General features: G+C 50.9%; 45 protein-coding genes and 1 pseudogene (1 of these 46 running past the window's edge). 24 read left to right on the top strand and 22 right to left on the bottom strand.

Translation table 11 applies throughout. The features are described 5' to 3' along the window. Window positions 1-338, bottom strand: the beginning of a protein-coding gene (locus HMPREF9439_RS02825; protein WP_008863636.1) for a metallophosphoesterase. Its footprint begins 787 nt before the window's first position; 338 of the gene's 1125 nt are visible here — the first part of the coding sequence; the start codon lies at window positions 336-338; its stop codon lies off the left edge, out of view. Window positions 339-520: 182 nt separating this feature from the next. On the opposite strand from HMPREF9439_RS02825, the gene rsfS reads away from it, so the two are divergent. The 7 genes from rsfS to HMPREF9439_RS02790 all read left to right on the top strand — a co-directional run bounded on the left by rsfS (window position 521) and on the right by HMPREF9439_RS02790 (window position 4779). Next, window positions 521-892 carry a ribosome silencing factor gene (rsfS, locus tag HMPREF9439_RS02820; RefSeq protein ID WP_008863635.1) on the top strand — a complete coding sequence of 124 codons (372 nt, stop codon included), beginning with the start codon at window positions 521-523 and terminating at the stop codon, window positions 890-892. A gap of 9 nt (window positions 893-901) precedes the next feature. Next, complete coding sequence (rlmH, locus tag HMPREF9439_RS02815) at window positions 902-1369, top strand: 23S rRNA (pseudouridine(1915)-N(3))-methyltransferase RlmH (protein ID WP_008810607.1); 468 nt, start codon at window positions 902-904, stop codon at window positions 1367-1369. 3 nt (window positions 1370-1372) lie between these two features. Next, a complete protein-coding gene (locus HMPREF9439_RS02810; protein ID WP_008863634.1) occupies window positions 1373-1969 on the top strand; it encodes a Maf family protein in 597 nt (198 codons plus the stop codon). Window positions 1970-2033: 64 nt separating this feature from the next. Continuing rightward, the gene (locus tag HMPREF9439_RS02805; RefSeq protein WP_008863633.1) at window positions 2034-2636 is read left to right on the top strand and encodes a chromate transporter; all 603 of its coding nucleotides are present in this window, start codon (window positions 2034-2036) and stop codon (window positions 2634-2636) included. Continuing rightward, window positions 2633-3160, top strand: a complete 528-nt coding sequence (locus HMPREF9439_RS02800; protein ID WP_008863632.1) for a chromate transporter — start codon at window positions 2633-2635, stop codon at window positions 3158-3160. Before HMPREF9439_RS02805 ends, HMPREF9439_RS02800 begins: the two co-directional genes overlap by 4 nt. Before the next feature lie 9 nt (window positions 3161-3169). After that, on the top strand, window positions 3170-4033 hold the full coding sequence (pdxY, locus tag HMPREF9439_RS02795) for a pyridoxal kinase PdxY (protein ID WP_008863631.1): 864 nt from the start codon (window positions 3170-3172) through the stop codon (window positions 4031-4033). Window positions 4034-4164: 131 nt separating this feature from the next. After that, window positions 4165-4779 carry an MBL fold metallo-hydrolase gene (locus HMPREF9439_RS02790; protein WP_244862372.1) on the top strand — a complete coding sequence of 205 codons (615 nt, stop codon included), beginning with the start codon at window positions 4165-4167 and terminating at the stop codon, window positions 4777-4779. Window positions 4780-5064: 285 nt separating this feature from the next. On the opposite strand, the pseudogene HMPREF9439_RS02785 reads toward HMPREF9439_RS02790, so the two are convergent. Next, a pseudogene (locus HMPREF9439_RS02785) lies at window positions 5065-5409 on the bottom strand (FKBP-type peptidyl-prolyl cis-trans isomerase); the annotation flags it as partial. 136 nt (window positions 5410-5545) lie between these two features. Between HMPREF9439_RS02785 and HMPREF9439_RS02780 the strand changes: the two are divergent. The 8 genes from HMPREF9439_RS02780 to HMPREF9439_RS02745 all read left to right on the top strand — a co-directional run bounded on the left by HMPREF9439_RS02780 (window position 5546) and on the right by HMPREF9439_RS02745 (window position 14216). Beyond that, window positions 5546-6817 (top strand): DEAD/DEAH box helicase, encoded by a 1272-nt coding sequence (locus HMPREF9439_RS02780; RefSeq protein WP_008863628.1) that lies wholly within the window; start codon window positions 5546-5548, stop codon window positions 6815-6817. A gap of 165 nt (window positions 6818-6982) precedes the next feature. Then, window positions 6983-8086 (top strand): 3-deoxy-7-phosphoheptulonate synthase, encoded by a 1104-nt coding sequence (locus HMPREF9439_RS02775; RefSeq protein WP_167535252.1) that lies wholly within the window; start codon window positions 6983-6985, stop codon window positions 8084-8086. Continuing rightward, window positions 8076-8432: a hypothetical protein gene (locus tag HMPREF9439_RS02770; RefSeq protein ID WP_008863626.1), complete on the top strand. Its 357-nt coding sequence runs from the start codon at window positions 8076-8078 to the stop codon at window positions 8430-8432. The genes HMPREF9439_RS02775 and HMPREF9439_RS02770 overlap by 11 nt, the downstream gene beginning before the upstream one ends. A 21-nt stretch (window positions 8433-8453) precedes the next feature. Next, window positions 8454-10268, top strand: coding sequence for an aminopeptidase P family protein (locus HMPREF9439_RS02765; RefSeq protein ID WP_008810597.1), 1815 nt, complete (start codon window positions 8454-8456; stop codon window positions 10266-10268). A 3-nt stretch (window positions 10269-10271) separates the two neighbouring features. After that, window positions 10272-11294: a YeiH family protein gene (locus tag HMPREF9439_RS02760; protein WP_008810596.1), complete on the top strand. Its 1023-nt coding sequence runs from the start codon at window positions 10272-10274 to the stop codon at window positions 11292-11294. A gap of 108 nt (window positions 11295-11402) precedes the next feature. Next, a complete protein-coding gene (locus tag HMPREF9439_RS02755) occupies window positions 11403-12176 on the top strand; it encodes a pseudouridine synthase (protein ID WP_008863624.1) in 774 nt (257 codons plus the stop codon). Between the two features lie 181 nt (window positions 12177-12357). Then, entirely contained in the window at window positions 12358-13146 is a 789-nt protein-coding gene (locus HMPREF9439_RS02750) for a transporter substrate-binding domain-containing protein (protein WP_244862371.1), read from the top strand. 380 nt (window positions 13147-13526) lie between these two features. Further along, a complete protein-coding gene (locus tag HMPREF9439_RS02745) occupies window positions 13527-14216 on the top strand; it encodes a hypothetical protein (protein WP_040603371.1) in 690 nt (229 codons plus the stop codon). Between the two features lie 95 nt (window positions 14217-14311). Here HMPREF9439_RS02745 and HMPREF9439_RS02740 read toward each other — a convergent pair whose 3' ends face one another. The 9 genes from HMPREF9439_RS02740 to glnE form a co-directional block, all read right to left on the bottom strand. Beyond that, complete coding sequence (locus HMPREF9439_RS02740) at window positions 14312-17401, bottom strand: efflux RND transporter permease subunit (RefSeq protein WP_040603370.1); 3090 nt, start codon at window positions 17399-17401, stop codon at window positions 14312-14314. A gap of 20 nt (window positions 17402-17421) precedes the next feature. Further along, entirely contained in the window at window positions 17422-18537 is a 1116-nt protein-coding gene (locus HMPREF9439_RS02735) for an efflux RND transporter periplasmic adaptor subunit (RefSeq protein ID WP_008863619.1), read from the bottom strand. 316 nt (window positions 18538-18853) lie between these two features. Further along, a complete protein-coding gene (gene dnaJ, locus HMPREF9439_RS02730) occupies window positions 18854-20014 on the bottom strand; it encodes a molecular chaperone DnaJ (protein WP_008810587.1) in 1161 nt (386 codons plus the stop codon). A 122-nt stretch (window positions 20015-20136) separates the two neighbouring features. Further along, on the bottom strand, window positions 20137-22041 hold the full coding sequence (dnaK, locus tag HMPREF9439_RS02725) for a molecular chaperone DnaK (protein ID WP_008863618.1): 1905 nt from the start codon (window positions 22039-22041) through the stop codon (window positions 20137-20139). A gap of 81 nt (window positions 22042-22122) precedes the next feature. Next, window positions 22123-22668, bottom strand: coding sequence for a nucleotide exchange factor GrpE (grpE, locus tag HMPREF9439_RS02720; protein WP_008810585.1), 546 nt, complete (start codon window positions 22666-22668; stop codon window positions 22123-22125). A gap of 273 nt (window positions 22669-22941) precedes the next feature. Next, entirely contained in the window at window positions 22942-23949 is a 1008-nt protein-coding gene (hemH, locus tag HMPREF9439_RS02715; protein WP_008863616.1) for a ferrochelatase, read from the bottom strand. A 6-nt stretch (window positions 23950-23955) separates the two neighbouring features. Further along, window positions 23956-24531, bottom strand: a complete 576-nt coding sequence (locus tag HMPREF9439_RS02710; protein WP_008810583.1) for a VUT family protein — start codon at window positions 24529-24531, stop codon at window positions 23956-23958. Window positions 24532-24577: 46 nt separating this feature from the next. Continuing rightward, window positions 24578-25561 carry a YheT family hydrolase gene (locus HMPREF9439_RS02705; protein ID WP_008863615.1) on the bottom strand — a complete coding sequence of 328 codons (984 nt, stop codon included), beginning with the start codon at window positions 25559-25561 and terminating at the stop codon, window positions 24578-24580. Between the two features lie 35 nt (window positions 25562-25596). After that, complete coding sequence (glnE, locus tag HMPREF9439_RS02700; RefSeq protein WP_008863614.1) at window positions 25597-28449, bottom strand: bifunctional [glutamate--ammonia ligase]-adenylyl-L-tyrosine phosphorylase/[glutamate--ammonia-ligase] adenylyltransferase; 2853 nt, start codon at window positions 28447-28449, stop codon at window positions 25597-25599. Between the two features lie 106 nt (window positions 28450-28555). Here glnE and HMPREF9439_RS02695 point away from each other — a divergent pair, with 106 nt between their 5' ends. The 8 genes from HMPREF9439_RS02695 (at window position 28556) to aroG (ending at window position 39928) form a co-directional block, all read left to right on the top strand. Next, the gene (locus tag HMPREF9439_RS02695) at window positions 28556-32512 is read left to right on the top strand and encodes a YhdP family protein (protein WP_008863613.1); all 3957 of its coding nucleotides are present in this window, start codon (window positions 28556-28558) and stop codon (window positions 32510-32512) included. A 5-nt stretch (window positions 32513-32517) separates the two neighbouring features. Beyond that, window positions 32518-33339 carry a carbon-nitrogen hydrolase family protein gene (locus tag HMPREF9439_RS02690; protein WP_008810579.1) on the top strand — a complete coding sequence of 274 codons (822 nt, stop codon included), beginning with the start codon at window positions 32518-32520 and terminating at the stop codon, window positions 33337-33339. After that, window positions 33332-34774, top strand: a complete 1443-nt coding sequence (tldD, locus tag HMPREF9439_RS02685) for a metalloprotease TldD (RefSeq protein WP_008810578.1) — start codon at window positions 33332-33334, stop codon at window positions 34772-34774. Before HMPREF9439_RS02690 ends, tldD begins: the two co-directional genes overlap by 8 nt. A gap of 153 nt (window positions 34775-34927) precedes the next feature. Then, complete coding sequence (locus HMPREF9439_RS02680) at window positions 34928-35494, top strand: surface-adhesin E family protein (protein ID WP_008863611.1); 567 nt, start codon at window positions 34928-34930, stop codon at window positions 35492-35494. A gap of 102 nt (window positions 35495-35596) precedes the next feature. Further along, window positions 35597-36784 (top strand): MFS transporter, encoded by a 1188-nt coding sequence (locus HMPREF9439_RS02675; protein WP_008863610.1) that lies wholly within the window; start codon window positions 35597-35599, stop codon window positions 36782-36784. A gap of 272 nt (window positions 36785-37056) precedes the next feature. Next, window positions 37057-37650: a lysophospholipid acyltransferase family protein gene (locus HMPREF9439_RS02670; protein ID WP_039896000.1), complete on the top strand. Its 594-nt coding sequence runs from the start codon at window positions 37057-37059 to the stop codon at window positions 37648-37650. A gap of 1 nt (window position 37651) precedes the next feature. Beyond that, window positions 37652-38608 carry a phosphatidate cytidylyltransferase gene (locus HMPREF9439_RS02665; RefSeq protein ID WP_008810574.1) on the top strand — a complete coding sequence of 319 codons (957 nt, stop codon included), beginning with the start codon at window positions 37652-37654 and terminating at the stop codon, window positions 38606-38608. 252 nt (window positions 38609-38860) lie between these two features. Beyond that, on the top strand, window positions 38861-39928 hold the full coding sequence (gene aroG / locus HMPREF9439_RS02660; RefSeq protein WP_008863608.1) for a 3-deoxy-7-phosphoheptulonate synthase AroG: 1068 nt from the start codon (window positions 38861-38863) through the stop codon (window positions 39926-39928). 92 nt (window positions 39929-40020) lie between these two features. Here aroG and HMPREF9439_RS02655 read toward each other — a convergent pair whose 3' ends face one another. Next, window positions 40021-41292, bottom strand: coding sequence for an amidohydrolase (locus HMPREF9439_RS02655; RefSeq protein ID WP_008810572.1), 1272 nt, complete (start codon window positions 41290-41292; stop codon window positions 40021-40023). A gap of 554 nt (window positions 41293-41846) precedes the next feature. Between HMPREF9439_RS02655 and HMPREF9439_RS13275 the strand changes: the two genes are divergently transcribed. Beyond that, on the top strand, window positions 41847-42053 hold the full coding sequence (locus HMPREF9439_RS13275; RefSeq protein ID WP_008863606.1) for a hypothetical protein: 207 nt from the start codon (window positions 41847-41849) through the stop codon (window positions 42051-42053). A gap of 71 nt (window positions 42054-42124) precedes the next feature. Here HMPREF9439_RS13275 and HMPREF9439_RS02640 read toward each other — a convergent pair whose 3' ends face one another. From HMPREF9439_RS02640 to dcuC, 10 genes are all read right to left on the bottom strand, one after another. Continuing rightward, the gene (locus HMPREF9439_RS02640; RefSeq protein ID WP_008863605.1) at window positions 42125-43534 is read right to left on the bottom strand and encodes an FAD-dependent oxidoreductase; all 1410 of its coding nucleotides are present in this window, start codon (window positions 43532-43534) and stop codon (window positions 42125-42127) included. Between the two features lie 76 nt (window positions 43535-43610). After that, window positions 43611-44234 carry a response regulator transcription factor gene (locus HMPREF9439_RS02635; protein ID WP_008810568.1) on the bottom strand — a complete coding sequence of 208 codons (624 nt, stop codon included), beginning with the start codon at window positions 44232-44234 and terminating at the stop codon, window positions 43611-43613. Beyond that, on the bottom strand, window positions 44231-46000 hold the full coding sequence (locus tag HMPREF9439_RS02630) for a sensor histidine kinase (protein ID WP_008863604.1): 1770 nt from the start codon (window positions 45998-46000) through the stop codon (window positions 44231-44233). The genes HMPREF9439_RS02635 and HMPREF9439_RS02630 overlap by 4 nt, the downstream gene beginning before the upstream one ends. 199 nt (window positions 46001-46199) lie before the next feature. Then, window positions 46200-46808, bottom strand: a complete 609-nt coding sequence (locus tag HMPREF9439_RS02625) for a TetR/AcrR family transcriptional regulator (protein WP_008863603.1) — start codon at window positions 46806-46808, stop codon at window positions 46200-46202. Further along, window positions 46801-48300: an efflux transporter outer membrane subunit gene (locus tag HMPREF9439_RS02620; protein WP_008810565.1), complete on the bottom strand. Its 1500-nt coding sequence runs from the start codon at window positions 48298-48300 to the stop codon at window positions 46801-46803. Before HMPREF9439_RS02620 ends, HMPREF9439_RS02625 begins: the two co-directional genes overlap by 8 nt. Next, window positions 48301-51438: an efflux RND transporter permease subunit gene (locus HMPREF9439_RS02615; protein WP_008810564.1), complete on the bottom strand. Its 3138-nt coding sequence runs from the start codon at window positions 51436-51438 to the stop codon at window positions 48301-48303. Window positions 51439-51452: 14 nt separating this feature from the next. Next, on the bottom strand, window positions 51453-52646 hold the full coding sequence (locus HMPREF9439_RS02610) for an efflux RND transporter periplasmic adaptor subunit (protein WP_008863602.1): 1194 nt from the start codon (window positions 52644-52646) through the stop codon (window positions 51453-51455). Between the two features lie 172 nt (window positions 52647-52818). After that, entirely contained in the window at window positions 52819-54606 is a 1788-nt protein-coding gene (locus HMPREF9439_RS02605; protein WP_141555117.1) for a gluzincin family metallopeptidase, read from the bottom strand. 155 nt (window positions 54607-54761) lie between these two features. Continuing rightward, complete coding sequence (locus HMPREF9439_RS02600) at window positions 54762-56009, bottom strand: M20/M25/M40 family metallo-hydrolase (protein ID WP_008810561.1); 1248 nt, start codon at window positions 56007-56009, stop codon at window positions 54762-54764. Window positions 56010-56024: 15 nt separating this feature from the next. Beyond that, a complete protein-coding gene (gene dcuC, locus HMPREF9439_RS02595) occupies window positions 56025-57290 on the bottom strand; it encodes a C4-dicarboxylate transporter DcuC (RefSeq protein ID WP_008810560.1) in 1266 nt (421 codons plus the stop codon). Window positions 57291-57671 lie beyond the last annotated feature (381 nt).

Raw genomic sequence — 57671 nt, 5'->3', positions numbered from 1 at the left:
ATCGGAACAATGAAGACGAGCCGATTGAAGCTAAAGCCGGTCTTTACGCCGAAAGTGCCGAGCAGCCAAAGTCCGAGAGAACAGATGTCTTTCAGCAAAAGCAAAAACGCCGCAAGAATAAGTGCTCCGTACAATGCCTCCCAAGTCAGCATCCATGCGCCCTTGACTGCGGGCTCAAAGAACGTACCGCCGTTCATGGTGTAGGCCATGTACTTCATAGAAATCAGAAAGATTACCGCTGCGGATAAAAGTTTCCAAAACCAATGAATCTTAAGCGGCAAAACACCGCTGCAAACCACATAAACTGCCAGAATGAGGCTCGGCCAAAACAGGAACATTTTCTCGTAGAGTTGTTAGTTCAAATCTTTTAAATTTTAAAAAACGATCTCTCAGAAAAAGAAAACTCAATCCACGGATATTTGCATAATTTTGTGTTTTCCAGCTAGAAAAGAAGACTTTCTGCTGTTGAAAAGAACGTGGCTGAGTACAATTAACCGCTAACTAAACAAGAGAAAGTTTTATGGATATTCGTAAGTTACAGAGAGTGATCGTTAACGCCCTTGAAGACGTCAAGGCACAAGATATCAAGATTTTCAACACCTCTAAGCAGACCGCTTTGTTTGAGCGCGTCATTGTTGCAACCGCCAACTCTAATCGTCAGACTCGCGCTTTAGGCCACCATGTTTTCATGGAAGTTAAGGAAAACGGCGGAGACGCCGTCGGCATCGAAGGTCTGGAGACCGGCGAATGGGTTCTGGTCGACTGCGGAAGCGCCATCGTTCATATCATGCAGCCGGCTCTTCGTGCTTATTACAACCTTGAGGAACTCTGGGGCGGCCATCCCGTCCGTATGAAGCTTCTTGAGGATGAAAACAAAGAAGATTCTGAGTAATCAATTGCTATGAAAATTTCCGTCGTTGCTGTCGGTCTTAAAATGCCCAAATGGGCTGATGAAGCATGCGAAGACTATCTGCATCGCTTTCCGTCGGATTGGAAGCTCGAATTAAAGACCGTCAAAGCCGAAGACAGGAACACGCGCACCATCCCGAAAGTGATGCAAGCCGAAGCGGAAAGGATTCGAGCCGCCCTGCCGAAGGATGCCATCAAGGTCATCATGGATGAGCGCGGCGCAGACCCGACCAGCACTAAGCTCGCCCAACAAATCAACCGCTGGGGCGACCAGGGACGCCCAATCGCCTTCATCATCGGGGGCGCCGATGGTATCGATCCGGGACTCAAAGCCGAGGCTGACTTTACGCTTCGCCTCTCTTCCCTGACCTTGCCGCACGCGATGGCTCGCGTTTTGCTCTTAGAGCAGATCTACCGCAGCTGGTCCCTTCTCCACAACCATCCCTATCATCGGGCTTAAGTTATGGCTTTCTATCTTGCATCCAAGTCGCCGCGCAGACGGGAGCTTTTGAAAGATGCGGGCTTTGACTTTGGCATTCTTCTCAGCAAAACATCCGACTCCGTCAACGAAGACGTCCTGCCCGGCGAATCTCCCGAGGACTACGTGGCGCGCGTCACACGCGAAAAGGCCAAGTGGGGCCGCAAAGTGGCGGAAACCGAACGCGATCCGCTGCTTCCCGTCCTTGCCGCTGATACCACGGTTGCGTTAAACGGCAAGATTTACGGCAAGCCGGCAGACGAAAAGGAAGCCTTTGAGTTCCTCAAAGATTTCTCGGGTCAAACACACGAAGTTCTGACTGCAGTATGTTTGGTCGATAAGGGCGGAAAGCCAAGAGAAACTCTGACTAAGACGTTTGTCACCTTCCGCCCGCTCACCGACGAAGAAATCAACTCCTACATTGCCTCCGGAGAACCTTTTGATAAGGCTGGCGGTTACGGGATCCAGGGATTAGCCGGTCAATTCGTCGAAAAAGTCGAAGGTTCTTACAGCGGCGTGATCGGTCTGCCCGTTGACGAAACCAAAGCCCTCTTTGCCGAAATCGGCATCCGGCCTCGTTAAATTCCTGCAAAAGAGGTTACAGCCTTTTTGACGCTTAGAATGGCTGAAAAAAGGCTGAATTCTTATGACCTCTACCGAGAAATATAAAACTTCCGCACCTAATAAACCAAAAAACTGTTGGGATCTGTTTTGCTCTTTTACGCTGATGGCTATGCAGGCCTTCGGCGGTTCAACCGCTATCGCGCAGCAGTTCTTAGTCGACCAAAAGAAATGGCTCACGCAGTCCGAGTTTCTTGACCTCCTCACGGTTTCTCAAGTCCTTCCGGGACCCAACATCATGATTCTGACCATCATGGTGGGCGACCGACACTTCGGATGGAGGGGCGCGCTGGCTTCATTTCTCGGCATGATTACGCTTCCGGCGACGCTCATGCTCTCCGTCTTTGTCTTCTATCAACAGTACGCAGAGAACAAATGGGTATCCGATGCTCTTGTCGGTATGGCCGCATCTGCCTCAGGGATGGTGGCCGGCGCCGCAATGAAGCTGCTTTACAACTGCAAAGAAAACATCATCACGCCGCCGGTCTGGATTTTTGGCTTAGTCATCACATTCATCACCGTCGGCGTACTGAAGATTTCGATGGTCTACATTCTGCCGATTGTCGGTATTCCTCTCTCCTTCTGGGCGTGGTACCAATTCATTAAGGAAAGGAGCGCTCAGTCATGACACCTGCCTTATTTGCCGGACTATTCTTCCACTTCATGTTGCTTTCGCTGATCGCGATCGGCGGCTTCATGGCTACGCTCCCCGGCATGTACTCCTACCTTGTGGATACGGCAGGACTGCTGACTCCGGAGACCTTTGCCAAGACGGTTGCGTTCGGGCAGTCCCTGCCCGGCCCGAATGTACTGGTCGCGGCTGTGCTCGGTTGGGCGGCGGCCGGTCCTTTAGGTGCGCTTGCCACCTTCGGCGGCACATCCATTCCCTTTTCGCTGATTGCCGTTCTTGCCGGACGATACATTCGCGAGCACGCTTCCTCAGTATTTGTTAAATCTTACAAGGCTGGCATGGCGCCGGTTGCCGTAGGGCTTTTATTTGCCACTGCTTACCTTCTTTTAGGAAACGAGCTTGATAATTGGCGGGTTTGGGCCTGGGCCGGCGCCGTCACAATTATTGTTTGGAAAACTCATGTTCCCCTCATTCTTTTAATTATGATTGGGGGAGTTATGGGACTATTAGGCTGTTTTTAGGAGGATTCAATGTCTCGTTATGTGTTAACGATCCAATCTCACGTTGCATACGGTTTTGTCGGTAATTCTGCCGCCGTTTTCCCGCTGCAGCTTTTGGGTTTTAGCCCGATCGTTGTCAACACGGTTGAATTTTCTAATCACACAGGCCATCCGACGTTCCGCGGTCAGGTTTTTACCGCCGAGCTCATCCGCGACATTATTCTCGGCATTCGGGAGCGCGGTCTCATGCCTAAGATTGAAGGGCTGCTTTCAGGATATTTGGGTGATGCCAGCATCGGCAAAATCGTCTTGGACTTGGCCACCGAAATCAAAGCCGCCAACCCCGATGCTATTTGGCTGTGCGACCCGGTGATGGGCGACACGGATACCGGCGTTTTTGTGCGTCCTGATATCCCGCAGTTCATGAAAGAACATTTCCTCAATGGTTTGGCTGATATGACCAAACCGAATCAGTTTGAACTGGAGCTACTAAGCGGACGGAAGATGAGAAGCCGCCAGGAAACGGTCGACACTGCGCGCGAGCTTTTTACTGACAAGGGTTGCCGTGTCACGTTCGTGACAAGCCTGCTGACAACGGACGTTCCCGAAGATACAGTCGAGACTTTAGCCATTACCAAGGATGATGCCTGGGTCGTCAGAACACCTCTTGTGGAACGAAAACCGACACCTAACGGACAAGGCGATACCTTCTCATCCGTCGCTTTAGGCACTTACCTCAAAACAAAGTCAGCCAAAGACGCTTTAGAAGCTGCCGTCAACACACTTTACGGATTAGTTTCTCATATGGACAGCGGTGCTCTTGATCTTCCTCTCATTGATGAGCAGCGTCAGATCCTCAGTCCTGAACATCGTTTCGAAGCTGTTCGCTGCTAGCTCAAAATTTTCATCGCTCTAAAAGCTTCCATCTCGGAGGCTTTTTCTTTGCGTCCGTTGTGAGGTTCTCACGCGCTAGTGAACATCGCCTCCTTCCTATAATCAAAACACTTTGTTTTATGAGGCGCATTATGTCTGTTGCTGTTTTTCCTCTCGGCCCCTTAGAAACCAATTGCTATCTCGTTAGCTACGAAGGCCAAGCTGTTGCAATTGATGTCGGCGGAGACCCCGCTCCCGGGAGCAAATATCTCAAAGAGCACGGGTTAGAGCTGAAAGCAATCTGCATCACGCATATGCACTTTGACCATCTTTATGGCGTTGCCGCTTTAGCTGCCGAAACGCACGCTACGGTCTATACGCCGGAAAAAGATAAAGTCATCGCTTCCACAGTTCTTGGGCAGGGCGGATCTTCCGGCTTTCCTGCTGTCCCTAAATTTGAATCCGTCAGCATTGAGCCGGGAAATAAGACAGAGTTTGCCGGACTTGAATGCAAAGTTTTGAGTGTTCCCGGACACACACCGGGCTCTGTGGCTTATTACTTCAAGAAAGAAAAGTGCGTCTTTGTCGGCGACACGCTTTTCTTAGAATCCATCGGCAGAACGGACTTCCCGTTCTCCAGTCATGAACAGCTTGTGACATCGATCCGCTCCGAGCTCTTCTCTTTGCCGGATGACACAATTGTCTATCCGGGCCACGGACCTGGGACCTCCATCGGCTACGAGAAAGAGCACAACGCCTTCCTGTAATCGAAAAATTCTCGCCTGTCAGCAGACAGCTACTCTGCCGGCAGGCGTTTGTTTTTCCTAAGAGCCTACTTTTTCAAAATATATTCCAGAAGAATAGGTTGTCGCGTGCAACGTAACTTTTGGATTTTTGCTTGCTGAGACTCAGAAATACGCAGGCACAAAAAAACCGCTCAGACTTTCTCATCCAAGCGGCTTGTTGCAACCTTATCTAGCTTGCTACTTCACATCAGGTGCAGACACCGGAGTGATGACATCTTCTTCAAGCTGCCATTTGCCGTTGTCTTTAACTCCGAGCAGCTGGATTTCAAAAATCAATGTTGCATTCGGAGGAATAACAGAACCGGCGCCTCTGTCACCGTAGGCTAACTGAGACGGAATAAACAAACGGCGAACACCGCCGACTTTCATACCGGCTACGCCGCGGTCCCAGCCCTGGATAACATATCCTGCACCGAGCGGGAATTCGAAGGGTTCGTTGCGGTCAACGCTGGAATCAAACTTTGTACCGTCTTCGAGCCAGCCTGTGTAATGAACACGAACGAGTTCACCGGGCTTTGCTTCAGCACCTGTTCCGACTTTGACGTCCACAATCTTTAAGTCTTGTATGTCTTGAGTGTCAATACCAAACATCGTTATCGCCTCCCATTGGCGCTTCACTAATGATTCTTAGATTTTAGGCTCACTTGGTTCCCCCTATTGGTGTAATCCCTCAGATTGAGAACTGAATTGGCACTACACTGCAACGAATTCAAAGAGGACTCATTGAATGTCGAATTCTTTTAAGACACTTGGGTTTGCACCCCAATTAGAAAAGCTAATCGAAGTCAACGGTTTTACGTCGCCGACTCCGATTCAAATGAAAGCCATCCCGCTCGTTCGACAGGGATACGATCTTTTGGCAGCCGCTCAGACCGGAACAGGTAAAACGGCTGCTTTTGTTCTGCCGATGCTGCAGAAGATCATCGAAGAACCGACGCTTTATCAAAAGCGTGTTCCTCGTGTTTTAGTTCTGACTCCGACTCGAGAGCTTGCCGCACAAGTCGGAGAAACCATTCTTTCTCTCGGTAAAGACCTCGGTGTACGCTCTGCCGTCGTTTTCGGCGGCGTGGGCATCAATCCGCAAAAGGCTGCCATCGCCAAAGGGCTGGATTTCTTAGTGGCGACACCGGGGCGCCTGCTCGATCTCATGAACCAGGGTTTTGCAGATCTATCTAAGACGCACATCCTCATTCTGGACGAAGCCGACCGAATGTTGGATATGGGCTTCCTTCCGGACTTAAAGCGCATTCTGAAAGCGCTTCCTCCGGATCGTCAGACACTGCTCTTTTCCGCCACGTTCTCGCCGGAAATTAAAAAGCTAGCCTCCGAATTCCTGAACAAGCCTGAGTCCGTTGAAATCGAAAGAAATAAGGACTCTTCGCTGGTTCGCCAAACCCTTTACAGAGTTCCGAAAGCCGATAAGCACACCGTACTCCGCGATCTCATCGTCGATAACCAATGGGACCAGGTTTTGGTCTTTACCAGAACCAAATACGGCGCAGATAAGCTGGTTCGCCATCTACTCAAAGACGGCCTGGTCGCCAAAGCCATTCACGGCGACAAATCTCAGAACGCCAGAACGACAGCGCTCAGAGAGTTCAAAGAGCACAAGCTGCCGATCTTGGTCGCCACCGACATCGCAGCCCGCGGCTTAGATATTGAAAAACTTCCTCAGGTCGTCAACTACGAACTGCCTCAGCAGGCGGAAGACTACGTTCACCGTATCGGCAGAACGGGACGTGCCGGTGAAGCAGGCGAAGCCTATTCGCTGGTTTCTCCGGAGGAATTGCCGCAGTTTGCCGCAATCGAAAAGTTCATCAAGAAGCCGCTGCCTTTGTCTGACTTCCCGAGACTGGATTACTCCGATTGGAAGGTTTCTGCTCCGACAAAGCCTCAGAACAAAAACCGCAGACCCGGACCAAGAAGAAACGGACCGGCCGGCTTCAAACGCTCCGACGGTAAACCGTCTGTCCGTCGCAGAACCGCCCGTGGGCAATAGCTATGCATTGCACGGCTTTTCCCGTTTGCTAGAGCAATAACTTTTAGGCGGCCTCGGGAGTTTTTCCTCGGTCGCCTTCTTATAATCGGACAAGGATACTTGTTTTGTTTATGACCGAAGCCTGACACTTGCGCCGCTTCGGCCGATTTTTTAATGTGGTTGTTTATGCAAACTCCGAAATTAAACGAAGTGAAGCAACAAGCCGGTTTTTCTTTGGAAGACATCAATATTGAAGGTTTCGCGCCGATGCCTTCACCGGCTGAGATCAAAAAGATGGCGCCTCTTACCGAAGCTGCTGCCGAGAACGTCAACAAGAGCAGAAATCAAATCAAGCAGATTTTGACGGGAGAAGATAACCGTTTGATGGTCATTACCGGTCCCTGTTCCATTCACGACCCGAAGGCGGCCCTGGATTACGCTCAGCGTTTAGCCGAACTCTCAGAACACATCTCAGAGACAATCTTCCCGGTCATGCGCGTGTATTTCGAGAAGCCTAGAACGGTCGTCGGCTGGAAGGGGGACATCAACGACCCGGACATGAACAACTCTTTCAATATGGCAAAGGGTATGCTCAAGGCCCGTGAGCTCATGATCAAAATCAATGAGATGGGTCTGGCTGTTGCGACCGAAGCATTGGACCCGTTCGGTCCGCAGTACTTGGGCGAACTCGTCAGCTGGTATGCCATCGGTGCGCGCACAACCGAAAGTCAAACCCACAGAGAAATGGCGAGCGGTCTGTCCGCTCCGGTCGGTTTTAAGAACGGCACCGACGGCCTTCTGGACAGCTCGATTAACGCCGTCAAAGCCAGCCGCCAAAGCCACTACTTCTTAGGTATCTATGAAAACGGCCAAAGCTCTATCATCAAGACCAAAGGCAATCGCTACAGCCACCTAGTGCTCCGCGGAGGCGGCGGACGTCCGAACTTTGATACCGTGAGCGTGATGCTGGCCGAGAAAGCCCTCAAGGATGCCGGCGTCGACTCCCGCATCGTTGTCGACTGCTCGCACGCCAACAGCATGAAAAATCCCGACCTGCAGCCCTTCGTTTTGAACGACTGCATTACCCAGATTGTCAACGGCAACAAATCGATTTGCGGCGTCATGCTGGAGAGCAACATTAACGCTGGCAATCAAAAGATTCCTGCTGATCTGTCTCAGCTTAAATACGGTGTCTCCGTCACTGATGCCTGCATTGACTGGGAAACCACCGAACATGCGTTGCGCATGACCAATCGTCGTCTTTTGGATAAGAAATTAAATGGTGAGTAAACGCTTACTTTCGACTGCTGCAGCGCTTGCTGCGTTGGCCTTAGCAGGATGTTCTTCCACAGGATCGCATTCTGCCTTTACTCCGCACGTCGATCGCGCCGGACTTGACCCGCTGCTGGATGCTCCTTTGCGTACAGAAACGGTATGCAAGGGTGCGGGACTTTTTACCGCCGGCACCAAACTCGGCGGATTCTCGTTTGAATGCCCCGACTTGGACGTCGTTGCAACGTTGAACGAACTGCGCGACGCCGGCTGGCGCGTTGAGAAGATGCACATCGGCCGCCAGACAATTGAAAACGACGAAAGCGGCACTCCGCTCTCGGCAACGATTCGCAAAGTTTATTAATTTTCCATTGCGGAGGCTTCAGTGAACTCCTCTATCAGCAGCAGAGTGTCTGCATTACGTGTTTTTTTGAAAGATCACGGTCTCAACGGCTGGATCGTCCCGACGGCAGACCCTCATCTTTCCGAATACGTGGATGAACACTATGCCTTCCGCAAGTGGCTTTCGGGCTTCACGGGCTCTGCAGGATCTCTCTTAGTGACTCAGGACGCCGCAGCGCTTGTCACCGACTCCCGCTACTGGGTTCAGGCCGAGCAGCAGCTCGAGGGCTCCGGCATTGAACTCGTTAAACTCAACCAAGGCTACGCCGCGGAGTCTGCCGACTGGTTTGCCGCGCACTTGATGGCCAACGACTGTGTCGGCATCAACTCCGAATTGATTTCCGGCAAAGACGCCAAGAATTACGCCCGAGTTTTTGCCGAGAAACATCTTCATCTCTCGCTGGTTCGTCAGACGCCCGAAGAAACCATCTGGGAAGAAAGACCGGAACGCGCTGAAAAGCCGATCTTTGACCATACAGTTTCCCCGCGAAACCGAGAACAGAAACTTACCGCTCTGCGTGAGGTTCTCAAAAAAGAAGGTGCGGACTATCTGCTTACTTCGAAGCTCGACGATATCGCATGGATTTTTAACCTCCGCGGATCCGACGTTCCAAACAATCCCGTCTTCTACGCCTACGCCTTGATTCCGTCCAAGGGCACTGCAACGCTTTTCATTAACGAAGAGAAAGTCCCTGCCAATCTGAGAGAGTTATTGTTCCGGGACGGTGTTGCTTTAGCTCCTTACCATTGTGTCGGCAAGACGCTCGCCTCTCTTTCCTCAGGAACGGTGCTGGCTGACCCGGAAGAAATCAATGCGTCTTTGCTGTCTCACCTGCCGGAGCAGATCACTCAGCTGGAATTGCCTAATCCTATTGAACGCATGAAAGCACTCAAGACGCCCGAAGAGATCAATCTGATATCTGACGCCATGATCAAAGACGGGGTTGCCTTGGTGCGATTCTTTGCCTGGCTCGATCGCAATTTGGGCAAAGAAGAAATGACGGAGCAGTCCCTCGCCGACAAGCTCCTTTTCTTCAGAAAATCTCTTCCGGGATATATTTCTCTGAGCTTTGAAACCATCTCTGCATTCGGCTCCAACGCCGCACTCCCCCACTATCAACCCGATAAGTCCGGAGGCGCCCCGATTAAGGATAACGGCTTCCTTCTCATTGATTCCGGAGCTCAATTTCCCGAAGGTACGACCGACATCACCCGCACAAAATTGATCGGGAAAGCAACCGATCTGATGAAAGAAGATTACACCGCCGTATTACGGGCAAACATACGTCTTGCGATGGCCGTATTTCCCGACGGTATTTCTTCACAATTATTAGATCCCTTAGCGCGTGAACCGATCTGGCAACATTTTGCTAATTTTGGGCATGGAACGGGCCACGGCGTCGGATTTTTCCTTAATGTTCACGAAGGGCCGCAGAGGATTAGTTACCCGCGGATAAGCCCTCGTTCCGATGCGTTTATCTCGAAAGAGACAGCAATGTCCGAAGGCATGGTGACCAGTGATGAACCCGGTATTTATCGTCCCGGCCGCTGGGGTATCCGCATTGAAAATTTAGTGGCGACCGAATTCGCAGAAGAAAATGAATTCGGACGTTTCTTGAAATTCAAAACACTAACTCTTTGTCCGATAGACCTTTCTGCCGTCATTCCGGAAAGGCTGCAGCCCGACGAAAAGAAATGGCTGAACGAGTACCACACTCTTGTCCGTCAGAAGGTGCTCCCGCACATTCATGACGAGCGCACCATTGTGTGGCTCGTATGGAACACAAGAGAAATTTAAAACATGACCACAGAAAAAGTGAGTTTGAAACACTGGCTGGAAACGCGCTGGCGCGGAACACTTATGGCCGTCATTATCGGCGCTGCCTCACTATTCGTCTCTGAGCACTACGGCGGTCCTGCTGTTTTGTTCGCTTTGTTAATCGGTATGGCTTTCCACTTCCTCTCAGAGGACCGGAGAACGCTTGCCGGTATTCATTTTTGCTCCACAACCGTTCTCCGATGGGGCGTAGGCCTGTTAGGTGCCAAAATCACCGCGAGCCAGCTGGGACTCCTGTCTCCGGCCCTGCTTGCCATGATTATCGGCGGTGTGTTTGCCACACTACTCTTCGGCGCTTTCATTACCCGTTTTTCTAAGTGGCCGCTTACCGAAGGCACACTGGCTGCCGCCTCTACCGCTATTTGCGGTGCGTCTGCCGCTATTGCCTTAGCTGCCACATTCAACCATAAGCAGTTAAGAGAGCAGGCTCTGCTTGCTATCGTGGTCACGGTTACCGCCCTGTCCACCCTCGCTATGGTTCTTTATCCGTTCATCTCCGGATGGTGCGGCTTTGACCACATCGATGCCGGCATCTTCTTAGGCGGTACCATTCACGACGTTGCACAGGTCGTGGGCGCCGGCGCCATGATCGGCCCGGACGCACTGGAAATCGCGAGCTTGACGAAGATGATTCGTGTCGCTCTTCTGATCCCGATCCTCATCATCTTCATGTTTGTCTTTTCCTCTAAGGCACATCGCACTGAAGAAGAGAAAGCCAAGCCCTGGTACAAGAACATTCCGATGTTCCTGCTCGGCTTCATCGCTCTGGCCGCTTTGAACTGCACCGGAATCATTCCGACGAATGTCTCCAACACACTCGGCGAAATCTCCAGACTGTTCATTTTGATTTCCATTTCTGCCCTTGGTTTAAAGACCTCTCTGGGCAAACTGAAGGAAGTCGGCTGGACACCGATCGTGCTGATGAGCATCGATACAGTCTTCCTCCTGCTGTGGGTCATTATCGGCATCTTCCTGATCCGCGGTTAATTTGATGCTTTAGTTTCATCTTTCTTCTTAGGACTCGGTTCGCTAGAATCGAGTCCTTATTTTTTACCGATCCCTCTGCCGGCGCTTCCTTCTCCGAACTTTCCGCTCATGACCGTACTGAAAATCCTCTATCAAGACGAAGACCTTGTCGTTGTCTCCAAGCCGGAAAAGATGCTGACGCACCGAACGGAAATTGCCAACGGCGACACCGAGTTTGCACTGCAGTTGCTGCGAGATCAGATCGGCCGACGCGTGAGTCCGGTTTATCGTCTGGATCGAGGCACTTCCGGAATCCTGATGTTCGGGCTCAACAGGGAGATAGTTTCGGCACTGAGTCAGCAAACTCATGAGACCTTTCACAAGCGTTATTACGCGGTCGTCCGCGGCTGGGCACCAGAGGATATTGAGGTTCGCCATGCGCTGAAGCCTCCCGTCGATCCCTATCTACGTGTGCAAAAGACAGAAGCACAGGACGCGCTTTCTTACCTTCACAGAGTGGCTGAATCAGAGGTTCCCGTTTCTTCCGGCAAGTTTGATACCACTCGCCTCTCTTTAGTCCTGCTTGAGCTTGCCACCGGCAGACGTCATCAGTTAAGACGCCACCTCAAACATCTCGCGCATCCCATTATCGGAGATGCGACTTACGGCAAAGGACCGCTTAACCGTGTCCTTGCCGAATATTTCGGCGGAGACCGCCTCCTACTCCACTGCGGTCGAATCAGCTTCATTCATCCTCGTACTCAAAAACGTCTCACCATTGATGATCAGCCGAGCGGCCTTATGCGACAAGTCATCGAACGTCTTGAATGGGGTAATTATTTGCATGCTTCTTATTCGAGAGACTGGCATTTATTTGATTATTCAGATCTTTTGATAAAATAGCATCTCAAAAATTTTTTATACTTTTTAACCTTAGAACTAAAAGGCCTTACGTTCCCATTCGTCGTAAGTAAAACGGGAAATATTTGCGAATTCTTTTGAAATGATGGGATTTATTTTTGTTTTAGATGGTTTTGAGTCGTATACTGAATCGATCAAACCTCGTTTAGGAGAACTTATAAAAATGAAGCACGGAAAACTTGTCACTTCCATTTTGGTTTTATCCTTAGCTGCTGTGACTGCTGCCTTCGCCAGCATGGCAGAGGCCCGCTCCTTAGAACAAATTAAGGTCTCCGGCGAACTCTTAGTCGGTTCTACCGGCGATTACAAGCCGATGAGCTACCTTAACAAAGAAACCGGAAAATACGAAGGCTTTGACGCAGAAATGGCACAGTCCTTAGCTAAGTACCTCGGCGTCAAACTCAAATATGTTCCGACAACTTGGAAGACCTTGCAGGCCGACACGATGGCCGATAAATTTGATGTTGCCATGAGCGGTATTACCGTTACCGACGCCCGCAAGAAAGTCATGACTATGTCCGACGGCTACCTCACCTTCGGCAAAACCATTCTCGTTACTAAGAACAAGGCCGGTCAGTTCAAAGAATTGAACGACGTCAACCAGCCGACTGTTCGCGTCATGTACAACCCGGGCGGCACAAACGAAAAGTTTGCCAAGGAAATGACTCCGAAAGCTCAGCTCATGATGCATGAGCACAACGCCGAGATTCCGGGCTTAGTCGGTGAAGGAAAAGCCGATGTCATGATCACCGAAACCATGGAAGCTCGCCGCTATGCTAAGGACAATCCTAAGGTTGCCGCTCCGTTAGTCGACAAACCCTTTACAGAAAATCACTTCGGTATCCTGATGAAACAGGGTTATCCGAAACTTGAGGCTGCCGTCAATGACTGGATGAAGACCATCAAGGACAACGGCACTATGGCTAAGTGGGAAGACCAATACATCAAATAATCGCTATTTGAAACCCTAGACAATTTAGGCCGCAGCAAAATTCGAGACTCAGAGTTCGCTACGGCTTTTCTCTTTTGTGGAACCGGTTCAACCGAAATCCGAAGCTTCTGACTAGCGGTGAACTTGATGACCCGGTTTCTCGTGGTCTGTCCCCAAGAGATCTAACCAATCCAAGCACTCGTCCAGGGTTACATGCAAGCCGTTTTTTCGGTACTCGGCTTCTTTTGCCTCAGCGATAAATTTTTCCTCAGCTCCGTAACGTCCGGAGTATTCTCTTCACAGAACGTTTCTTCTTCCTTCCGTTCGCTCGACATTTTCGTTCAGTTATCAATCGGTTAACAATTAGATCCATTATGTTCTTCCATGGGAGGAACCCTCTAATGACAACGGACTGCGCTATAAAAAACTTCACAATGAAAATAACGCGGTTTTCAATTGGATGGCTGTGCATCGACGTGAAATTCTTTGAAATTGAGAGAAGTGCCTTTATATCCACTGTGTGGGCTACTTCCACACTTTACGAAATCTTTAATAATTTGACCAAATTTTGCCCTGTTCCTTTTCCTCAGAATATCTATTTCCGATACCAAAAAGAGGACTCTAGGTACTCCATTAAATACAAAGAAGACGTCGCTTGCGAGTACAGCATTCATCGGTCTGAAGAATCTGACTGTTACCGTTGGGCTATTCGCAGACTCGAAATAGATAAAGAAGATGACTTTGACGTCGAAGTTTCTTTTTATGATGCAGACTCAGATTTGTACGGCCACGATGAGAAACTTCTTGCCTCTCATGTCATGCCTTTTAGAGAATTTCTTTATGAGTTCATACGCCTAGTCGATATAATGTTCAAGACGTACGGAATGCAGAGAACACTAGCGAATATTGAAGACGAGTATGAAACGAGCTTGCCTCTTCTCCCTCAATTCATTGCGCTTAAGGCGTATGTGTTGAATCGAACAGAAAGAATCCAATCGGAATTCCAAAAAGACGGTCCGTCTGATCCCGATACGATTACTGCCTTCAGTAATTTCCGTAAAGAAATCGAAATCCTTGAAGCAGATATGTGATCGATTAAATCTGTCCAGATTCAAATAAAACGGCCAGGCAAGAATTCCAAAAATCTTATCCCGGCCGTTTGTGTAAGGCAGAGCTTTCTTGTCGACTATCGACGAGCTTTTATCTTCTTAGAAACGAACCATGTAAAGAAGACAGGAATAAAGAACGTCGTGATGAACGTAGCTGCCAGCATGCCTCCCAAAACGCCTGTACCCATGGACTGACGGGCTGCTGCACCAGCGCCGGTTGCTGTGGCTAGAGGAATGACGCCCAAGATGAAGGCCATTGAGGTCATCACAATCGGACGAAGACGGAGTTTTGCAGCCTCGAGCGCGGCTTGCCTTGCCTCCATTCCTTCTTCCATCTTTTGGGCTGCAAACTCCACAATCAAAATGGCGTTCTTAGCCGTCAGACCGATCAGCACAAGCAAGCCGATCTGGAAGTAAATATCGTTCGAGAAACCGCGGAAATACGTCGCTACAAGCGCACCCAGCACGGAGTAAGGCACTGCCATTACAACGGCAATCGGAAGCGACCAGCGCTCGAACTGTGCGGCAAGAATCAGGAACACAATGATCAAGCCGAAGGCAAACGCAGCGGCCGAAGAACTTCCGATACGTTTTTCATGGAAGGCCTGCCCCGTCCAGTCAACGTAGTAGCCGCTCGGCAGATATTGGCTCTCGGCATCCACAGCCTGAATCACGTCACCGGTGGAATAGCCCTGCGCCGCATTAACGTTCATAGACGCAGCCAAGAAACCGTTTTCTCGTTTCAACGATTCCGGGCCTGAAGTGCGTTCCACATGGGCCAACGTCGAAAGAGGAACCATCTTCCCGGTATCAGAACGGACATAAAGCTCACCTAAGGATTCCGGTGTCATGCGGTACGGAGCATCGGCTTGAATAATGACGCGGAAGATTTTTCCAATACGCGTAAAGTCGTTGACGTACTTGCCGCCCATGAAATATCCGAGCGTGTCATAAACGTCCGAAATAGCCACGTCCATTGCCAGAGCCTTAGCCTCATCAACCGTAAGGTAGAGCTGAGGTGCATCCGCCTGAATCATCGAGCGGGCCGAACTGATTTCAGGTTTTGCAACCAAACGCTGTCGGAAATCTTCGGCCACTTGCTGCAGTTCAAGCGGATTGTCCGATTCTCGGGATTGAATATAGAAGTCCAAACCGCCGGCACGACCCAGGCCGCGGATCGGCGCCGGATTCACAGCCTGACCCACGGCATCCGTGCGTGCGTTCACCAGCGTTTGAAGCTGACGGCGAATCGTTTCTGCACTGCGCGTTCTCTGATCCCAGGGTTTTAACTGAACAATCAGGGAAGCGGCATTGGATTTCGTATCGTTTGCGATCGTATCGTTTGCCACCAATGCAGTAACGTTCTCAACTTCGGGGATCTTGCGGATTTCTCGACTCAAGTCTGTGACCACCACACCGGTACGGTTCAGAGTCGCGCCTTCCGGCAGCTGAATCGCCACGCGCAAAATGCCTTGGTCTTCGCGAGGAACGAAAGAAGTCGGAACGATCTGCAGGAACTCCCAGCATCCGACGGTGACAGCGACAAGAATCGCAGCCGTAAACCAGCGATGGCGAAGATTAAAGGACACACCCTTGATGTAGTTCAGCTTGAAGCGCTCAAAGCCGTCGTTAAAGAGCCGGAAGATTTTGAAAGGCTTGCTCTTATTTCTGAGCAAAATAGCACACAGAGCCGGCGTCAGCGTTAACGCCACGAAGCCGGAGAGCACAACAGAAACACCGATGGTCACCGCAAACTGACGATACAGCTCACCGGCGATACCACCTAAGAACGCGACCGGTGTGAAAACCGTACTCAGCACCAGCACAATAGCCACCAGAGCTCCGGCTACTTCTTTCATGGCCTTCTGAGAAGCCTGGAAAGCGTTGAGCTTTTCCGTCTCCATAATACGTTCGACGTTTTCAAGCACGACGATCGCATCGTCCACCACAATACCGATGGCCAGCGTCATCGCAAATAACGTCAAAGTATTAAGAGAGAAATTCAGAGCCCATAGACCTGCAAGGGTACCGATCAAGGAAACCGGCACAGCAAGCATTGGGATAAGGGTCGCGCGCCAATTTTGCAGGAAGAGATACACAACCAAAAGCACGAGAAGACCGGCTTCCAGTAAGGTTTGAACCACCTCATTAAGGGCAGCCTCGACGAATCTTGAGTTATCGTCCGTAATCACATAAGCGATATCATCCGGGAAGTTCTTGGAGAGCTCCTGAAGCCGCTTTTTGACATCCACAGCCGTCTGCATGGCGTTAGCGCCTGTCTGCAGGTAAACAGCAAACGTAACGCTCGGAACATCGTTTAATTGGTTGTATGCCTCATAACTGCGGTTTCCGACTTCGACCCGGGCAATGTCGTGAATGCGAACAATACCGTCAGCACCGCGCGAACGGACGGTGATATTGCCGAACTCTTCCGGTGTCAGCAACTGACCTTTTGTGCGAATCGTATAAACCAGCTGCTGATCATCAGTCGTCGGAGACGTACCGACTTTACCGGCAGCGTACTGATTGTTCTGCTCTTCGATCGCTTTGCGCACATCGATGGCCGTAATGCCGAGCTGAGCCATTTTCTTCGGATTCAGCCAAATACGCATCGCGCTTTGTGCGTTACCGAAAACGTCTGCGTCACCGACGCCGGGGACGCGTTTGATTGCATCCACTACGTTCAGATTCACGTAGTCAGCGAGCTGAATCGGTTTTAGAGTGCCATTCGGAGAATAAAACGGCACGATCATCAGCGTTTCTTCGCTGCGCTTACGGACGTTCACGCCGTTCTGTCGAACGCTTTCCGGCAACCGTCTTTCTGCAGATCGCACGCGGTTATTGATCTCCAGCATCGCGTCGTTCGGATTTGTACCGACTTCGAACGTGCAGGTAATACGAACATTTCCGTTCGAACGGATGGAAGTTTCGTAATAAAGCAGGCCTTCAACACCGGAGAGCTGATCCTCGATTGGCGCAGCAACTGTCTTAGCCAATGTCTGTGCGTCTGCCCCTTCATAAGAAGTTGAAATAAAAACAACCGGCGGCGTAATGTCAGGATATTGGCCCATCGGCAGGACACGTCCTGCGAGCAGACCCGCAATCACGATCAAAATCGACATGACAGATGCGAAAATCGGCCGCCGAATACAGAATTGAGAAAGCATTTCGGTTCACCTATCGCAAGTTATTTTTCAGTCGGCTTTGAAGCGGTTTTCTTGTCTTGGTTTAAGGCCACCTTGGCCTTGTCTCTGAGTTTCTGGATCTGATCAATGATCACAAGATCTCCGGATTTGAGGCCGGAGGTGATAATCCAATCTTTGCCTGACCAGCGACCCACCGTCACAGACTGAGCCCTCGCGACACCGTCTTTGTATAAATAGACGCTGTAAGTTCCGTCGGGCAGCTGGCGCACCGCCGATTGAGGAATCAGATAAACGCCCTTCTGTGTGCCGAGCGTCAAACGGATCGTCACGTATTGTCCCGGAAGCAGCTCAGCAGAACGTTCAATCTCCGCGCTTAGCGAACGGGTACCCGTCTGAGGATCGATTTGAGTAGCGGCAAAATTAATGCGCGCAGGAACTTCCACGCCTGTTTTCTCATGCACCACACTCACTGGAGAGTCTTCGGTGATCGTGAATCCGTGCAGATCATTATCGCTTAAAGAAAAGCGAGCCTTAAGTTGATCATCCTGTGTAATATCGGTTAAGGCCGAATTGTTGGCGGTTACCAGTGTTCCGGGATTGATTAAAGACCTGCCGGCAATTCCGCTCACAGGCGCTTTAACCGACGTGTAATCAAGTTGAATTTTGGTTTGCAGCGCTTTAGCCTTTGCTGCCGCTAGATTTGCCTTACAGGACTCCAAGGCGCTGATGCGGTCTGAATATTCTTTTTCGCTTACAGCATTAACTTTGCGCAAAGCTGCAAATCGCTTGGCTTCTCTCTCCGCCTGTTTCAGTTCCACCTGCGCTTGAATAACCGACGCTTCTGCGCTCTGATTAGCGGCATCGAAAGGTGCCGGATCAATCGTAAAGAGCACATCGCCTTGTTTGACGCTCTGTCCTTCAGCATAGTGCCGCTGCAGCACGGGACCAGTCACTTGAGGATAAACAATCACGGCTTTAGAACCTTCCGTCTGCCCGAACACTTCGGCCACATACGGCTGAGTGGTAGGTTCGGCTTTAAGCGTTGTTACTTGGATGGCTTGAACTTTCTGCTTGACTGCTTCTTTGTCATTACATGCGGTTAAACAGGATATGAGGCCTAAGATGCATATAAGGCTGAGGATTGTTCGTTTCAGCATGATGTGTTATGTATTTTTTTTTCGTCGACAAATGTGAGAATACCTCAAACGAAGGCCTTCTCATAAGTAAACTCATGCTCCACAGTATTTGTCCTATAGTCTACAAAAGAGGAATAGTTGCCCTAATATCTCTCTTGGGACGGAAATCGATCAACGGAGGTTTTAGACACCTAACGCCTGATTTCACCCATGATTTCGGTGTTCTGAATCGAATTTAGTCTGCAAATCTTTTTCACAAAAATTTTTTGATGATGAAAAAATCCCGACTTCAACGGGTAAGTCAAAATCGGGATTGAATTATTAATTCAGAGGCGAATTACTTGAAGAGCTTGCCGAGCTTTTCGAAGAAACTTTTTCTTTCCGGCGCGTGATGATCTTTCTTGCTGTGATTGATCGACGCATCGAACTGTCTCAGGATGTCCTTCTGTTCAGTCGTCATATTTACCGGAATCTCCACAGTGGTATGAACGTACAGGTCGCCCTTCTCAGCATTGCGAACACTACGGATGCCGTGGCCTCTCAAGCGGAAGGTCTTTCCGGACTGAGTCCCCTCGGGAATGCGCAATGTGGCTTTGCCCGTTAACGTCGGGACTTCGAGTTCACCTCCGAGCGCCGCCGTCACAAAACTCATGGGCATCTCCATGTGCAGATCCTGCCCGTCACGTTCAAAGATGTCATGGGGCTTGATGCGAATGCGAATGTAAAGATCGCCTGCGGGGCCGCCGTTTTGTCCGGGCGATCCGCGGTCGGGAATACGCATACGGTTGCCGTCATCCACACCGGCGGGAATCGTAATCTCGAGTTCTTTCTTCTCTTCCTGCATACCGGTGCCGTGGCACTTGTGGCAGGGATGAGGAATGTACTTGCCGGTTCCGTGGCAGCGCGGACAGGTCTGCTGAATCTGGAAGAAGCCGGCGCCGGCGCGGACATAACCGCTGCCGTGACAGGTCGGGCAGGTTTCTACCTTCGTGCCCTTTTCTGCACCGGATCCGCCGCAGGCTGTGCACTTGCTCCAGGAGGGAACCTTAATCTTTGTCTTGTAGCCTTCTGCGGCTTGTTCAAGCGTGATATCGAGGTCATAAATCAGATCTTCACCGCGGAACATCTGCTTATTCTGTCCGGAGCTGCGGGCGTGTCCTCCGCCGAAAATCTCGGAGAAAATATCGCCCATGTCGCCGAACTGAGAAGCATCAAAACCTCCGAACCCCCCGAATCCGCCGGCACCGGGGCCTCCGGCTCCGCCGTTGAACGCAGAACGGCCGTAACGGTCATAAGCCGCGCGCTTCTGCTCATCCTTCAGCACTTCATAGGCTTCGCCTACTTGTTTGAATTTTTCTTCGGCATGCTTGTCCCCTTTATTGCGGTCAGGGTGATACTTCATCGCCATACGGCGATAACCTTTCTTGATCTCTTCCTGAGTAGCAGTACGGGAGACTCCCAGTACCTCGTAATAATCAAAATCTACTTCGTCAGCCATTCTTTACGGAATTCGGTTATAGGGTAAAAACCCTTATTTTCGTCTCTTTATCTACGCCATGAGGCCGCAACCTTACGGAAGCGGCCTCATTGTCGTTAGCTACAGTCTAACAAGTTTCAGAATTAGACTTCTTTGAAGTCGGCATCGACGACATCGTCATCTTTCTTCTGAGACTTCGGAGCTTCCTGCTGAGCACCCGGCTGTGCCTGCTGCTGATTCAGCTTCTCGCCGATCTTCTGAGCAGCAGCCATCAAGGCGTCAGTACGTTTTGTGATCAGATCCTTGTCTTCGCCCTTAACGGCTTCTTCAAGGTCGTTAATCGCTGTTTCGCAGGCAGCGCGGTCAGCGCCGTCAACCTTTTCACCGAGGTCCTTCAGGGTCTTACGAACCTGATGGATGCTGGATTCGGCTGTGTTGCGAGCCTGAGCCAGTTCGGCACGGCGGCGGTCTTCTTCCTTGTTGGCTTCAGCATCGGCAACCATTCTTTCGACGTCGGCGTCGCTCAAACCGGAGTTAGCCTTAATCGTGATCTGGTTTTCCTTGCCTGTTGCCTTGTCCTTAGCAGAAACATGGAGAATACCGTTGGCGTCGATATCGAATGTCACTTCGATCTGCGGCAGTCCTCTCGGAGCCGGAGCGATGCCTTCAAGGTTGAATTCGCCAAGCAGTTTGTTGTCAGCTGCCATTTCACGTTCGCCCTGGTAAACCTTAATGGTTACGGCAGGCTGATTGTCTTCGGCAGTAGAGAACACCTGAGAGTGCTTTGTCGGGATCGTGGTGTTGCGCTTGATCATCGGAGTCATCACGCCGCCCAGGGTTTCGATACCGAGGGTAAGCGGTGTAACGTCGAGAAGAAGAACGTCGCTGCGGTCACCGGACAGAACAGCACCCTGAATAGCAGCACCCATAGCAACTGCTTCATCCGGGTTCACGTCCTTACGCGGATCCTTCTTGAAGAAGTCCTTAACAGCTTCCTGAACAGCCGGCATACGTGTCTGACCGCCAACGAGGATGACGTCGGAGATATCTTCAACAGTAGCGTTGGCGTCCTTCAGGGCCTTGCGGCAAGGTTCGATCGTCCTTTCGATCAGATCTTCGCAGAGGCTTTCGAGCTTAGAACGTGTCAGTGTGATGTTCAGATGTTTCGGACCTGTTGCATCAGCAGTGATGTAAGGCAGGTTGATTTCTGTTTCCTGACGGCTGGACAGTTCGATCTTGGCCTTTTCAGCGGCGTCTTTCAAACGCTGCAGAGCCAAAACGTCCTGGCTCAGGTCAATGCCTGTGTCTTTCTTGAATTCTTTGATGACGTAGTCAACGATTCTCTGGTCGAAGTCTTCGCCACCAAGGAATGTGTCACCGTTGGTAGACAGAACTTCAAACTGTTTTTCACCGTCAACATCGGCTAAGTCGATAATGGAGATATCGAATGTGCCGCCGCCCAAGTCATAGACAGCGATTTTACGGTCTCCCTTACCGCCTTTATCAAGACCGAAAGCCAAAGCAGCGGCTGTCGGTTCGTTAATGATACGGCGGACATCCAAACCGGCGATCTTACCGGCGTCCTTAGTAGCCTGACGCTGAGAGTCATTGAAATAAGCCGGAACAGTAATAACGGCTTCCTTAACTTCTTCACCGAGGTAGTCTTCGGCGGTCTTCTTCATCTTACGAAGAATTTCAGCAGAAACCTGCTGCGGAGCCAGATCCTTGTCGCCGAGAACCTGAACCCAGGCGTCGCCGTTGGCAGCCTTGATAATCTTGTAAGGCATCAGTTTGATGTCTTTCTGAACTTCCTTGTCGTCATAGCGACGGCCGATCAAACGCTTGATCGCGAAAAGCGTGTTGGCAGGATTCGTAACAGCCTGACGTTTTGCAGGAGCGCCGACAAGCACTTCTTTTTCAAGATATGCAACGACGGAAGGTGTGGTGCGAGCACCTTCGCTGTTTTCGATCACGCGAACCTTGTCACCTTCAACGACCGCGACTGCGGAGTTTGTTGTACCAAGGTCAATACCAATAATTTTTGCCATTTTTGAATTTCCTCACTTGCCGGCAGAAGGGCTGCCTGCTGTTAAGTTTCTATATTGAGTCGTTTCCTGAAAAAACAAGTCTTATTGAGCGACTGCCACCATCGCCGGACGAAGAACTCGATCGGCAATTTTCCATCCGCGCTGAAACACTGTTGCGACGCAGCCCGGCTGGACTGCAGGATCTTTCACCATGGTTATCGCCTGCATTGTGTTGGGATCAAATTTGAGACCCACAGGGTTTTCACACTTCATCCCGTTATGCTCCAGTGCGCTCAGCAGTTGACGGTAGGTAATCTCAAGGCCTTCTTTGAGGGGCCCCTTTTCATTTGCAGACGCCTCAAGCGCCTTTTCCATACTGTCTACGACCGGCAGCATGGATTCTGCAAATTTTTCAATGCCGAATTTACGGGCTTTAGCAACATCTTCAGAAGCGCGGCGGCGGGTGTTATCTGCTTCGGCGACTGCTCTGACATAAAGGTCGTAGTTTTCCGCGGCCTTAGCCTGGGCCTTCGCTAATTCGGCAGATAAATCTAAGTCCGGGAGTTCCGGAGCATCTGCCGGAGCCTGTTGGGCTGCTTCGTCCTGAGGTGGGACGGTCTGTCCGTTCTTTAATTCGTTATCTTGCATTAACTGTCCTCAAGTTTTTTTCAGAAATCAGGATCCGATCTAACGGAGCCCTTTAATGGTTGATATGGGGTCGCCCGATCCTTTTTCAACCTTCGATGAACATCATTATGAGAACACCTCTCAGCTTCAGGAAGTAACGCCACCCGAATTAAGCAAATTAGGAAGTGAAGTTACGTAGCAAATTAAATGACCTAGCGGGAAAATACCCGCCTATTGGTTGAAATATAAAGGGTTTTCCCTTATTCGCCAAACTTAACGAAAAAGGTAACAAATTTATTCCGGCCAATGAAGCAGTTCTTCTTCGACAATCTTCTCAACTAGGGAAACCGACGCCTCTGAATCATTCAAACAAGGGATGTAATGGAAGACTTTGCCTCCGGCTTTAAACCAAGTTTCTTTGAGTTCCAGGCCGATCTCTTCAATCGTTTCCAAACAGTCGGTATGAAACCCCGGACAGATAACATCTAGCCGCTCCACGCCTTCTCGAGCTAAATGACGGGCCGTCTCATCGGAATAAGGTTTGAGCCATTCTTCCTTGCCAAAACGGGATTGGTAGGAAAGCACGACTTTAGAAGGATCTACGCCGAGCTCTTGAATCAGCAGATCGGTTGTCTCGCGAACTTGTTTCGGGTAAGGATCGCCTTCTTCGCAGTAGCGAACCGGCATGCCGTGGAAGGAGAGCATCAATCGGCCCTTCTTGCCAAGCGGGCCGACCTTTGCCCATTGATCGCGAATTTGATCGGCTAATGCCTTGATGTACAGCAGATGCGTGTGATAGTCGCGAATGAAGCGCACTTTTGGGTGGCTTTTCATTTGTTGCATTGCCTTTGAGACGGCATCGAAAACGGAAGCCGTCGTGGAAGACGAATACTGCGGATAGAGCGGAAGCACTAAGACACGGTCAAAACCGTGCTCATTGTGGATGGTTTTAAAGACTTCGACCTGTGAAGGATTGCCGTAACGCATGCCGACAAACACGTCTGCGTCGACGGCTTTTTGCTGAAAACGCTGCCGCAGCTTATCGGCAATGCGGTCGGTGTAGACCTTAAGAGGAGCGCCCTCTTTCATCCACACCTGAACGTAGCGCGCTGCGGACTTAGGACTGCGGCGAGGCAGGATGACCAAATTCAGCAGCGTCTGCCAAAAAATCGGATTTAAATCGACCACCCGTCGATCGGAAAGAAACTCCCGCAAGTAGGGTTTGAGCGCCGAAGCGGTCGGTTCGTCAGGGGAACCGAGGTTAATGAGGAGTACCGCAGTCTTCGGGCTCTTTTCTGTCATATCTACTTATCGGGAAAGAATTTCGTCTTGGACCGCTTTGGCGCGGCGGCTATGAAGATACCCGATAAGAAGCGCCACGGCAAGAGACATCCAGAACTTACCCAGAACCTGTCCGAAGATGAATTCAATAGAGCCGAATGCCAGAGAAAGGAAGATGGCGCTGTCGACCATGGAGCCGACCAAGCCGCTTGCCATAATGGCCCAAGCCGGCCATTTCTTACGCATCGGTGTGTAGACAACCAAGTCGGCCAGTTCGGAGAAGAAGAAGGCCATCACGGAAGCCAGGACCAGAGACGGTTCGGAGAAAAGTGCGGAAAGCGCTGCGCCGATGATGATGGCATACAGCGACCAGCGGACACCGAGTTTGGCCTGCAGTCCGTCACGAAGCACCAGAGCTACGCCGGCCATAAGCACGCCGCTCGGGGCCATGATACCGGGCCAGACAGGAATCAGACAGGGACCGTCAGCAGTACAAACCGTGCCAACATTCATCACCACCCAGTTCATCGCCGGGATGGTCAGAATAAAGAGGATAAAGTAGATGATTCCGACTGAATAGTCTTTGGTACTTCTTAAAGGCATTTCAACTCCGTTTCCGGCTGCACATACCGGGGGAAAATTAGAGACATCAGCGGCCGCGGAAACAGAAATCGAAGGTGCGTGTCGGCAGAAATCCGAGGCTTCCTTCGTTCGGTTTGCGAGGGAACCCGCAATGGCCGCCCTCAGCGGGATATTCTAACGTCACAAACTTGGAAACTTCTTGAATCATCGGTAAAACTTCGTTTCCCACGATCGGATCGTTCTTGGCATTAAGCACCAGTGTCGGCAATCGGATGCCGCCTAAATGGGGCTTGCTCGAGCATTTCGTCCAGTAGTCCATGTAGTCCTTGTAGCCGAAAATCGGTGCCGTAAAAAGATCGTCAAACTGCCAGAGCCAGCGAATCTTTTTGATTTTCTCGACATCTAACACGCCCGGGAAACGTTTGGCTTTTGCGAGTGCTTTTTTCTTCATCGTCGAGATGAAATTCAGGTCGTAAATCCGGCTGAATCCTATGCGGATAACGTGGCTTGAACCCACCAAATCGAGGGGCGCGCAGACTGCAACGATGCCTGAAACCAGTTTTGCAGCGTCCTCGCCTCGGGTACCGGCCCAGAAGAGCAGATTGTTGGCGCCCAACGAGACGCCCATCGCATAGATCGGAGCTTCAGGGTAGAGCTCACGCAGCCGGGCAAACTCCCAGTCTAGCTCAGCCGCATCTGCGGCGTTATAGGCTCGAAGTTTTTTATTGGTGACACCGCCGCAGCCGCGGTAGTGAATCACCACGCCGCGCACACCCCCTTGGCCGCAGCGCGCCATCAGCGCACGGGCATAGTGACTGTTTGATGAGCCTTCCAATCCGTGGATGTGCACCATAATCGGCGCCTTCGGATCAATGGGTTCGGGCGTTGACCAGTCCACGGCAATGATGTCGTCATCCGGCGTATTCCAAATTTCACGGCGATAGATCACCTTGGCCTTCGGAAACAGTTCGGCAGGCACAATGGTTTGCAGGTGGCCGCCGGGCAGCCACCAAGGAGCACGGTATTCGGAAGCAGCGAGACTCATAGGCATAGCAGATTCAAACTGCTTTTTAGCTTAGGTCGCTTTTAGGTCCCCTGACCTTCGGACGGACCAAAAACGAGCGACCAGAGCGCGCGAACCTTTTGTGCCTCTTCCGCAAACTCTTCTTTGGGAACGCGGACCGGGACGCTCGGAGAGTTCAGGCGGAACTCGTGCTGAATACGGCGATATTTGCGATAAATCGCGGAAACCTCGAACGCCAGATCTTTCGGGATCAAGCCGGCATCAGAGACCATCTCCAGCATCTTGATGTTGCCGAAGTTATTGACAAGCTGCGGGAATTTAGAGGAGTACTGAAGCACAAGATACTGAACAATGAACTCCACATCCACCATGCCGCCCTCGTCATGCTTCACATCAAAAAGCTCCGTTTTGTTGGGGTGACCGTCGTGCATACGCTGGCGCATTTTGAGCACCTCGGCCTTCGTTTCCCCGGCGTTTCTCTCGCGACGGAGTATTTCGATGCGAATTTTTTCGAATTTGTCACCGATATCTCGGTCGCCGGCCGCATAGCGGGCTCGCGTTAGCGCCTGATGCTCCCAAAGCCAGGCGCCCGTGCCGTCTTCGTTTTTCTGATATTTCTCAAAGCTGTCGACGGAAGAGACCAGCATGCCGGATTCCCCGTTCGGGCGCAGACGCATATCGACGTCGAACAGGACGCCGGAGCCGGTTGTCGCTGTCAGCCAATTGATCAGTCGACGCGCGAAACGCATGTAGATCTTTTCTGCATCCTGAGCGTCATCTTCAAACAAGAAGACCAAATCCAGATCGCTCGCGTAGGCGAGCTCCTTACCGCCCAATTTGCCGTAAGCCACGATGGCAAACTTCGGACGCTCAATGTGACGTCCGGGAACCGTCTTCCACACTTCTTCCATGACGATTTCAAGCGTAGCATCCGCCAGAGCCGAGAGCTGGTCGGCCAATCGTTCCACCGTCAAGCGTCCGGCCATATCCGCTAAGAACAGGCGGAACAAACGGGCATGATGAACTTCGCGAATGAGGTTCATACGGGTTTCCTGATCGTCTTCCGGAATATCCGCAAGTCGCGCACGCGTACGCTCGATATAGAAAGAGAAATCCACCGGCGTGTAATCGTCGATCTGACTCAGCCGCTCATCCCAAAGTTCATCTAAGAGCAGCGGGTGGCGGTTCAGATATTCGGCTGCCCACTTACCGCTGCCCAATACGTCGCCCAAACGCTTCGCTGCAAGCGGGTACTGCAAAAGCAAGGAAACATAAGTCGGACGACCGGCAATGACTTCGTAGAACTTGATGTAGCGACGTAAGAGTTCTTCCCGAGAAATCAGTTTTAAGTGTTCAGGCTTGTTCTTACCCTCAACCGTATTTTTAACCAGCGTGATCATTCGCTGACGAGCCCCGGCGTTAATGAGCTTTAAAGCGCGCAGCGACATGAGATTAAGAATGAGCTGACCCAGCTCTTCGGTTTCTTTAAACCCGTTTCGTTCCAGCACTTTCGCCAAGCCGGGAAGCGCCCCCGGAGCACCGTTCTCCCAACCGAGCGGCCAATCCTCTTCGCTTACCTCTTCTTTGGTCTGGAAAATCTCATCAAAGCGCGCAGCTACGTACTCCGTCGAGAGCTCTAACTGCTTCTGCAGGTCTTCGACGGTAAAGCCCAGCATCTTCGCGATTCTTGTCCGATGCTCCGGATCGGCCGCAAAAAGCTGAGTCTGCTGATCGTTTTCGTACTGGAGGGCGTGCTCCATGTTGCGCAGGAACACATAAATCTTGGAGAGCATCTCGGCTTTGTCCTTTGCCAGGATGTTCTCGGAAGCGAGCGCCTGAAGTGCTTTCAGCGTGGAGCGCTCTCTTAAGAACGGGTTGCGGCCGCCGCGGATCACCTGGAATGTCTGAGCAATGAACTCGATTTCGCGAATGCCGCCGCGTCCGAGTTTGATGTTCTGACCTTCTTTCAGGCTCTCTAAGGCGCGTTTCTGCGTAGATAAACGAATCTTGGCGTGAAGATCGGTAAGCGAACTAATGGCGCCGAAGTCGAGATATTTACGGTAAACAAACGGACGAACGATATCGTTGATGTTCTTCTTTTGGATGTTGAAATCCTCTTCCGAAGCAAATACCGGGCCGTTGACGACACGACCCTTGAGCCATGCAAAGCGCTCCCAGTCGCGTCCCTGCGTCATTAGATATTCTTCAAGCATGTCGCTGGAGCCCACGATCGGTCCGGAATCTCCGTTGGGACGCAGGCGCATATCCACACGGAACACAAATCCTTCCCAAGTAATCTCTGAAAGGGCCGGTATAACTTTCTTTGCCAGCCGCTCGTAGAACTCCTGGTTGCTGATGATTTTGCGGACATTCGGGTATTCCGCCGTAGGGCCGCACTCTCCGTCGCAATCGTAGAAGAAAATAAGGTCGATATCGCTCGAGACATTCAGTTCACGACCTCCCAACTTGCCCATGCCGATCACAATCAGATCCTGGGGGACGCCGGTTTCTGAGCGCGGAACTCCGAATCGCTTCGCCAGCTCTTTGGCATACACGGAGACTGTGCGGTCGATCGTGATCTCCGCTAAATCGGACATGCTTGTGACAACTTCTTCTAAATTCGCCAATCCGGAAATGTCGCGTGCGACAAGGCTCATCATCACGTCACGGCGCAGACGACGCATTGCGCTTTTGAGCTGCTCTCCGTCTTCGATCCCGGCCAAGCGCTCACGCATTTTCTCGGGCGTCCAGGACATCTGAGTAATTTCCTGAACATAAGACCGAACTTTATCTTCATCTTCTCCGAACATGGCTCGGAGCGTGTTTTTGAAATAAGCTGAGACTTCTGGGACTTCCGAGAGAGAAACTCTGGGAACTTTAGGAAAGAGATCGGAGGATTGGAGTGCTGCAGACATATTGTTTTTGGAAGCTAAAAATGAGTCTATCTTCCAATATTAGAGTTTATTTATGGGAAATTGAGCGATACTTAGAAGATCAGAAAAAAGTTTAAGGATCCGCGAAATGACGGACAATTCCGAACAACAGACGTCAACCACACCAACAAAACCTAAAAAAGGCTTTTTCGGCTATGCCTGGAGGACCGTTCTTTGGTTCTTAGTCATCCTTTACTTTGCACTCGGCGCCGCATGGCTCGGAGCGCGCTACTGCCTTGCACCTTACCTGAACGACCATAAATCCAAGATCGAGAATAAGATATCTCAGGTCCTGGAGATCCCCGTTCAGTTCGGCTCTTTGGATACCGACTGGCAGGGACTTTCTCCGGAAATCACACTTAAAAACATCGAACTCGGAGAGCCGGGCAAGGACCCGATTACGGCTGAATCTCTTACCGCAAAACTTTCGCTCAGTTCTTTAACAAACCTTACTCCGATCTTTGAATCTGTCACGTTAAACAACCCCAAAGTCGAAGTTCGGCGCCTGGCACCGATGTCCTTTTCCGTCTTGGGCAGGAAGGTCAACCTCAAAAAGCTCATGTCCGGTGAGACGGAGACTCAGGCGCTCACAACCAAACTGCCTTCCGATGTAATGGTTCTCCTCAAGCAGAAGTCTGTAGAAATTAAGGACGGCACGATTTTGGTTCATGATCAGAAAAGCGCCAAAACGCTTGAAGTTACTAACGTTAACGTCGGCTACAACGGCTCTTCAAGAGACAAACAGCTCGCCTTTACTCTGACGCTTCCGCCTGAAATTGCTTCTCCGATTACCGTTCGCGCGCTCTTTAAGACGCCGGCCCTTAATCCCTCGAAACTGGCCGACTGGGATGCAGAACTTTACGCTCAGACCGACTTCATTAACTTCGGTGAACTCGCCAAGTGGCTGCCTGACTTCTCCGTAAAGTACAAAGGCACCGGGTCTGGTTCTCTCTGGGCTAACTTTGTGAAATGGTCTCCTTCTTCCGCCAGCTTTATCGGCGCTCTTTCCCATGTAGATCTTCAGCTTCCAGAATTGGCGCCGCTACGCCTGAAATTCGTTAAAGGCAAGATCTCAGGGAACATGTCGGGCGAGGCTTACGCCCTTTCTACAGACAATTTCTCTTTTGAGTTGGAATCCGGGGAGACACTTCCGCCACTGGATATGAGTCTGAAGTTAGACCGAAGCGATGATAACTTTACCGGCGGCTCTTTTAAAGCCAACGCTCTCGACTTTCAAGGTTTAACAGCCGTCCTCCCTTCTTTGCCGCTGCCAAAATCTTTTAAGGATTTTGTTGCCGAGCGGAAGCTCTCCGGATCGCTCGTTAATGTGGACTTAGATTGGCAGGGACTGCCAAGCGAACCCAAACATTACAACGGCAAACTTTCTCTGCGTAATTTCAGCTCTTTCGGGGCCTCCGGCAAAGACAATACCCAGTGGCTCCCGGGATTTATCAATCTCAGCGCCGACATTACCCTTAAAGACGGTGTGGGTACCACCGTACTCACAACAAAAGACGCGTCGGTAGCTCTTCCGGGATTATTCCCAGCAGCCGCTTTCCATTTCGACAGCATCGGAGGAACCGTGGTTTGGAATACCGTTAACGGCATTTCACTCGAGTTCAAGGACGTTCTGATTGAGAACGCCGATGCTGCGGTTAAGGTCAATGGGTCGTACACTAACGCCGACAACACTCCCCTCGGAACTGCAGACCTTAAAGCCGATGTTTTACGCGGAAACGTCCCTGCCGTTTGGAAATACATGCCGCTTGTTGTCGGCAACGACACAATCACCTGGCTGCGGTACGGCCTTTTAGAGGGCAAAGCCACCGGGGGCCAAGCCGTTCTTAAGGGGCCGCTCCATGAGTTCCCCTTCCATGAGTCTAAAGAACATCATTTCCTGGTGTCCGTTAATGCCGAGGACGTCCTTCTCGATGTCTATCCGAACATTCTGGACAATCCAAAGGCTTCTCCGAAACGCGGAGCAATTTGGCCGCTCTTTGAAAAAGTCGGCGGCGTAGTCAAATTTGAAGGCGACGGCATGGCCATTACTGCCGATCGCGGGACCTATAAAGGTGTACAGCTTACGCATGCACAAGTCGACATTCCCGCCTTCTCTGCGGATACCGTTTGGTTGGATGTAGACGCAGCGGCGTCCGGCGCCCTCCCCGGTTTCTTGTCTTACGTGAAGACTTCTCCGGTTGACGGCTACACCGGCGGTCTTTTCAAGAAGGCCGAGGGCACCGGCAACGGAGATCTGACTCTCAAACTGAAGATCCCCCTTGACGGTCCGGGTGAAGTTGCTGTTTCCGGCGCTTTTACGCTTAAAGATAATGCAGTTAAGTTCAATGATTTCTCGATTCCGGATTTGACTCATGCCATCGGCGTCGTGAACTTCAATGACAAAGGTGCTTCGAGCACGGGCATTACCGCCGATTGTTTCGGCAATGCCGTAAAAGCGACGCTCGACACCGACGATAAGGGCAATATTAAGGTTTCTGCTTCCGGAACCATCGCCGCTAAGGCACTCCCGCAGGTTATTCCGGTTCCGATGCTTGCCAAAGCCGCAGACAAATATCTGAGCGGCAAGACGCCCTTTACAGTCAATGTAACCGTCGGCCCAAAGGTCACGGTGAACGTTAAAAGCTCGCTTTCCGGCTTGGAGAGCAAGCTGCCGCCTCCTATGGAAAAACCGGCATCTTTGTCTGCACCTCTAGACCTCAATATCGTCACAGACAACAAGGCCACGGATCTCAGAATCATGATTGAGGGATTCCTGAGTTCGGAATTTATCCTGCAGAATAATGACATCAAACGTGCTGCCATCGGCAACCGCAGTCTGCCGACATTGCCGTCTCACGGCTATGCGATCTCCTTGAAGGCGCCGCTGGTTCCGGCGAAGGCCTGGCAGGCGGTCTTTGATCATCTAAAAGTGGATGCCAAACCGTCCGGAACCGTTGTCCTGCCGGATATTGCCTTCCTCAAGGCTAACATTGACGAACTGCTGATCGACAATTTCAATCAAACGAACTTCTCGCTCTTAGGGCGACCCGTCGGGAACTCTCTGCTGATCGCAATCAACAGCAATCAGATGAATGCCAATCTGGAATGGAAGAAGGCTCAAAACGGCAAGGAACCCGAGCTCATCGCGCATATTTCCAAACTCTTCATCCCGAGCTCTGCAAGAGACGCCGCAGAAAAATCCAAGCCGGTTCAAATTCAAGGCGGCTGGCCCGCAATCAATGCGGTTATCGATGATTTAACCTACGGCAATATGCGTTTAGGCAAGCTGGAACTGGTTGCACGCAACACTCCGTCAACAAAAGGACAGCTCTGGAAAATTACAAAGCTGAATCTTTCCAACAGCGCTGCGCAGCTGCGCTCATCCGGCAGCTGGCTGAAAGGTTTCGACGGCGGCAACGAAACGAATCTTTTAATCAATACCAATATCAATAACCTCGGCGCCCTGCTGAATCGCCTGGATATGCAGAATCTGGTCAAGTCCGGCAACGGTTCGATCAACGGTAATTTATCCTGGGTCGGCACTCCCCTCGGCTTTAACACCGAAAGCTTCGACGGAGAACTGAATATCGATCTGAAGAGAGGCGAAATTCTCAAGATCCAACCGGGCCCGGCTGCCAAACTATTGTCTCTTCTGACACTGCAGTCTTTAACACGCTACCTGACCCTTGACTTCCGAGACTTCTACTCCTCTGGCTTCAACTTCTCTACCATCCGCGGCAACGCGGTGCTGGAAGACGGCCTCATGAACATCAAAGATCTGACGATGATCGGAGGGAGCGCGACCGTTGTTATTAACGGCAACGTCAACACTCAGAAAGAAACGGAGAATCTGCACCTATTGGTTCTGCCAGACATCAATGCGGCAGGAGCGTCTGTGGCTCTCGCGGTTGCAAACCCGATCGTCGGCATCGGCAGTTTCCTGGCCCAATTGATTTTCAAAGATCCCTTGAGTAAGCTTTTCTCCTTCGAATATCAAGTGACCGGCACTTGGTCAGATCCGGTCGTTTCCAAGATTAAACGTTAAGAACCATGTTACGTATTGCCACCTGCCAGATGACATCCGGACCGGATCTCGGGGCCAATCTCCAGATCGCCGAATCTCTCATTCGTAAAGCCGCCCGGGAAGGGGCCAACCTCGCTCTGCTTCCGGAAATGTTTACGATCATGAGCAATGATCCGAAAGATGTTCTTCATGCAGCCGAACGCTATCAGGACGGCCCGGTACAGAAGATCATGGCGGGGCTCGCTAAATCATTAGGCATTTGGGTTGCCGCCGGTACGATTCCTCTTCAATCCGATGATGAACACCGCGTCACCAACACCATGCTGGTGTATGACGCATTCGGCCAGGAAGCCGCAAGGTACGACAAGATTCATCTATTTTCGTATGAGGGCCAGCAGGAGCGTTACGACGAGTCCGAACTTTACGTCGGGGGCCATAAGACGGTTTCTTTTAACTATCCGCTAGAAAACGGCCTAGACATTCATATCGGCCTCGCCGTTTGCTATGACCTGCGTTTCCCGCAGCTTTTTCGTCGTCAAACCGGCGTCGACTGTTTTCTGCTCCCTGCCGCTTTTACAACTAATACGGGGAAGGCCCATTGGGAAGTTCTTCTTCGTGCCCGTGCGATAGAAAACCTTAGTTATGTGGTAGCCGCAGCTCAAGCGGGACGCTCTTCCTGCGGCCGAGCTTTCTGGGGACACTCCTGTGCCGTCGACCCATGGGGGACCGTTGTCGGATCTCTTAACGGGCATGAAACGGGCGTTTGCTTCACTGACGTCGATCCGGCTTTCCTCCGTCAGGTCAGAGCACTTTTGCCTGCCCTGAATAATCGCGTGAAATATGAATAACAACACTTCTGCCGCTATCGAAACCCTTCTCTACCGCAACGGTCTTTCTGAAAAAGACATTCAGGACGCCTTTGCGCTTTTCAGCGGTTACAACATTGACTACGCTGATTTCTACTTTCAGCGCTCTGTTTCAGAAGGCTATGTGCTTGAAGAAAGCATCGTTAAGACGGGCCATTACAACACGGACATAGGCGTTGGCGTTCGGGCCGTCTGCGGTGAAAAATCGGCTCTCGCCTACTCAGAAGAAATCTCCCGTGATTCTTTATTTGAGGCGGTCAGAACCGTACGAGCTATTGCGCAGGCTACTAACAATCAAATTACAGTCAATGTCACACCTAAGGACGGTCCGAAAGTTCTTTACCGTGCTGTTGATCCGATTGAAGCGGCAGACACGGACGCCAAGATCAAACTTCTTCAGTCCTTAGATAAACACGCCCGCAGCCGGTCTTCTTTCGTCACTCAAGTGACGACTTCCGTCGGCGCCTCGCATGACACGATTTTGATCGCCAAAATGGACGGCACTTTAATCGGCGACGTGCGCCCGCTGGTTCGTGTGAACTTAGGCGTTATCGCTGAAAAGGACGGCAAAAAAGAACAAGGTCAAGCCGGAGGCGGCGGAAGATTTTCGTTAGATCGTTATAACGAGGAAATTATTGAGCAGTATGCCCGAGAGGCCGTCGATGGCGCAGTGCGCAACTTAGATGCGCGGCCGGCTCCGGCCGGCAGCCTCCCCGTCGTCTTGGGAAACGGCTGGCCCGGCGTATTGATTCATGAGGCAGTCGGACACGGCTTGGAAGCCGACTTTATTCGAAAGGGAACGAGCGTCTTTACCGACAAGATCGGTCAAAGAGTAGCCTCTCCGCTGGTCACGGTCGTTGACGACGGCACCATTGCCGGACGCCGAGGATCCCTGACCATCGATGACGAGGGCAACGAAACGCACTGCACCACGCTTATCGACGAAGGCATTCTTCGCGGCTTCATGCACGATGAGACCAGCGCTCGCCTCATGAAGCAAAAGACGACCGGCAATGGGCGCCGAGAGAGTTTTGCTTATCTGCCGATGCCTCGAATGACCAACACTTATTTGCTTCAGGGCGAATCCGATCCTCAGGAAATCATTTCTTCCGTGGACTACGGCATTTATGCGTCCAACTTCGGAGGGGGCCAGGTCGACATCACGAACGGCAACTTCGTTTTCAGCATGAGTGAGGCTTGGCTGATCGAAAAGGGCAAGCTAACCGACCCAATCAAGGGCGCCACACTAACCGGCAACGGCGCAGATGCTTTGACAAAAATCGTCATGGTCGGCAATGATCTTGAATTAGACAGAGGCTGCGGTACCTGCGGAAAGAATGGTCAGCAGGTTCCGACCGGTGTCGGCATGCCGACACTCCGCATTGACGGACTCACCGTCGGCGGCACTGCTAACTGATACAGCCGATTCAGGAGATTGTTTGCAGACAACGAGACATTCTGACTTCGGAACCACAATCCGAAGTCAAAAGATATTCTCGTTTTGTCCTCTTTTTCTTGCACCCAATTAGGCGCAGAATCGGGGAAAAACCTCAACCTCAAGTCTGCAGCTATGAACAAACTCCTCGTCGGCCTCTGTGCCTCAATCTGTCTCTTATCTCTGGCAACGGACGCTCAGGCAGTCCGCCTCGGCGGAAGAACCACCATTCGTCCGCATCGATCCTACACCCCGTCTCCGAGAACATACCGACCTACCCCGGCGAACCCTGCGATTCGCGGCTTCAATGCTCGCCAAAACGCCGCGTCTACCGGCTCGAATATTCCGGTTCCGCTCTTTATCCCGCCGATCATTGCCGGGCACAATACGACGCAAATCACGGATGACATGTACCTCATCAAAACAGGCATGCGTAAACAAGGCGACAAACTGCGGTTTTGGACGCTTCAAAATCACAGTTACACACCTGACTCGAAGTCTGCAAAGGTCCAGTTCAGCATGGACTGCTTGGCAAAAATCTACTCTCCGATTGCACTTGCCACCTACCCCGAATTAGACGGCAAAGGCAAGCAGATTAAATCCACGACCTTTGATCCGAAGTTCAGACCGATTAGGGAGAAGAGCGCGATGGACCGCCTGCACAGCCTTCTGTGTCCAAAACCTGCTCCACAGCAGCCTTAATGCCTGAACAGCACAATATCTTCCGTTCTTCCGGCGGCTCCCCTTTGAGCCGCTTATTTTTATCGATAAAATTCAAAGCGCTAATCAAAATATTCGATAAAAATGTTCTCCGAGGCAGTCAAAAACAAGCTCAGCTGCGCAGCTTTCTTTTTCCTTCCCGGCCTTTCCTACAGCCTGGTTACTTCTCGCATGCCAGCGATCAAAGAAAGTGCCCAGATTGACGATTTACAACTTGGCATCGCTCTTTTCTGCCTCGGAATCGCGGGCTGCATCGGACTGTTTTTCTCTTCCAGACTCGTCCGTCTTCTTAAAGATCGACCAACTATTGCCGCCGGCGCCTCACTCAGTACTATCGGACTTGTGATCGCTGGCTACGCAAATTCTTTCGCCTCATTAGTTTCAGGCTTTGCAGTCATCGGTTTTGGCATCGGTCTAACTGATGCTCTGATGAATGCTCAAGGCATGTTCTACGAGCGTCGATACAAAACGAGATCGATGAATTTGTTTCATGCCTTCTTTAGCTTAGGCGGCATCGTCGGTTCTTTGACTGCTTCCTTTTGTGCCTACCTCGACCTTTCGCCGCTTTTCAGCTTTTTAGTCTTGGTCGTTCCTTGGACTGTCGTTTGTTTGTTCGGCTGTCGGTATCTTCAGGAAGAGGATCGGCAGGTGGCAAGCTCTGAGACTTCCAGAGTAAATACGACAAAACGAGCCTACCCGCTCATCCTCATTTGTTTCGGCTTATTAAGTTGGCTGGATTACGATATTGAAGGCAGCGTGGCCGAGTGGGGCTCGGTTTACATGGTCAGTTCAAAGGAATCAGACCAAGCTGTTGCCGCCCTGGTGTACGGATTGTTCTCAGGAACCATTTTCATCGTTCGACTCTTCGGAGACAAACTTCGAGAAAGCGTGGGGGATTTTCGCTTGTTGCCTATTTGCTCTCTGATTGTTTTTTGCGGAATGTCGTTCGTACTTTCGCCCGCGGGTCCTGCAACAGCGCTTTGCGGCTACGTTGTTATGGGACTTGGACTCGCGCCTGTCGTCCCGACAATATTCAGTCTCGCCGGAAAATGCAAAGGAATTACAGCTTCCGAAGCCAGCAGTTTCATCGCCATCGTCGCTTATGGGGGTCTGTTGGTCGTACCTCCGACACTTGGATGGATCGCCTCTCATTCATCGCTCGGAACTGCCTTGTGCTTGGTGTTGGTTTTCTGTGCATTGGCTTTTGTGATCTCATTGATTCTTCCGCACCTGAAAGACCAACTGAATCTCAGCGGCTCATTGGAGCCGTAAATTCTTCATTGATATTGCGTTAATTGTTTCTTGCAGAAATTGCTTTAGAGATCTTCAAAAGGTTGAGTCTTAAGTTCGGCTACTTTCTCCCCCATCCTTTTTCTTGTTAAAACAGACATTTCTTTGAATTTGTACGTCTCTATTGAAAATTGAGAAGTACATCTATGCCCTTGTCCGCCAAATCTGCGATCAACATGCACCTCGGCATTGGAGGCATAATTACCAAATTAGGTATTGAAAAACGAAGAAACGTGAAACACGCATTTAAGTTCATGACACCGATGGTGTGGCTGACTCGTCTGTTGGTCGGCGCATATCCTCAGTGGATCGGGTGCAAACCTGAAAAAATTCAGAGAATTTATTTTGCCAATCACTCGAGCCACCTCGACACCATTGTGATTTGGTCTGCTCTCCCTCGCTCTTTGCGTCCGCTTACCCGACCAGTTGCTGCTCGTGATTACTGGCAAAGCGGAATTCGCCGCAGAATTGCCGTTGACGAGTTAAACGTCGTTCTTGTCGACCGGCGCCGGACGGAAAACTCCGATCCTTTGGATCCGATGCGTCAGGCTCTTCGCGAAGGCTCCTCTCTGATTATCTTTCCGGAAGGCACGCGCTCTCCCCAGCCGCTTCCCGGGCCGTTCAAGAGCGGTATTTGGCGTTTGATGAGAGAATTTCCCGAAGTTGAACTCATCCCCGTTTATTTGGAAAATCTGCACCGCTCCATGCCGAAAGGTGCCCTTCTGCCCGTTCCGACTATGTGCTCCGTAAGATTCGGTGCACCTCTGCCGCACTCTATCGACGACTCTAAAGAAGAGTTCTTAGAAAGAGCTAGAACGGCCGTTATCAGTTTAGCCAGGGAGCTCTAATATGCGTTTAGGATTTTCCACTCAAGAAGCCTACTTCACGATTCTGGGTGTTCTTATTGTTCTCTCTGCCATTGGTACGATTATCGGCAACTGGCTGGTCTCCCGCGCCCAAGGAAACGAAACTCGACTCAACAATCTTCGCGTTGTTAACTCCCGCGTCCGTGCCTCTTGGCCCCTGCTGATCGTTTTTGCGATTGCTTTCTGTCTTGGTGAGGCCGCGCTCCTCATCTTCTTCGCGTTTGCTTCATTCTTTGCTCTGCGCGAATTTATTGCGCTGACTCCGACCCGGCGCCATGACCACGTCATCTTGATCATTGCGTTTTACATCGCAATCCCCGTTCAGTACATTCTTCTGGGATACGAAGAGATCGGACTCTTTTCTCTGTTTATCCCAGTCTACTTATTCCTGACACTGCCGGTCGTTATGGCCTTGGCCAAAGATACCGACCGCTTCTTGGACCGTGTTGCTAAGGTTCAGTGGGGCATTATGCTGGCCATTTTCTGCGTCAGCCACGCTCCTGCGATTGCTACATTGAACCTCACAAGATTTAATTCCAGTGGTTTGCTGCTGATGCTTTACTTCCTGCTGGTTCTCTATTTTGCGGACCTGTTCCAAATCATGGCATCCGCCATCTGGGGCGGCAAGCCGACTTGGAGTAATCAGTACAAGACATACAAAGGCATCATTATCGGAAGCATCGGAGCTCTGATCATGGGCTCTGCGCTTTTCTGGATGACTCCCTTCCGTGCTTGGCAGGCACCTCTTATGTCCCTGCTGATTATTGTCTCGGGAACGCTGGGCGCTCTGGTCATGTCCTCGGTTAAGCGCTCTTTAGGAGCAGTTCGCTTGGATACCAGCATGATGCTGACTCGTGGGGCGTTGGACAGAATGGAAATGCTGTTCTTCTCAGCGCCTGTTTTCTATCACTCAACGATCTTTCTTTTCATGAGCAAGTAATTTCTGAAAGAAATTTCGTTAGAAAGAGAAAAATACGGTAAATTATTCCTCAGTACCTTTTTACTAGCAAGTATCAAAAGATGTTCGCTTCTAAGTTTTACTTTTACGGCTTTTACTTTCCGTCCGCGGCGGAAGGTAGGGCTGTGACGGCTTGCATCTAAGATCACACAACACTACTTAACCGCCGCTCCTTCGGGACTCGGCGGTTTTTTATAGCCTCAATCCCGACAGGCGCCATAATGGAGAACCATAATGCCTTACACAACTGACGACCTAAGAATTAAAGAAATCAGAGAACTCACTCCGCCGTCTTACCTCATTCGCGAATTTCCTTGCGGACAACTCGCATCTTCAACCGTACACATTGCCCGTCACTCTGCTCATGACATCATTCACGGCAAAGACGACCGGCTCCTTGTCATCGTCGGACCCTGCTCAATCCATGATCCGGTTGCCGCCGAAGAATATGCAGAAAAACTCTCTGAACTCCGCCGTTATTTTGCTGATGACCTTGAAATCATCATGCGGGTCTATTTCGAAAAGCCTCGCACTACTATCGGCTGGAAAGGTTTAATCAATGATCCGGACCTGGACTGTAGCTTCCATATCAACCACGGCCTTCGCTTGGCCCGTGAGCTCCTCTTAACGATTAACGAACTGGGTGTCCCCGCAGGTACGGAGTATCTCGATATGATCACGCCGCAGTACATCGCGGACCTGATTTCATGGGGTGCAATCGGCGCACGAACCACAGAAAGCCAAGTGCATCGTGAATTAGCTAGCGGCCTTTCTTGCCCGGTCGGATTCAAAAACGGCACTGACGGCAACGTCAAAATCGCCATCGACGCAATCAAAGCTGCCGCAAACGAACATGTCTTCCTTTCTGTCACCAAGGGCGGTCACTCCGCCATTGTCGTTACCGGCGGTAATGAAGACTGCCACGTTATTCTTCGCGGCGGCAAAGCGCCGAATTACGATGCTGAAAGCGTTGCCAAGGTTTGCGAAGCTCTGAAAGCCGCGGGACTTCCGCCCTCCGTCATGATTGACGCCAGCCACTCCAACAGTCACAAGAAGCACAAAGAGCAGATCGATGTCGTTGACAACATCTGCAAGCAGATCGGGGACGGAAGCTACAACATCATGGGCGTCATGATTGAGTCCAATCTTGTCGAAGGCAACCAGCCTCTCGTTAAAGGTAAGGAAAAAGAGCTGAAGTACGGTCAGTCCATTACTGACGCCTGTATCGGCTGGGATGATACGGTCAAAGTCATTACATCGCTGGCCCACGCTGTACGCGATCGCCGAGAAAGAAATCGCTAATCGAGTTGTAGATGAAACCGCCGTAAAGATCGCTAAATCCTCACGGCGGTTTTTATTTGATCTTCAGAAAGTTAACTGACTTTCAAACCGGATTACTTGATGCCGACTATCATCGGGATCAGGTTCTGGTAGAAGCGCAAAGCGATTCCAATCACCTCTTCGTCAAAGTCGAAGAGTCTCTGATGGTGACCGGCAGATGTACGGCAGCCGAACACAACGAAGGTACCCTTACCGCCGTGCTGCTGGACTCTACGAAGCATGATCGTGCAGTCCTCACTGCCTAACTTCAAGCCGAGCGGTCTGGCGAGTTCTTCGGTCGTCACATTTCTTGCGGCGATATAAGCAAGTTCGATGGCTTCCTGGTCCGGCTTGAATTCAGTAGCTTCGCCGGCTTTAACGATATCGACTTGACAGTCGTACATATCGGCAGAAGCCTTAATCTTACGGATTGCCTGATCACGCATGTAAGCGTTGAGTTCTTCGGTTTCACCGCGGACTTCAAGCTGCATGAAAGCGTTCGGAGCAACCACGTTGCGACCCTGGCCGGCAACTAACGTTCCGACGTTCAAAGCAGTCACTTCTCCGATCGGGCGAGTAATGCCGTGAATTGCCAATGCAGCAGCTGCGCCGGCTAAGAGGGCATTCTTACCTTTCTGAGGATCGGCGCCGGAGTGGGCGGCAAGACCCGTGAATGTGGCATCCAATTTGGTGGAAGCCAAGAAAACGCCGGGTTCCGGAGAAATCGTACCTGTCGGCAAGTTAAAGCCGAGGTGGTTTCCGAAGAAGAAATCGACGTCATCGAAAATACCGGTTTCGGTCATTGGGCGTGCACCGCGAACACCTTCTTCAGCGGGCTGGAAGACGACTTTGATGGTTCCGCAGAACTGATCCAGGTTTTCCTGAATCCAGTTGCAGACAGCGATACCCATCGTTGTATGGCCGTCGTGGCCGCAGGAGTGCATATGGCCCGGATTTGTACTTGCCCAGCCTTCATCAAACGGACGGTGACCGGCTTCGTGAGCTTCATCAACGTCAACGCAGTCCATGTCGAAACGAATTGCCAGAACAGGGCCGGGACGACCGGTTTCGAAAATAGCGGCGACACCGGTGTAGTCCTGCATGGATTCGATAAATTCCGGCGGGACCCCTTTATCTAAAGCTGCTTTTTTAGCTTCTTCAACTTTGGCAGGGTTGCGGCCTGCAACAAACTCGGGATTGATAACCTGACGGCCATAGATCGGATCCAAACCGAAGCTGCGGAGCTTTTCGACGATCTTGTGGGTCGTAACAAATTCGCACCAGCCGGTTTCGGGATAGGAATGGAGTTCACGACGGAACTTAATCAACTCGTTTTCAGTAAGCAACTTTATTCTCCTTGTTACCGTTCAAATAATCTGATCATTATCGCCGATCTTTAAGTTTGTGTAGAGAGGGGGAAGTTCTTAGTGAACCCGCAGGATTTTTGTGACTGGCCTTTATCTCAAAGAGAAACCGTTGAAAAGTTGCGTCAATTAAATTCGCGATCCTGAATAGACTGAAAAAACAAGAAGTTATTCGGAAATCCCTTTATGAACTATACATACGCTTTTAGCATAATAGGCTGTCGCGTGTATATCACCGATGATGAATACGCTAAAAATCGTTTTAAATATCTAGCCCAGCGCTGCCCTGCAGTTTTTCTCAGGTTCGAACACTCCGCATACGAGAACCTCGTCGAAAATTTTTTGAAAGAGACCGAATCTTCATTAAAAAAGTGGCAAATCGGCTCTTTCAAAATCGCTTATCCAGAAAGTTTAGCTTTGTTTTTATTTGACTGGGTCGAATTCTTAAGTCACGACTTTTCAAGCCCGAATTTCTTAATCTTCAACGATCCCCGCCGATGCACGTTTCTTCGACTCCGTTCTTTTACCATAGCAAGATGAAAAACTTCATTTACGGATATCCTGAGCAAGGCTTTCGCCTCTGTCCGGTTAAGCTAATCACTCTCGATGCCGATCCACACCGAGACGACACTGAATTGATACTTTCTTCACAAGCGCTAGCCGAACGCTCTTGGACTGAAGATGATTTGATCAGAACTTTGCTCGGCCTAGATAGCCGTGATGAAATTCAGATTTCTCTGTAATTTTCATCTGCAACCGCTTTAAACACCAAAACGCCCCAACGGGCGTTTTGGTGAATCAACTGTAGATCTTATTACTTCGTCATGTAGTTAGCAGCATTCGCTCCGGCAATACGGCCGAAAGTAATGATGTCGGCCACAGCGTTTCCGCCGATGCGGTTACCGCCGTGAACACCGCCAGTCACTTCACCGGCAGCATAGAGACCGGGAATCGGTTTAGCTGTCACGCCGATCACTTCTGCGTTCTTGTTGATTCTCACGCCGCCCATAGTGTGGTGAATAGCCGGAGTGATCTGAACAGCGTACATAGGCCAGACATTGTTGGCTACGACCATCTCAGGGCGCCCGAAAGCCTCGTCTTTTTTGGTCTCAAAGGCTTTTTGATACTGATCCATTGTAGCCTTAAGATTCTTGGCAGGTACGCCCATAGCCTTAGCTAATTCGTCAACATTCTTGCCGGAAACCATCAAACCCTGAGAAACATAACCGGCAGCCAGCTTGTTGGATTTAACCAGCTTGTCGTCGATCAGAAGCCACGCTTTTCCTGTCGGCTGGGCTAGAACAGCAGCGGCAACAACGTCGCGCGGCTGAAGTTCATTGACAAAGCGATTGCCTTCATTGTTGACGAGGTACCCGCCGCGAGCTCTCATGGATTCAGAAATCAGAATGCCTTTAACAGGAACAGCGGTCGGGTGGGCTTGAATCTCTCTCAAATCAACGAAAGTTGCTCCAACGCCTTTGGCCAAGTCTAAACCTTCACCCAATGCACCCGGTTGGTTCGTTGTAGCAAAACCTTTGTATTCCGGCCTTAAAGAAGAAATCAGCTTAGCATTTGCGCCGAATCCGCCGGTTGCCAGAACAACAGCCTTGGCATCAATCGTGTAATCTTTCTTATCTTTGCCTTTTGTTTCAACCTTCACGCCGGAGATCTTGCCGTCTTTGGTCAAAAGCTCTGTGACCTGGTTAAGCGGACGAATTTCTATCGTCGGAATCTTCTTAGCTGTACCGTAAAGAACCTTCATCACAGACTGTCCGACTGCAGAACCGTCACAAGGTCCGTGACCACGGGCAGCTGTCTGTCCGCCGCCGCGGCCCATACGATGGCAGAAAGGAGCGCCTAAGGAGAGGAGCCAAGCTTCGGCGTCTTTGGCGTTCTCGGCTAGAGTCAGCGTCAGCTCAGGATTGTTGAGATAATGGCCGCCTTTCTGAGCATCCATACTCATACGCATAGCGGAATCGTTCATGATGCCGTGTTCAAGCTGTTGAAGCGTGCCTGCGGCATTCATACCACCCTCACTGCGGAGCGTATTTCCGCCGATGATCGGCATTTTTTCAAGAACAATAACTTTCTTGCCTTGCTGAGCGGCCATGATGGCGGCAGAGAGGCCGGCGCCGCCGGAACCGACGACAACAAGATCAGTTTCTTCAGCATTAACAATGCCGAGGGCCAGTGCAGAAACGAGTGCGATGCAGAGCTTCTTCATTTTTATCTCCTTAGTAGATATGAAATTCGTTAATTGAATTTTTGCGCATCGCAGTACTTAAGTACCCTGACAAATATCAAAAAAGAGCGTTTTCTTCGATGTGAGAGAGTAATCTCACTAATTCCGAAACTGTTTGTACCCCTAATTTATGGAGTCCTTTTTGACGATGAACCTCAATTGTTCTCGGTGAAAGTCCGAGGCGCTCGCTGACTTCTTTGTTAATCAGCCCTTTCGCAATCAGCGATAAGATTTGTTTTTCCCGAGAAGTCAGTGTCTGAAATCTCTTCTTTTCTTCCTCCTCCGAAATCGTCCAGCCTCTGTGAGTTTCGTCATATCGAACTGCTTTTGCCACGGCTGACAGAAGTCTCTCCTCGTTAATCGGCTTTTGAATGAAGTCGATGGCGCCGTCCTTCATCGCCTGGACGGCCATGTCCACATCGCCATGCCCTGTCAGAAAAATCACCGGAACCTCGTACTTTCTTTCACGCAGTCGATGGTACAGCTCCAGTCCGTTCATCTCCGGCATAGCGACATCAAGAATGAGACAGCCGATGAGAGAGGGTCGGTCTTCAACTAAAAATTCAGAGCCTTTCTCATAGGCCTCGACCGTCCATCCCTCGGACTCAAGGAGGAACTTCAGCGCTTTTCGGACGACTGCTTCATCGTCCACTATGCGAATAATCGGATTCGATATTGTCATTGTTCTGTCGTCTCCTCTGCCGGCAACCTAATTTCTACCCTCAACCCACCCGAAGCCGCCTGAGAAAAGAAAATCTTGCCACCGTGATTTTCAATAATGCTTCTGACAATCTGCAGACCTAGACCTAATCCGTCAGCTTTCGTTGAATTAGTCGGTTCTGAGAGTTTTTCAATCTTTTCTTTTTCAATGTGACCGTTGTCTTCGATTGCAATTAGCGCTTTGTTATCTTCTCGCTTAATCGTCAGAGCCACTTTCGGATTCAAGACTCCAAGTTCTTGAAGTGCCTGAGCCGCATTTCTCAAAAGGTTAATGATCACCAGCTCAAATTCGAGCGGGTTCACGATGATATAGACCGGTTGCTCTTGAGGGACCCAGACTTCAACTCTTTCTCCGCTCTGTCGTTTGAATTCTCGAACTGCTTTGTTAACGAGCTCGGAAACTTCCGAAGACACTCTTTCGCTGCGAGTGCCTTTGGCGTAGCTTCTGACTCGCTCAACAATGGCGGCAGCTAAGTCCGCATCCGTGCGAATCTCCGTCAAGGCTGTACCGAGCTTGTCTTCTGTCAATGTTCCCGAATCTTTAGCGCGCTGAAGCGTCCGAGCATAGAGCTTGATACCAGCGAGCGGCTGATTGAGTTCATGTGCGATCAGGCTGGAAATCTGCCCGACGACAGCCGCTCGCTGCATTTTCATCAGGCGTCGGTGCGCTTTTTGTGCTTCATTAAAACTCCTATTCTCACGTTTGAGCGATTCTTTGAGCTCCCTCGTCCTAATGTCCACCGTCCTTGAGACAATGAGAGAATGGATCAGCAAAAGAACAAAAGCAGCTAGGGCACTCAAGATCCAAAAGCGATATTCGACGATTCGCTGCCAAAACCATTCTTTACTAAACCGCTGATACGACCCGAGCCGCAGAGACTTCAGAAGATTGTCTACCGCGGTGTAGTCACTTGCTACGGACCAATACAAACCGATACCGACCGGTTTTTGTGCAATCAAACCTGCAGCCACCGCTGACAGGACTGCCGGTGGAACGGAAGGGTTCGAGCCAAAACTCCAGTTCGGATAAAGTCGTGTGGAGTGCAGGCAAATGTGGTCTGGATCGCTCTTAAGATTGATAAACTTGAGCTGATCCGTCGTAACAACCTTTCGATTAACCGCATCCTCGAGATAGCAGGCTCTCAAAATCCCCACATCAGCCTTGCCGTTCAAAACGTCTTTAATGATTTGATCGCGATTAAGACCGTAAAACTGAGTCGATCTAAAAAAGGTTTTAGGATCGTAACCGTCCGCGGCAATCTCGCCCATCGCGGCCAAATACATCCCGAAAGCAGTCGGGCGACCTGCCGCAGCACGTTTGTCCTTGAGGTCCGAAACGCTATTGATATCCGACCTGTCGGCCTTAACAATGAACAAAGAGCCTTCAGACCGATTCGGATTTTTAGAGAACGGTGAAGACGCTGTCAGCACATCACGAGCGCCTAGATCCTGATAGCGCCGAATGGTTGCCGCAGTCGAAATGAAGAAATCCGCCTGATGGTCTTCGATCAGCCTTTCTAACTCCGGCAGCTCGACATACATAACCTTTAGCTTGGCCGGCTCCACGGCTCTCTCGACCGTCTTAATCGTTTGATTTACAAAAGCGGCATGCAGAAGCGGAGTAACGGCTGAGTTGATCGCAAACGCGTATTCCTTCGGTTCCTCAGCCTGCACATTGAGCAAAAGAAAACCGATTACTGCAGCGATCAGCCTAAGAATCTTATTCACGGTTCAACTTCATCGAACTAAGTCGTAGTTGTCTTCAACTTACCACAATTGAGTCAAACTCAAAATCCGTTTTCTCACTACTAAAACTGACACTCGGCTAAACACCCCTAATCCGCAAATTCAGATAAGGAAAAAATCAAAAAAATAATCCCGAGTTTGATCCCGGGATGTATGTGAACACTTACTTAATCTCTAAGTATTAGGATACTGTTGCTTTTGACCCTTTATCTCCGCAAAACGGAAGAATGCAGGTTTCGGCCTGCGCCAAAATCTTGGTCATCAGTTCACGGTTTTCAACCGGCGTAAAGATGTTGGAAATCGACATACCAAGGTACATGGCCATCACGCAGAGAATGCGGTACTGTCCTTCCTGGTCGTCCGGCGAGATGCCGCCCGCTTCCGAAATCATCTTCCGAAGACGTGCGCCGTTTTCCTTAATCTTTTCTTTTATCTCGGGATTGCGCGTGCACTCAGTCAGAATCGTCAGCATCAGTGAAGAGCGACGAGAATCAAAAATCGACTGACAACTCGGGTTCTTCTCTCCTGCGGACATCGCTGTCTTTAGAGCATCAAAAGTTTCCTGCCCCATCTTCAGCTGCACTGCCAACGCCAAAGCAGCTTTACTAGCATAGAAGTTGTAAAGATGAGGCGTACTGACGTTGGCCGCTTCTGCGATTTCATTCATGCTTGCCGCATGAAAGCCTTTATCTAAAAAGATGGCTTCCGCGGCACGCAAAATTCGATCGCGCTTTTCGCTGCGTTTTTCTTCCTTACGCTCTTCAACTCTGGTTTCTCTAGTTTTAAGCATTTCCGCCTCCGCTCGAGACATGAACTGCCTGAGCCTGTTCAGCGGCAGCCGGAGCTTCCGTTTGAGCAGCTGCCCGAGTTTCAGGTTCAATGACAGAGCCGCCTCCGAGCACCTTATAGAGCATTACGCCGCTGGACAGGCGATTACTCTCGGCAGAAATGTAATTCGTCTGAGCAGCAACCATCTGTCTTTGGCTTTCCAGTACGGTCAGGAAGCCGTCAAGACCGTTCTTGTAACGGCTCTGAGACAGACGGTAAGCCGTTTCCGTAGCGTTAACCAAATCCTTTAAGGCTGCGCACTGACGGTTCACCGTGCCGACAGTAGCAAGCGCATCACTTACCTCTGCAAAAGCATTCTGCACAGTCTTCTCATAAGTTGCGACCATGATCTTTTGCTGCGCCTCTGCCTGACGCAGGGTCGAAAGGTTCGCTCCGCCGGTAAAGATCGGGAGAGAAACGGAAGGTGCAAACGTCCAAAGGCCCGTACCGGCATCAAACAAGTCACTTAAGTGACGGGAAGAAGAACCGATGCCTGCCGTCAAAGAGATGCGCGGGAAAAAGTTGGCTCGAGCCGCGCCGATGTTGGCATTCGCAGACATCAGATCATGTTCGGCAGCCTTAATGTCCGGACGGTTTAAGAGGATGTCACTGCTTAAGCCGGCAGGAGCAATCGCTCCGTAATTCGTAGCTTCTTCCAGATTGTTCGGCTCAAGATCCGCAGGAACTTGGGAGCCGACAACTAAGTTCAGAGCATTCTGTGCCTGAGCCAAGCTACGTTCATACTGCGCTACTGCAGCGCGAGCCGTGGCAACCGTCGTACGAGCCTGTTCTAGCTCCAGCAGAGAGCTCGCGCCCAAACGATAGCTGTCGGACATCAGCTTGAAGCTTTCTTCCTGACTTTGGAGCGTAATTTTCTGCAGACGGAGAAATTCTTTCTGAGCGCCTAAGTTAATCCAAGAAGTGGCGACCTGCGCAATCAGGGCGTTCTGTGCGGCGGCACGGTTTTCTTCAGCCGAGAAGAACTGCTGAAGAGCTGCTTCGCTCAGGCTTCTGACACGTCCGAAGAGGTCCAGCTCCCAAGCCGTAGAAGCCAGGTTCGCCTGATACGTGTGAGAAACGTAGCTGCTGCCCGTCGCCGACATCATGCTTGGTGTTTTACCGGTATTTTCCTGCAAGCCGGCTGCCACGGACGGCATCAGCGCAGATCTCTGAATACCGTAGGCCGCTCTGGCCTTTTCGATATTGAGGATCGCAACTCTCAGATCGCGATTGTTGGCAAGTGCCATCTCAACCACTTTCTTGGCTTTCGGGTTGGTGATGAAGACCTTCCAGTCGGGGAGCGGAGAGGCTGTGGTCATCACGTCCTTGTACGCTTCCCCGGTCGGGAAAGTTGCCGCGACCGGCGCGGCAGGTCTTTCATATTTGGGCGCCATCGTGCAGCCGGCACAGACGGCCAGAGAACAGGCAATAACCGTGAGTTTTAATGCCTTCATTTACTTATTCTCCTGCAGGGCTTCCTGCGGTTTTTTCTTTTTAATCTTATCGCCGAAAAGCTTAACAATGAGCACATAGAACAGCGGAACGAAGAAGATACAGAGGAAAGTACCTGTCAGCATACCGCCTAACACACCGATACCGATGGCGTTCTGTGCACCGGATCCGGCGCCGGTTGCCTTAGCAAGCGGAAGCACGCCGAGACCGAAGGCCAGAGAAGTCATCATAATCGGACGAATTCTCATGCGCACCGCGTGTGCTGCTGCATGGACAATGGACTCGCCCTTCTCATGCAGTTCTTTTGCGAATTCCACAATCAAAATCGCGTTCTTACTGACCAAACCGATGGTCGTCAGCAAACCGACCTGGAAGTACACGTCGTTGTTCATGCCGAAAGCACCCGTCATACCGAGCGCACCGATCACGCCCAGCGGCACAACCAAGATGACGGCGATCGGAATAGACCAGCTTTCATACAGAGCTGCCAAACACAGGAACACAATCAAGATAGACAGCGTATAGAGCGCGCCAGTCTGAGAACCGGCCTGCTGTTCCTGGAAGGAAATACCGTTCCAAGCGATACCGAAACCGTATGGAAGAGCCTTGGCGATTTCTTCCATCGCTAGCATCGCCTGACCGGTTGTAAACCCTGCAGCCGGAGCCCCTTGAATATTCACAGCGCCTAAGCCGTTGAAACGTTCCAGACGAGAGGAGCCGAATTTCCACTCTGTGGAGCAGAATGCTGAGAACGGAACCATTTCGCCTTTATCGTTGCGTACATACCAGCGATCCAGGTCTTCGGGACGCTGGCGGAATTTCTCGTCGCCCTGTACGTAAACCTGCTTGATACGGCCGCGGTCATAGAAGTCGTTGACGTAAGAAGAACCCCAAGCCGTCGACAGCGTGTCATTAATGGAAGCCACGCTGACGCCTAACGAGGCCGCCTTGGCAAAATCAATGTGCAGCTGCAGCTGCGGTGCGTCTTCTTTACCGTTCGGACGAACGTTGTAGAGCTGAGGATTGCTTCTGGCAGCACCCAGCACCTGGTTACGAGCCGCCATCAAGGCGTCGTGACCTTGACCACTCAAATCCTGCAGATACATATCAAAGCCGTCTGCCATACCGAGCTCGGGAACCGGAGGTAGAGCAAAGCCGAATACCATGGAATCCTTCCAGCTCATTAGCGTGCGGTTAGCACGAGCAGCCACAGCCTGTGCTTTCTGCTCAGGATTCGGACGTTCGCTCCAGTCTTTGAGTTTGACGAAGGCCATGGCGGAGTTCTGTCCCATACCGGCCAAGCTGAAGCCGACTACCGTCATGACGGACTGAACGGAATCCTTCTCTTCGTTGAGCATGTAGTCCTGCATACGTTTTACAACAGGCAGGATTTGCTCTCTGGTCGAGCCTTCCGGCAACTGAATCTGAACCATTAAAGAGCCTTGGTCTTCATCCGGCATAAAAGCGGTCGGAACTTTCAGGAATCCGAAAACCACGCCGCCGATAATTACGCCGTAGATCACGATGAAGCGTTTCCAGCGTGCGGTCATGTAGCCCACGGCGGAGGTTGCTCCTTCAGCGCCTTTGTTAAACCAGCGGTTGAACCAGCCGAAGAAGCCTTTCTCAGCCTTGTCGTGCTTGATCGGCTTAAGAATCGTGGCACAAAGTGCCGGTGTCAGCGTCAGGGCAACCAGGACGGACAGGCCCATCGCAGCCACAATCGTGACGGAAAACTGACGGTAAATCACACCGGTAGAGCCGCCGAAGAAAGCCATCGGAACGAACACGGCAGAAAGCACCATCGCAATACCGACCAGAGCGCCCGTAATCTGCGACATGGACTTCTCGGTAGCGTCATGCGGAGAAAGACGCTCTTGGTCCATCACACGCTCGACGTTTTCCACCACCACAATCGCGTCGTCCACCAGCAGACCGATCGCCAGCACCATGGCGAACATCGTCAGCATGTTGATGGAGTAGCCCATGGCGCCCAAGATACCGAAGGTGCCCAAGACCACCACCGGCACGGCAATCGTCGGAATCAGCGTTGCGCGGAAGTTCTGCAGGAACAGATACATCACGAGCACCACCAGCACGATAGCTTCGAGCAAGGTGTGGATCACGCCTTCAATAGAAATACGCACGAACGGTGTCGTGTCGAACGGAATCACATACTCATACTTCTCAGGGAAGAAATGAGACAGCTCTTCCATTTTTTTGTCGACTAAGTCCGAAGTCAGCAGCGCATTTGCGCCGGAGGCCAATTTAATCGCAAGACCGGCGGTCGGTTTGCCGTTAAAGAAGGCGGTGGCTTCGTACATCTTCGGGCCCTTTTCAATGCGGGCCACATCGCGTAGGAAAACCTGAGAGCCGTTCTCCTGAGTCTTCAAGAAGATAGCGCCGAATTGTTCAGGAGTTTCCAGCAAAGAGCTCGAGGTAATCACCGCGTTAAGCGCCGTTCCCTTAGCTGCAGGCAGGCCGCCCACCTGTCCGGAGGAAATCTGCACGTTCTGCGTGGAGATCGCGGTCTTAATGTCTGCCGGAGTGAGGGAGAATTCGTGAAGTTTTTCCGGATCGAGCCAAATACGCATCGCAAAGGCCGAACCGAAGACTTCGACTTCGCCCACCCCGTCCACGCGACTCAGTGGTTCTTGAATACTGGAAACAAGATAGTCACCGAGCTCTGCCGAAGAAATCGAACCGTCCGTCGAGGTCAGACCGATCACCTTCAGAAAGCTTGCGGTCGTTTTAATAACCGTCACGCCTAAGCGCTGAACTACTTCCGGCAGAGAAGACTGCGCCTGGGACAGACGGTTCTGCACCTGAACCTGAGCCATATCAGGGTCGGTACCGGCAGCAAAAGTCAGCGTGATGTTGATTCGGCCGCTCGATTCACTGGTCGAACTCATATACAGATAACCATCCAAGCCGGTCATCTTTTGTTCAATCACCTGAACGACCGTATCTTCAATTGTCTTAGCAGAGGCTCCCGGGTAGGTAGCAGAGATGCTTACCTGAGGAGGCGCAATCTGCGGATACATGGAAACCGGAAGATTCAGAATCGAAAGCGTACCGGCCAGCATGATCACAATTGCGATCACCCAAGCAAAAATAGGTCGGTTAATAAAAAACTTTGCCATATCAACCTCTGAATTTACTGCTTAGAAGCCTTTGCCGCTTTGGCTTGTTCCTGCTCGGCCATTGTCGGAACGATCTGGACGGGAACACCCGGGCGGATTCTCTGCAGACCTTCGATGACAACCTTTTCACCCGGCTTCAGACCCTCCTCAATAATCCAGTTCTGACCTTGTGTACGATGAGTCACTAAACGGCGGATAGCGATCTTGCCGTCTTCAACCACATACACATAGGGCGTGCCGTTGGCTTCGCGCATCACGGCTCGCTGCGGGACTAGCAAAGCTTTTTCCATCGTACCCTGAGGGAGTTCGGTACGAACAAACATACCCGGCAAAAGAATATTGTCGGGGTTCGGGAATTCGGCGCGCAGCGTAATGGTGCCTGTGCCCGGATCAACAGAAACCTCGGACAGCGTAAGCTCGCCTGTCTGAGGATACTTGGTTCCGTCTTCCATGATCAAAGTCACGGGAATAGCGCCGCCTTTGGTTTTAAGTTTGCCGGAAGCGATGTCTTTTTTAAGACTGAGAATTTCTTTACTTGACTGGGTCACGTCGACATAGATCGGATCCAGTGTCTGAACGACGGCCATGTTCTGGGCCTGATGTGCGGAAAGCAATGCGCCTGGTGTAACTAAAGAGCGGCCGATGCGCCCGCTGATCGGAGAACGTACGGTCGTGTAGTCCAGGTTGATCTGGGCGTTCTTTAATCCGGCTTCAGCAGCAGCCACCGCGGCCTGTGCCTGCTTGTATGCAGCCTGAGCGTCGTCGTTGTTTTGTTTACTGATTGCATTGGTTTTGACCAGCTGTGCATAGCGGTTTGCGGTCAGACGGGTCTGATACAGCACGGCCTGAGCTCTCTGAAGCTCGGCTTTAGCGCTTGCCACTGCGGCTTCATAGACAGCCGGATCAATCTGATAAAGCGCTTGTCCTTCTTTGACTTCGCTTCCTTCCTTAAAGAGCCGTTTCTGCAGAATACCGGCGACCTGAGGACGAACATCAGCGACCAAATACGAAGCTGTGCGGCCCTGAAGCGTCGTCGTCATGTCTAACTCGGTCGGCTGAATTTCCGTGACGGAAACCTGAGGAGCTCGCTGAGCACCGGCTCCGGCCGGAGCACCGGTTGATTTCTGCGAGTCACATCCGCCGAACATAGTCACGGCAAAGCCCGCGGCAACACACAACGCCGCCTTCTTTAAGTCGTTCAATAACATGAAAAACCTCGAGATTTATTCCCAATTTATTCTGATTTGAGTGCGCTTTCTCGCCTGAGAAGCACAACGGACACAATTCTAGTTCAATTCTGAATGAACATTCATTCAGGAATTTACAATTTTCGATTGTTTAGCGAGCCAACAATGGAAAGTTGTAAAGGAGATTTTCTTGTTAAGTATTTTCCATTACCGCTTTTTCGGAATACTTCCGTGCTTCCGCCTCAAAAACAGAGATCTTCCGTTCCATCGCTTTCAGTCCGCTTTCCCAAAATTCAGGCTGAGTAATATCGATCTTGAAAAACTTTTTAAAAAGATCGTCGACAGACATACGTCCGCTGTTAAAGAGAAAGTCACTGTAAATTTTTGGGAACACTTCCGGCATTCGATGACGAATCTCAGATAATCCGTAGGCGCAAACCGTACCGAAGATATACGGGTAGTTGTAGAAGTAGTCGTCAATCTTGTAGAACTGACCGCGGTTGATCCAAAGATAGGGATCGATGCCGGCGGTACTCTCTCCGTACCAAGCCTGCCACGCCTCGGACAACAGATTAGAAATTTTGGTGACGGATAACACGCCTTTCCTTCGCTCTTCAAAGAAACTTCTTTCGAAATCGAAGCGCACACCCATGTTTATGACATAGTTCGAGATAAACGTGAGCTCCTGCCAAAGGGCTTCCAGCTTTTCTTCCATTGAAGCTGCTTTTTCTTGGATTTCTTCAAAAAGTAGCAGCGCAAAGAAGTGTCCGGCAACTTCCATCAAAGCACGTGGAATCTTTCGCTCCTGCGCAGGTAGCTCTCTTTGCAACCAGAAGTGCCAGGCATGGCCGTACATGATGGCCTGTTGGCTCATGGAGGCGAATGATCCGAGATACGTCGAAAAAATTCTCGGCTCATTGAGCGACAAAATGCCTTGGAAGAATGCGCCGTTTTGTTTGCCCGGCAGCTGACGAACCTCAACCCAGCCTTTTTCGACGAACAATTCGAAGGTTTCCGGAATACGTTCGTCGAGCACCTTCCCAACTTCTTTAATCTTGTCGAGCGCCTCCTCGTAAGGAATATGAATTTCTCTTCTGAGCGGTGCGGGCGCATTAAGGTCCCAGACATCCATCGCACTCCTGCCGGTAAAGAGCGCACGGCTGATCACCGACTTTCGAAGCATGTGACGGTTGGCCCTCACCGCCGTCATCAATGCATCAACCGCTTCCGAGCTTACAGCATTTTGCCAATAAGCAGGCGCCATGAAGTCCATCTGAGCAAACTCGAAACCTTTCAGCCGGAAACCGGTGAGCATATTAAAAATGGATGCGTAGAGATAAGCGTTCTGCGAATAGTATTCGTTCAGCGCAGCAAAGGTCGACTGTCTTAATTTCGGATCTTCCGAAGTTTTAAGTACCGCAATGCACTGCGAGTGAGACTGATGTTTCGTCAAACCGTCCATCGTCCTCACCGTCGCCACCAAATGTGAATTCACCGAGTGATAAAGATCCGAGCAAGGAACAAAGTTCGAAGCTTTCAGCTCATAGAGGAGCTGCAGAGCACGGGGCGACAGCGAAAAAGACCAGCGGGAAGAAACACGCTCAAAGAGCCATTCCCACTTACTGAAATCCAGTTCCTTCCAAATCGGATCGCTCTTTTTTAACTCGGTCAAGCGATGAAAAAGACCGGTAATCAGCTCGTAATAGCGGGAATGAATTTCCCAAAGGCGGACGCGCTCTTTTGCAGCTTCCTGTTCTCTCGTATCAATCGCAGACAGGCATCGACAATAGCCGATCAAAGAATCCGTAAGGCTAAAAACCTCCGCTAGATGCTCCAAGGCAATGCTGATCGAAACCGCGTCTTTGGCGTTCGGCACAAGCCCCGAGAGAATATGAATATCCGCTTCCAACCGCTGACGGGCCTTTCGATATGCCTGAGAAGTCAGACCTCCGTAAGAAGATCGGAAGTCCCATGCCGGCATTTTATTTTTCAAAGATGGAGTCATATTGATTCGGAAACAGCGGTTGATTTTCCGAATCATTCTAATGAAAAAGAAAAGAGGCGGCCGTTCCCTCACAGGAGAGAAGCCAGCCGCCCGGGGAGGGTTTATTGGTTCGAGGTGTTGTGTTCTTTTATTTATCCGAGAAGGGGCTTAGTGGTTTCCGTACCGGCTAATGCAAGCGCGGTTAAGAGAACCAGCTGAGGTCCGAGCTCGGTCTTTTCCATGATGAAATGCTCTTTAAGCGTATGAGCCCCGATTCCCTTACCGCCGGAACACAGGCAAGTGGCGGGAATGTTGTGGCTCATCGGAGCATTCGCATCCGTGGAAGACATTGCATAGTTTGTCAGCTCAATGCCAAGTGTCTTCTGGGCGCTGCGAGCAGCCTGAAGAACCGGGCAGCTGTGCGGACGAAGTCCGCCCGGACGATTGCCAATCATGGTCTTGGTGAGCTTCAGACCATTTTCATCAGCAACACCCCACCGGGCATTTTCTTCTTTGATGGCCTTCTCGAAGGCGCCTAAAACTTCACTCTCTACGCGAAGCAGTTCGTCATTGGAAACACTGCGGATATCCACGTCCACTTCGCAGTGAGCGGAAATCGTGTTGACCGTCGTACCGCCCTTGATCGTACCAATCGTGAAGGTGGTCTTGGGGTCTTCCGGAACTTTGATGTCGGCAATGATATTGCCGGCACGGCAAACGGCGTGAATGGCGCTCGGAGTCTTGCCGAAGTCAGCGAAAGAGTGTCCGCCTGTACCGTCCACGGCTAAACGCCAGCGGTGAGAACCGACTGCGCCGTAAAGGACGCGGCCGACGTCCGTACTGTCGATCGCGACAAAACCGTCAAGCTTGTTGTTAGCACAGAGATGCTTTGAGCCGCGAATATCGCCGTTGCCCTCTTCGCCGACGGTACCAACAAACCAGATATCGCCGACAGTGCGGATGTCTTCTTTTTCAAGGGCGCGGAGCACCTGGAGAAGCGCTCTCAAGCCGGAGCAGTTGTCACCGATGCCGGGAGCTCGGTAGATATTGCCTTCTTTTTTGACCTTGACGTCGGTTCCGGCCGGGAACACGGAATCCATATGAGCACCGATGGCAAGAACTGGGCCGTTGCCGGAACCCTTGCGGATACCGATCACGTTTCCGATTTCATCAATATGAACATCGGTCAGACCGTACTGCCTCATGCGCTCTGCTACAGAAGCGGCTCTTTTCTCTTCGTGGAAAGTCGGAGCTTCAATTTCGCAGAGCTCAATCTGTTCCAGCATAGCGACTTCAGTCTGGTCTTTAATGAAGGCAATAGCCGCTTCAACTTTGGGTTCTTTAGAGATTTCGGTAACAAGACCGAGAACTTTAGGATCTAATGCGGGAATATTTTTCATGCCAGTCTGTTCCTATTAAACCAGGAAGTAAAGAGTGAGAACCATCACAACAGCGGCCGGCGCAGTTCTCTTCACGACTTCAACCGGGGAGACGCCTGCGATACCGGACAGAAGGATGATGCCGCCTGCAAGCGGAGAAGCCTGACGACCGATACCGGCTGCCATCATGGCGAGGTAACCCAGACCGTCAATGGTCATTCCGAATGTCGGAGCGTGCGGAGTAACCGCTTCGTTAAAGGCGAATGCTGCCGCATCGCCGGAGCCTGTTAACACGGCCAGGAAGAACGGACCGAAAGCACCGCCGATCTTGGCAACTTCGTTGGAGTGAGTCAGATACTGAACGAAAACTTCAATGACGCCTGCGGCACGTAAACCTGCGGCAAACACACCGGCAGCAATAATGATACCGAGGATCTTGGCATAGCCGTTACCCATACCGGCGAAGAATTTCTTCGTGACTTCTTCAGGGTTGGAGCGTGTAACGACTAAGGCATAGAACGTACCGATCAACATAGCGGTTGCAACGGACATCTTGAGCTGCGGGAACCAAATGGAAGCGCAAACGAGAAGAACGACTGGAACGATCGGAGCGATCGCGAACAGGATGTTCGGATGTTCAATTTCGTTGGAAGCAACTTCAACGGCTTCTTCAACAGCGGCTTTACCGCGCTTAAAGTCACCGAAAGCAAAGCAGGTGATCGTGATCACGACAATGCTGATCAAGCCCATGGTGACGGTAGTCGTGGCATGAGCTCCGATGAACTGCATGATTTCCATGGAAGCGAGCTTGGAGATGAACGGGTTATGAGAAACGCCCGGGTTCAGATAAGCCGGCATCATGCAGCCGCCGACAGCTGCAGCAGCAATAGCGGGTTTGAAACCGCTTCTGATCATGATCGGGATCATTGTCGGACCGACGGCAGCGGAAAGACCGGCCATAGAAGGAATGGCAGTAGCAATCACGCTGGTCACGATCATACAGGAAGGAAGGAGAAACACGCCGAGCTTTTTCAGCGGTCTCATCAGAAGGCTAACCAGATGAACGTCGCATTTGGTCAGAGAAATCACTGCAGCAAAACCGAGCGCCGAGCAGATGGCGATGATCAGGCTGCCGTTTGTCATCGATTTGTCGAACTGCTTGAAAGCGATCATCGGCTGCAATGAAATGAAAGCCATCACAAAGCCAGAAGTCAGCAGAACGAGACGAGTTTCATAGCGCTTGATAAGGGCATAAACCGTTGCAATCACTACAACAATAGCGGCCCAGAAAGTCCATGTCATTTGGTTCTCCCAGAACAATAGGTTTAGAAAGAGTCATCGCCGATAATTCGGCCTTATATTTCTAGAAACGAATTTTACGTTCTGAGATAAATCAGATTCAGACAACTAAGAGTTATTACCTAATACTTCAGTTGTTACTCGAGTATTTATTCTATCTATTCGATCAATTAAAATTTATTGATCTTCAATTAGAAGATAATTTGAAATTCATATTAGGTATTATTTCTATCTTTATAAGTATTACTACCTAAACATTTGTAGACGTATCATGAATTTTTCTCGGCCGTGTGGTTATTTCGTCCTCGTGGTCCGACAATCCTGAGTAAAACCACTAATACATTGAGAAAACCAATCGAGTAGGGGAAGCTTTCACCTACCCCT

This window comes from Parasutterella excrementihominis YIT 11859, from assembly GCF_000205025.1.
Lineage (GTDB): Bacteria > Pseudomonadota > Gammaproteobacteria > Burkholderiales > Burkholderiaceae_F > Parasutterella > Parasutterella excrementihominis.
Note: the sequence above shows the minus strand (reverse complement) of the source record. Positions and strands in the feature narration are given on the sequence as shown.

Coding starts and splice junctions, on each gene's coding strand:
- rsfS (WP_008863635.1), top strand. CDS start 521: ATGGATATTCGTAAGTTACAGAGAGTGATCGTTAACGCCCTTGAAGAC.
- rlmH (WP_008810607.1), top strand. CDS start 902: ATGAAAATTTCCGTCGTTGCTGTCGGTCTTAAAATGCCCAAATGGGCT.
- HMPREF9439_RS02810 (WP_008863634.1), top strand. CDS start 1,373: ATGGCTTTCTATCTTGCATCCAAGTCGCCGCGCAGACGGGAGCTTTTG.
- HMPREF9439_RS02805 (WP_008863633.1), top strand. CDS start 2,034: ATGACCTCTACCGAGAAATATAAAACTTCCGCACCTAATAAACCAAAA.
- HMPREF9439_RS02800 (WP_008863632.1), top strand. CDS start 2,633: ATGACACCTGCCTTATTTGCCGGACTATTCTTCCACTTCATGTTGCTT.
- pdxY (WP_008863631.1), top strand. CDS start 3,170: ATGTCTCGTTATGTGTTAACGATCCAATCTCACGTTGCATACGGTTTT.
- HMPREF9439_RS02790 (WP_244862372.1), top strand. CDS start 4,165: ATGTCTGTTGCTGTTTTTCCTCTCGGCCCCTTAGAAACCAATTGCTAT.
- HMPREF9439_RS02780 (WP_008863628.1), top strand. CDS start 5,546: ATGTCGAATTCTTTTAAGACACTTGGGTTTGCACCCCAATTAGAAAAG.
- HMPREF9439_RS02775 (WP_167535252.1), top strand. CDS start 6,983: ATGCAAACTCCGAAATTAAACGAAGTGAAGCAACAAGCCGGTTTTTCT.
- HMPREF9439_RS02770 (WP_008863626.1), top strand. CDS start 8,076: ATGGTGAGTAAACGCTTACTTTCGACTGCTGCAGCGCTTGCTGCGTTG.
- HMPREF9439_RS02760 (WP_008810596.1), top strand. CDS start 10,272: ATGACCACAGAAAAAGTGAGTTTGAAACACTGGCTGGAAACGCGCTGG.
- HMPREF9439_RS02755 (WP_008863624.1), top strand. CDS start 11,403: ATGACCGTACTGAAAATCCTCTATCAAGACGAAGACCTTGTCGTTGTC.
- HMPREF9439_RS02750 (WP_244862371.1), top strand. CDS start 12,358: ATGAAGCACGGAAAACTTGTCACTTCCATTTTGGTTTTATCCTTAGCT.
- HMPREF9439_RS02745 (WP_040603371.1), top strand. CDS start 13,527: ATGACAACGGACTGCGCTATAAAAAACTTCACAATGAAAATAACGCGG.
- HMPREF9439_RS02740 (WP_040603370.1), bottom strand. CDS start 17,401: ATGCTTTCTCAATTCTGTATTCGGCGGCCGATTTTCGCATCTGTCATG.
- HMPREF9439_RS02735 (WP_008863619.1), bottom strand. CDS start 18,537: ATGCTGAAACGAACAATCCTCAGCCTTATATGCATCTTAGGCCTCATA.
- dnaJ (WP_008810587.1), bottom strand. CDS start 20,014: ATGGCTGACGAAGTAGATTTTGATTATTACGAGGTACTGGGAGTCTCC.
- dnaK (WP_008863618.1), bottom strand. CDS start 22,041: ATGGCAAAAATTATTGGTATTGACCTTGGTACAACAAACTCCGCAGTC.
- grpE (WP_008810585.1), bottom strand. CDS start 22,668: ATGCAAGATAACGAATTAAAGAACGGACAGACCGTCCCACCTCAGGAC.
- hemH (WP_008863616.1), bottom strand. CDS start 23,949: ATGACAGAAAAGAGCCCGAAGACTGCGGTACTCCTCATTAACCTCGGT.
- HMPREF9439_RS02710 (WP_008810583.1), bottom strand. CDS start 24,531: ATGCCTTTAAGAAGTACCAAAGACTATTCAGTCGGAATCATCTACTTT.
- HMPREF9439_RS02705 (WP_008863615.1), bottom strand. CDS start 25,561: ATGCCTATGAGTCTCGCTGCTTCCGAATACCGTGCTCCTTGGTGGCTG.
- glnE (WP_008863614.1), bottom strand. CDS start 28,449: ATGTCTGCAGCACTCCAATCCTCCGATCTCTTTCCTAAAGTTCCCAGA.
- HMPREF9439_RS02695 (WP_008863613.1), top strand. CDS start 28,556: ATGACGGACAATTCCGAACAACAGACGTCAACCACACCAACAAAACCT.
- HMPREF9439_RS02690 (WP_008810579.1), top strand. CDS start 32,518: ATGTTACGTATTGCCACCTGCCAGATGACATCCGGACCGGATCTCGGG.
- tldD (WP_008810578.1), top strand. CDS start 33,332: ATGAATAACAACACTTCTGCCGCTATCGAAACCCTTCTCTACCGCAAC.
- HMPREF9439_RS02680 (WP_008863611.1), top strand. CDS start 34,928: ATGAACAAACTCCTCGTCGGCCTCTGTGCCTCAATCTGTCTCTTATCT.
- HMPREF9439_RS02675 (WP_008863610.1), top strand. CDS start 35,597: ATGTTCTCCGAGGCAGTCAAAAACAAGCTCAGCTGCGCAGCTTTCTTT.
- HMPREF9439_RS02670 (WP_039896000.1), top strand. CDS start 37,057: ATGACACCGATGGTGTGGCTGACTCGTCTGTTGGTCGGCGCATATCCT.
- HMPREF9439_RS02665 (WP_008810574.1), top strand. CDS start 37,652: ATGCGTTTAGGATTTTCCACTCAAGAAGCCTACTTCACGATTCTGGGT.
- aroG (WP_008863608.1), top strand. CDS start 38,861: ATGCCTTACACAACTGACGACCTAAGAATTAAAGAAATCAGAGAACTC.
- HMPREF9439_RS13275 (WP_008863606.1), top strand. CDS start 41,847: ATGAAAAACTTCATTTACGGATATCCTGAGCAAGGCTTTCGCCTCTGT.
- HMPREF9439_RS02640 (WP_008863605.1), bottom strand. CDS start 43,534: ATGAAGAAGCTCTGCATCGCACTCGTTTCTGCACTGGCCCTCGGCATT.
- HMPREF9439_RS02635 (WP_008810568.1), bottom strand. CDS start 44,234: ATGACAATATCGAATCCGATTATTCGCATAGTGGACGATGAAGCAGTC.
- HMPREF9439_RS02625 (WP_008863603.1), bottom strand. CDS start 46,808: ATGCTTAAAACTAGAGAAACCAGAGTTGAAGAGCGTAAGGAAGAAAAA.
- HMPREF9439_RS02620 (WP_008810565.1), bottom strand. CDS start 48,300: ATGAAGGCATTAAAACTCACGGTTATTGCCTGTTCTCTGGCCGTCTGT.
- HMPREF9439_RS02615 (WP_008810564.1), bottom strand. CDS start 51,438: ATGGCAAAGTTTTTTATTAACCGACCTATTTTTGCTTGGGTGATCGCA.
- HMPREF9439_RS02610 (WP_008863602.1), bottom strand. CDS start 52,646: ATGTTATTGAACGACTTAAAGAAGGCGGCGTTGTGTGTTGCCGCGGGC.
- HMPREF9439_RS02605 (WP_141555117.1), bottom strand. CDS start 54,606: ATGCCGGCATGGGACTTCCGATCTTCTTACGGAGGTCTGACTTCTCAG.
- HMPREF9439_RS02600 (WP_008810561.1), bottom strand. CDS start 56,009: ATGAAAAATATTCCCGCATTAGATCCTAAAGTTCTCGGTCTTGTTACC.
- dcuC (WP_008810560.1), bottom strand. CDS start 57,290: ATGACATGGACTTTCTGGGCCGCTATTGTTGTAGTGATTGCAACGGTT.